The 55,998-nt window shown below is 70.7% G+C and carries 50 protein-coding genes (1 of these 50 running past the window's edge); 29 read left to right on the top strand and 21 right to left on the bottom strand.

Annotated elements, in window-relative coordinates:
* Nucleotides 1–149 precede the first annotated feature (149 nt).
* Together hemB and aroE are read left to right on the top strand one after the other, a co-directional pair.
* Nucleotides 150–1,139: a porphobilinogen synthase gene (hemB, locus tag O9255_RS02550; protein ID WP_297865261.1), complete on the top strand. Its 990-nt coding sequence runs from the start codon at nt 150–152 to the stop codon at nt 1,137–1,139.
* A gap of 37 nt (nt 1,140–1,176) precedes the next feature.
* Nucleotides 1,177–2,019, top strand: a complete 843-nt coding sequence (aroE, locus tag O9255_RS02555) for a shikimate dehydrogenase (protein WP_297865262.1) — start codon at nt 1,177–1,179, stop codon at nt 2,017–2,019.
* A 24-nt stretch (nt 2,020–2,043) separates the two neighbouring features.
* Here the strand turns inward: aroE and O9255_RS02560 are convergent, their stop codons facing one another.
* Both O9255_RS02560 and katG read right to left on the bottom strand, forming a co-directional pair.
* Nucleotides 2,044–2,586 carry a gamma carbonic anhydrase family protein gene (locus O9255_RS02560; protein WP_297865263.1) on the bottom strand — a complete coding sequence of 181 codons (543 nt, stop codon included), beginning with the start codon at nt 2,584–2,586 and terminating at the stop codon, nt 2,044–2,046.
* 632 nt (nt 2,587–3,218) lie between these two features.
* Nucleotides 3,219–5,414, bottom strand: coding sequence for a catalase/peroxidase HPI (gene katG / locus O9255_RS02565; RefSeq protein WP_297865264.1), 2,196 nt, complete (start codon nt 5,412–5,414; stop codon nt 3,219–3,221).
* A 293-nt stretch (nt 5,415–5,707) separates the two neighbouring features.
* Here katG and O9255_RS02570 point away from each other — a divergent pair, with 293 nt between their 5' ends.
* Nucleotides 5,708–8,077, top strand: a complete 2,370-nt coding sequence (locus tag O9255_RS02570; RefSeq protein ID WP_297865265.1) for a bifunctional diguanylate cyclase/phosphodiesterase — start codon at nt 5,708–5,710, stop codon at nt 8,075–8,077.
* On the opposite strand, the gene O9255_RS02575 is transcribed toward O9255_RS02570, so the two are convergent.
* From O9255_RS02575 to O9255_RS02620, 10 genes are all read right to left on the bottom strand, one after another.
* A complete protein-coding gene (locus O9255_RS02575) occupies nt 8,061–9,356 on the bottom strand; it encodes an amidohydrolase family protein (protein WP_297865266.1) in 1,296 nt (431 codons plus the stop codon). The genes O9255_RS02570 and O9255_RS02575 overlap by 17 nt on opposite strands.
* A gap of 67 nt (nt 9,357–9,423) precedes the next feature.
* Nucleotides 9,424–11,211 (bottom strand): GGDEF domain-containing protein, encoded by a 1,788-nt coding sequence (locus O9255_RS02580; RefSeq protein ID WP_297865267.1) that lies wholly within the window; start codon nt 11,209–11,211, stop codon nt 9,424–9,426.
* Between the two features lie 3 nt (nt 11,212–11,214).
* Nucleotides 11,215–11,493, bottom strand: coding sequence for a hypothetical protein (locus tag O9255_RS02585; protein ID WP_297865268.1), 279 nt, complete (start codon nt 11,491–11,493; stop codon nt 11,215–11,217).
* A gap of 94 nt (nt 11,494–11,587) precedes the next feature.
* Nucleotides 11,588–13,354 (bottom strand): GGDEF domain-containing protein, encoded by a 1,767-nt coding sequence (locus O9255_RS02590; protein WP_297865269.1) that lies wholly within the window; start codon nt 13,352–13,354, stop codon nt 11,588–11,590.
* A 3-nt stretch (nt 13,355–13,357) separates the two neighbouring features.
* Nucleotides 13,358–14,146, bottom strand: a complete 789-nt coding sequence (locus tag O9255_RS02595; RefSeq protein WP_297865270.1) for an SAM-dependent methyltransferase — start codon at nt 14,144–14,146, stop codon at nt 13,358–13,360.
* Nucleotides 14,147–14,176: 30 nt separating this feature from the next.
* Complete coding sequence (locus O9255_RS02600; protein WP_297865271.1) at nt 14,177–14,722, bottom strand: GNAT family N-acetyltransferase; 546 nt, start codon at nt 14,720–14,722, stop codon at nt 14,177–14,179.
* A 56-nt stretch (nt 14,723–14,778) separates the two neighbouring features.
* Nucleotides 14,779–15,483: a pirin family protein gene (locus O9255_RS02605; protein WP_297865272.1), complete on the bottom strand. Its 705-nt coding sequence runs from the start codon at nt 15,481–15,483 to the stop codon at nt 14,779–14,781.
* A 147-nt stretch (nt 15,484–15,630) separates the two neighbouring features.
* Nucleotides 15,631–15,978 carry a hypothetical protein gene (locus tag O9255_RS02610; RefSeq protein ID WP_297865273.1) on the bottom strand — a complete coding sequence of 116 codons (348 nt, stop codon included), beginning with the start codon at nt 15,976–15,978 and terminating at the stop codon, nt 15,631–15,633.
* Complete coding sequence (locus O9255_RS02615) at nt 15,975–17,741, bottom strand: GGDEF domain-containing protein (RefSeq protein ID WP_297865274.1); 1,767 nt, start codon at nt 17,739–17,741, stop codon at nt 15,975–15,977. Before O9255_RS02615 ends, O9255_RS02610 begins: the two co-directional genes overlap by 4 nt.
* On the bottom strand, nt 17,738–18,799 hold the full coding sequence (locus tag O9255_RS02620; RefSeq protein ID WP_297865275.1) for a sensor domain-containing diguanylate cyclase: 1,062 nt from the start codon (nt 18,797–18,799) through the stop codon (nt 17,738–17,740). The genes O9255_RS02615 and O9255_RS02620 overlap by 4 nt, the downstream gene beginning before the upstream one ends.
* 107 nt (nt 18,800–18,906) lie before the next feature.
* On the opposite strand from O9255_RS02620, the gene mutM reads away from it, so the two are divergent.
* Nucleotides 18,907–19,719: a bifunctional DNA-formamidopyrimidine glycosylase/DNA-(apurinic or apyrimidinic site) lyase gene (gene mutM, locus O9255_RS02625; protein WP_297865276.1), complete on the top strand. Its 813-nt coding sequence runs from the start codon at nt 18,907–18,909 to the stop codon at nt 19,717–19,719.
* Nucleotides 19,720–19,739: 20 nt separating this feature from the next.
* Here mutM and O9255_RS02630 read toward each other — a convergent pair whose 3' ends face one another.
* The gene (locus O9255_RS02630; protein ID WP_297865277.1) at nt 19,740–21,719 is read right to left on the bottom strand and encodes a UvrD-helicase domain-containing protein; all 1,980 of its coding nucleotides are present in this window, start codon (nt 21,717–21,719) and stop codon (nt 19,740–19,742) included.
* Between the two features lie 145 nt (nt 21,720–21,864).
* On the opposite strand from O9255_RS02630, the gene O9255_RS02635 reads away from it, so the two are divergent.
* The 5 genes from O9255_RS02635 to plsB all read left to right on the top strand — a co-directional run bounded on the left by O9255_RS02635 (nt 21,865) and on the right by plsB (nt 27,848).
* Entirely contained in the window at nt 21,865–22,626 is a 762-nt protein-coding gene (locus O9255_RS02635) for a sel1 repeat family protein (protein WP_297865278.1), read from the top strand.
* 41 nt (nt 22,627–22,667) lie between these two features.
* Nucleotides 22,668–23,291: a thymidine kinase gene (locus O9255_RS02640; protein ID WP_297865279.1), complete on the top strand. Its 624-nt coding sequence runs from the start codon at nt 22,668–22,670 to the stop codon at nt 23,289–23,291.
* A gap of 88 nt (nt 23,292–23,379) precedes the next feature.
* The gene (locus O9255_RS02645) at nt 23,380–24,273 is read left to right on the top strand and encodes an HAD family acid phosphatase (protein WP_297865280.1); all 894 of its coding nucleotides are present in this window, start codon (nt 23,380–23,382) and stop codon (nt 24,271–24,273) included.
* Nucleotides 24,274–24,356: 83 nt separating this feature from the next.
* The gene (locus O9255_RS02650) at nt 24,357–25,298 is read left to right on the top strand and encodes a hypothetical protein (RefSeq protein WP_297865281.1); all 942 of its coding nucleotides are present in this window, start codon (nt 24,357–24,359) and stop codon (nt 25,296–25,298) included.
* A gap of 18 nt (nt 25,299–25,316) precedes the next feature.
* Complete coding sequence (gene plsB / locus O9255_RS02655; protein ID WP_345781353.1) at nt 25,317–27,848, top strand: glycerol-3-phosphate 1-O-acyltransferase PlsB; 2,532 nt, start codon at nt 25,317–25,319, stop codon at nt 27,846–27,848.
* 12 nt (nt 27,849–27,860) lie between these two features.
* Here the strand turns inward: plsB and O9255_RS02660 are convergent, their stop codons facing one another.
* The gene (locus O9255_RS02660; protein ID WP_297865282.1) at nt 27,861–28,067 is read right to left on the bottom strand and encodes a DUF465 domain-containing protein; all 207 of its coding nucleotides are present in this window, start codon (nt 28,065–28,067) and stop codon (nt 27,861–27,863) included.
* 99 nt (nt 28,068–28,166) lie between these two features.
* Here O9255_RS02660 and ttcA point away from each other — a divergent pair, with 99 nt between their 5' ends.
* The 7 genes from ttcA (at nt 28,167) to O9255_RS02695 (ending at nt 33,544) form a co-directional block, all read left to right on the top strand.
* On the top strand, nt 28,167–29,123 hold the full coding sequence (gene ttcA / locus O9255_RS02665) for a tRNA 2-thiocytidine(32) synthetase TtcA (RefSeq protein WP_297865283.1): 957 nt from the start codon (nt 28,167–28,169) through the stop codon (nt 29,121–29,123).
* On the top strand, nt 29,120–29,743 hold the full coding sequence (locus O9255_RS02670) for a DUF2238 domain-containing protein (protein ID WP_297865284.1): 624 nt from the start codon (nt 29,120–29,122) through the stop codon (nt 29,741–29,743). The genes ttcA and O9255_RS02670 overlap by 4 nt, the downstream gene beginning before the upstream one ends.
* A 21-nt stretch (nt 29,744–29,764) precedes the next feature.
* Nucleotides 29,765–30,673 carry a recombination-associated protein RdgC gene (locus O9255_RS02675; RefSeq protein WP_297865285.1) on the top strand — a complete coding sequence of 303 codons (909 nt, stop codon included), beginning with the start codon at nt 29,765–29,767 and terminating at the stop codon, nt 30,671–30,673.
* A 93-nt stretch (nt 30,674–30,766) separates the two neighbouring features.
* A complete protein-coding gene (locus O9255_RS02680) occupies nt 30,767–31,384 on the top strand; it encodes an outer membrane beta-barrel protein (RefSeq protein ID WP_297865286.1) in 618 nt (205 codons plus the stop codon).
* 164 nt (nt 31,385–31,548) lie between these two features.
* Nucleotides 31,549–32,052, top strand: a complete 504-nt coding sequence (locus O9255_RS02685; RefSeq protein WP_297865287.1) for a nuclear transport factor 2 family protein — start codon at nt 31,549–31,551, stop codon at nt 32,050–32,052.
* Complete coding sequence (locus tag O9255_RS02690) at nt 32,049–32,876, top strand: SprT family zinc-dependent metalloprotease (RefSeq protein WP_297865334.1); 828 nt, start codon at nt 32,049–32,051, stop codon at nt 32,874–32,876. The genes O9255_RS02685 and O9255_RS02690 overlap by 4 nt, the downstream gene beginning before the upstream one ends.
* Before the next feature lie 92 nt (nt 32,877–32,968).
* The gene (locus O9255_RS02695) at nt 32,969–33,544 is read left to right on the top strand and encodes a hypothetical protein (RefSeq protein WP_297865288.1); all 576 of its coding nucleotides are present in this window, start codon (nt 32,969–32,971) and stop codon (nt 33,542–33,544) included.
* On the opposite strand, the gene O9255_RS15250 is transcribed toward O9255_RS02695, so the two are convergent.
* From O9255_RS15250 to hemH, 3 genes are read right to left on the bottom strand one after another with little or no spacing between them, the layout of a single operon-like run.
* Nucleotides 33,541–33,870 (bottom strand): alpha/beta hydrolase, encoded by a 330-nt coding sequence (locus O9255_RS15250; protein ID WP_345781354.1) that lies wholly within the window; start codon nt 33,868–33,870, stop codon nt 33,541–33,543. The genes O9255_RS02695 and O9255_RS15250 overlap by 4 nt on opposite strands.
* Complete coding sequence (locus O9255_RS15255) at nt 33,846–34,361, bottom strand: alpha/beta fold hydrolase (protein WP_345781355.1); 516 nt, start codon at nt 34,359–34,361, stop codon at nt 33,846–33,848. Before O9255_RS15255 ends, O9255_RS15250 begins: the two co-directional genes overlap by 25 nt.
* Nucleotides 34,354–35,376: a ferrochelatase gene (hemH, locus tag O9255_RS02705; RefSeq protein ID WP_297865289.1), complete on the bottom strand. Its 1,023-nt coding sequence runs from the start codon at nt 35,374–35,376 to the stop codon at nt 34,354–34,356. Before hemH ends, O9255_RS15255 begins: the two co-directional genes overlap by 8 nt.
* Before the next feature lie 121 nt (nt 35,377–35,497).
* Here hemH and O9255_RS02710 point away from each other — a divergent pair, with 121 nt between their 5' ends.
* From O9255_RS02710 to O9255_RS02730, 5 genes are all read left to right on the top strand, one after another.
* The gene (locus O9255_RS02710) at nt 35,498–36,178 is read left to right on the top strand and encodes a lipid-binding SYLF domain-containing protein (protein ID WP_345781356.1); all 681 of its coding nucleotides are present in this window, start codon (nt 35,498–35,500) and stop codon (nt 36,176–36,178) included.
* A 69-nt stretch (nt 36,179–36,247) separates the two neighbouring features.
* Complete coding sequence (tatA, locus tag O9255_RS02715; RefSeq protein WP_297865290.1) at nt 36,248–36,472, top strand: twin-arginine translocase TatA/TatE family subunit; 225 nt, start codon at nt 36,248–36,250, stop codon at nt 36,470–36,472.
* Nucleotides 36,473–36,497: 25 nt separating this feature from the next.
* Nucleotides 36,498–36,845 (top strand): Sec-independent protein translocase protein TatB, encoded by a 348-nt coding sequence (gene tatB / locus O9255_RS02720; RefSeq protein ID WP_297865291.1) that lies wholly within the window; start codon nt 36,498–36,500, stop codon nt 36,843–36,845.
* Nucleotides 36,842–37,585 carry a twin-arginine translocase subunit TatC gene (gene tatC / locus O9255_RS02725; RefSeq protein WP_297865292.1) on the top strand — a complete coding sequence of 248 codons (744 nt, stop codon included), beginning with the start codon at nt 36,842–36,844 and terminating at the stop codon, nt 37,583–37,585. Before tatB ends, tatC begins: the two co-directional genes overlap by 4 nt.
* Nucleotides 37,582–38,238 carry an RDD family protein gene (locus tag O9255_RS02730; protein ID WP_297865293.1) on the top strand — a complete coding sequence of 219 codons (657 nt, stop codon included), beginning with the start codon at nt 37,582–37,584 and terminating at the stop codon, nt 38,236–38,238. Before tatC ends, O9255_RS02730 begins: the two co-directional genes overlap by 4 nt.
* Nucleotides 38,239–38,265: 27 nt before the next feature.
* Here the strand turns inward: O9255_RS02730 and O9255_RS02735 are convergent, their stop codons facing one another.
* The gene (locus O9255_RS02735) at nt 38,266–39,234 is read right to left on the bottom strand and encodes a hypothetical protein (protein WP_297865294.1); all 969 of its coding nucleotides are present in this window, start codon (nt 39,232–39,234) and stop codon (nt 38,266–38,268) included.
* A 38-nt stretch (nt 39,235–39,272) separates the two neighbouring features.
* A complete protein-coding gene (locus tag O9255_RS02740; RefSeq protein ID WP_297865295.1) occupies nt 39,273–40,004 on the bottom strand; it encodes a glutamine amidotransferase in 732 nt (243 codons plus the stop codon).
* A gap of 77 nt (nt 40,005–40,081) precedes the next feature.
* Here O9255_RS02740 and glyQ point away from each other — a divergent pair, with 77 nt between their 5' ends.
* The 4 genes from glyQ to O9255_RS02760 are packed head-to-tail and all read left to right on the top strand — an operon-like array spanning nt 40,082 to nt 48,730.
* Nucleotides 40,082–41,020 carry a glycine--tRNA ligase subunit alpha gene (gene glyQ / locus O9255_RS02745; RefSeq protein WP_297865296.1) on the top strand — a complete coding sequence of 313 codons (939 nt, stop codon included), beginning with the start codon at nt 40,082–40,084 and terminating at the stop codon, nt 41,018–41,020.
* Entirely contained in the window at nt 41,017–43,101 is a 2,085-nt protein-coding gene (gene glyS / locus O9255_RS02750) for a glycine--tRNA ligase subunit beta (protein ID WP_297865297.1), read from the top strand. The genes glyQ and glyS overlap by 4 nt, the downstream gene beginning before the upstream one ends.
* Nucleotides 43,102–43,106: 5 nt before the next feature.
* Nucleotides 43,107–44,963, top strand: coding sequence for an autotransporter assembly complex family protein (locus O9255_RS02755; RefSeq protein WP_297865298.1), 1,857 nt, complete (start codon nt 43,107–43,109; stop codon nt 44,961–44,963).
* On the top strand, nt 44,963–48,730 hold the full coding sequence (locus O9255_RS02760) for a translocation/assembly module TamB domain-containing protein (RefSeq protein ID WP_297865299.1): 3,768 nt from the start codon (nt 44,963–44,965) through the stop codon (nt 48,728–48,730). The genes O9255_RS02755 and O9255_RS02760 overlap by 1 nt, the downstream gene beginning before the upstream one ends.
* A gap of 18 nt (nt 48,731–48,748) precedes the next feature.
* Here the strand turns inward: O9255_RS02760 and O9255_RS02765 are convergent, their stop codons facing one another.
* Together O9255_RS02765 and O9255_RS02770 are read right to left on the bottom strand one after the other, a co-directional pair.
* Nucleotides 48,749–49,099, bottom strand: coding sequence for a nuclear transport factor 2 family protein (locus O9255_RS02765; RefSeq protein ID WP_297865300.1), 351 nt, complete (start codon nt 49,097–49,099; stop codon nt 48,749–48,751).
* A gap of 75 nt (nt 49,100–49,174) precedes the next feature.
* A complete protein-coding gene (locus tag O9255_RS02770) occupies nt 49,175–51,037 on the bottom strand; it encodes an autotransporter domain-containing protein (RefSeq protein WP_297865301.1) in 1,863 nt (620 codons plus the stop codon).
* A gap of 218 nt (nt 51,038–51,255) precedes the next feature.
* Between O9255_RS02770 and O9255_RS02775 the strand changes: the two genes are divergently transcribed.
* The 4 genes in view from O9255_RS02775 to O9255_RS02790 are tightly spaced (at most 55 nt apart) and all read left to right on the top strand, a layout consistent with a single transcriptional unit that may run on beyond the window.
* Entirely contained in the window at nt 51,256–53,484 is a 2,229-nt protein-coding gene (locus O9255_RS02775; RefSeq protein ID WP_297865302.1) for a patatin-like phospholipase family protein, read from the top strand.
* On the top strand, nt 53,474–54,391 hold the full coding sequence (gene ubiA, locus O9255_RS02780) for a 4-hydroxybenzoate octaprenyltransferase (protein ID WP_297865303.1): 918 nt from the start codon (nt 53,474–53,476) through the stop codon (nt 54,389–54,391). Before O9255_RS02775 ends, ubiA begins: the two co-directional genes overlap by 11 nt.
* Nucleotides 54,392–54,446: 55 nt before the next feature.
* Nucleotides 54,447–55,397, top strand: coding sequence for a TonB-dependent receptor plug domain-containing protein (locus tag O9255_RS02785; protein WP_297865304.1), 951 nt, complete (start codon nt 54,447–54,449; stop codon nt 55,395–55,397).
* Nucleotides 55,398–55,418: 21 nt separating this feature from the next.
* Nucleotides 55,419–55,998: the 5' portion of a TonB-dependent receptor gene (locus tag O9255_RS02790; RefSeq protein WP_297865305.1), read on the top strand. The gene runs 365 nt beyond the window's last position; 580 of the gene's 945 nt are visible here — the first part of the coding sequence; it begins with the start codon at nt 55,419–55,421; the stop codon falls past the right edge of the window.

The following is a 55,998-nucleotide window of genomic DNA, read 5'->3' on the forward strand; positions in this document are numbered from 1 at the left end:
CGCGGTCCTGCGAGGGGAGGGTGGCGTCGTCATCCGGCCGAGTGTAAGCCCGGTTGCCCGGGGTGGAATGGGACGGCCGTCTTGCCCTGCCGCCCGCCCCCGGCGGCGTACCATCGGCATTCATCCCCTGCCCGCCGACGTTTTCCCGAATGAGTGCCCTCCGCCAACGCCCGCGTCGCCTGCGTCGTGACGACTTTTCACGCCGCCTGGTGCGCGAGAACCGCCTCACCGCCGACGACCTGATCCTGCCCGTGTTCGTCCACGAGCTTCCGGGCCGCGAGGCCATCGGCTCCATGCCCGGCGTCGAGCGGGTGTCGATCGACGAGCTGCTGAAGGTGGCCGGGGAGGCCGTGGCGCTCGGCATCCCGGCGCTCGCCCTGTTCCCCGTCACCCCGCCCGAGGCCAAGAGCCTCGACGCGGCCGAGGCCTGGAACCCGCAGGGCCTCGCCCAGCGCGCCGTGCGCGCGCTGAAGGCCGCCTACCCGCAGCTCGGCGTCATCACCGACGTCGCGCTCGACCCCTTCACAACCCACGGCCAGGACGGGCTCATCGACGACAGCGGCTATGTCGTCAACGACGCCACCGTCGACGCGCTGGTGAAGCAGGCGCTCAGCCACGCCGAGGCCGGTGCCGACGTGGTGGCGCCCAGCGACATGATGGACGGCCGCATCGGTGCCATCCGCGACGCGCTCGAAGCCGCGGGCCACGTGCACACCCGCATCCTCGCCTACTCGGCGAAGTACGCCAGCAGCTTCTACGGGCCGTTCCGCGATGCGGTGGGCAGTGCCGGCAACCTCGGCAAGGGCAACAAATACACCTACCAGATGGACCCGGCGAACAGCGACGAGGCGATCCGCGAGGTCGGCCTCGACCTCGACGAGGGCGCCGACATGGTGATGGTGAAGCCGGGCCTGCCCTACCTCGACATCGTGCGGCGCGTCAAAGACGCCTACGGCGCGCCGACCTTCGTCTACCAGGTGAGCGGCGAGTACGCGATGCTCAAGGCCGCGGCGGAGAACGGCTGGCTCGACGAGCGCGCCTGCGCCCTCGAGGCGCTGCTGTCGATCAAGCGTGCCGGGGCGGACGCCATCCTGACCTACTTCGCGCTGGACGCCGCGCGCTGGTTGCGCGCAGGCTGAGCGAATGCTTCCACCGCTTCGCCAAGGAGAGAACGCCATGAGCGGACGCTATGTCCTGGTTGGCCAGCCTGTCGCGCATTCGCTGTCGCCACGCATCCACGCCGCCTTCGGCGCGCAGTGCGGCATTGCCCTCGAGTACGGGCTCATCGACGTCGCACCGGAGGACTTCGACGCCGCGGTCGCCGCCTTCGCCCGCAGTGGCGGCGCAGGCCTCAACGTGACGCTCCCGCACAAGGAAGCCGCGCGGGCGCTGTGCGCCACGCTCTCGGAGCGTGCGCGCCGCTGTGGTGCGGTGAATACCCTCATCCGCGGCAGCAATGGCTGGCATGGCGACAACACCGACGGTGCCGGCCTCGTGCATGACCTCACCGAGCGCCATCGGCTCGACCTGCGCGCGCGCAAGGTGCTGCTGCTCGGCGCCGGTGGCGCTGCGCACGGCGTGGCTCCCGCACTGCTCGATGCCGGCATCGAATCGCTGTGGATCGTCAATCGCAGCCCGGACCGCGCCGATGCGTTGAGCGATCGCCTCGGCGAGCCCGGCCGCGTGCATACGCGCTACTGGGACGACCTGCCCAACCTCGGCGTGTTCGACATGATCGTCAACGCGACCTCGGCGGGGCGCAGCGCCAGCGCGATGGCGCTGCCGTCGTCGCTGGCAACGGAGCGCACCCTCGCGGTCGACCTGAGCTACGGCGAAGCCGCCATCGCCTTCCTGTCGTGGGCGCGTTCGCAGGATTGCGAGACCGCGCTCGATGGGCTCGGCATGCTGGTGGAGCAGGCCGCCGAAGCCTTCCGGCTCTGGCACGGGCAGGCGCCCGACACCGACCCGATCTACAGCGAACTTCGCGCCGGCGCGGTGGCCCTGCACACGGCGGAGTGACCGCCGCGGCTGGGCGGCCGCCGCTCATTCCAGCGGCAGGCCGAGGTAGGCGTCCTTGAGGCGCACGTAGTGCTTGGCCGAGTAGTAGAGCTGTTCGATCTCGCGGTCGCTCAGGCGGCGCACCGGCTTGGCCGGATTGCCCAACCACAGCTCGCCGCTTTCGACGACCTTCCCCGGCGGCACCACCGCACCCGCGCCGACGAAGCCGTGCTTGCGCACCACCGCGCCATCGAGCACCAGGGCCTTCATGCCGATCAGGCAGGCGTCCTCGATGGTGCAGGCATGGATGCAGGCCGCGTGGCCGATGGTGACATCCGCGCCGATGATCGTCGGGAAGCCGTCGGGCTTCGTGTACGGGCCGTCGTGCGTCACGTGGATGATCGTGCCGTCCTGCACGTTGGTACGCGCGCCGATGCGGATGTGGTTGACGTCGCCGCGCACCACCACGCCAGGCCAAAGCGAGGCGTCGTCGCCCAGCACCACGTCGCCGATCACGTGCGCGCCCTCGTCGACGTAGCAGCGTTCGCCGAGCACGGGCGTCTTGTCGCGGAAGGGGCGGATGGGCATGGCGTGGCTCGCGGTGAGGGTGTGTGGCGGATTCTAGCGGCGTTAACTCGAGCAGCGAGACGCTCTTGCCTCTGGCGCGGTGCAGCTGACCCGCCCCGTCACCCGCTTGGAGTAAAACCCGGCGGCCCGCTCGAATGCGACGTCCGTGTCGCTCGAGCGGCGGCGCATCCATGCGCCGCCCTCCGGGCTATCGCCTGGACGGTGCGTCGGGGCTCCTCATTCGCTCCCCCGCGCCAGAGGCAAGAGCGTCTCGCCGCTCCAACAGCGCCGCGAGCCTCCGCTTCGCGACACCACGCGCGCTGCGACGGTGTTGCATGGATGCGCGGTCTCGGCGTCGCAACGATGCTTGGGCTCGCCTCGGTGTAGCGCGCCATCCGCGTGGGCGGCGTGCGTGGCGAATAAGGAGCCCCTGCGCGCTGTTGAGGCGCAAGCCCCGAAGGGGTCGCGCAGGATGCGCGATCGGCTCAAGGGGCAGGACGCCCCCTTTGAGCCGACCGCCAGAAACCTCGCGTCGCCGGTGACGGGGCGGGTCAGCCCCGCACGCCGCCCACGCGGATGAGGGCGCCAACGAAAACGGGGTGAGCCAGCTTTCGCCAGCCCACCCCGTGCGTTTTCAGCGATGACGCGTTCGATCAGCGCAGGTCGAAGCGGTCCAGCTCCATCACCTTCGTCCACGCCGCCACGAAGTCGGCGGTGAACTTCGCCGCCGAATCGCTCTGCGCGTAGACCTCGGCCAGCGAACGCAGCTGCGAGTTCGAACCGAACACCAGGTCGACCACCGTGGCCGTCCAGCGCACGGCGCCGCTCTTGCGGTCGCGGCCTTCCAGCACGTTCGGGTTCGAGGCCGAGCGCGACCACGCCGTGCCCATGTCGAGCAGGTTCACGAAGAAGTCGTTGCTCAGCACGCCGGCGCGGTGGGTGAACACGCCGTGCGCGCTGCCGCCGGTGTTGGCGCCGAGCACGCGCAGGCCACCGACCAGCGCCGTCATCTCCGGCGCCGTCAGCGTGAGCAGCTGGGCCTTGTCGACCAGCATCTCTGCAGCCTTGACCTCGCAGCCCGGCTTGGCGAAGTTGCGGAAGCCGTCGGCGTGTGGCTCGAGCACCGCGAACGAAGCGGCATCGGTGTGCTCGGCGCCGGCATCGGTGCGGCCGGGGTGGAAGGGCACGGTCACCGACTGGCCCGCAGCCTTGGCCGCGGCTTCGATGGCGGCGCCACCGGCCAGCACGATCAGGTCGGCCTGCGAGATCTTCTTGCCGCCCGGAGCCTTGGCGTTGAAGTCCTTCTGGATGCCCTCGAGCACGGCCAGCGTCTTGGACAGCTCGGCCGGGTTGTTGGCCGCCCAATCCTTCTGCGGGGCGAGACGGATGCGCGCACCGTTGGCGCCACCGCGCTTGTCGCTGCCGCGGAAGGTCGAGGCCGAAGCCCATGCCGCGAAGACGAGGGCGGGGATGCCCACGCCAGAGGCCAGCACCTGCGCCTTCAGCGCGGCGATGTCGCCGGCGTCCACGAGCGCGTGGTCGATGGCCGGCACCGGGTCCTGCCACACCAGCACTTCCTTCGGCACCAGCTTGCCGAGGTAGCGGGCGCGCGGGCCCATGTCGCGGTGCGTCAGCTTGAACCACGCGCGGGCGAAGGCATCGGCGAACTCCGCCGGGTTCTGGTGGAAGCGGCGCGAGATCTTCTCGTAAGCCGGGTCGAAGCGAAGCGCGAGGTCGGCCGTGGTCATCATCGGCGCGTGGCGCTTGTTGGGGTCATGCGCGTCGACGACGGTGCCGGCACCGGCGCCGCCCTTCGGCGTCCACTGGTGTGCGCCGGCCGGGCTCTTCGTCAGTTCCCACTCGTAGCCGAACAGGGTGTCGAAGTAGCCGTTGTCCCAGGTCGTCGGGTTCGGCTTCCACGCGCCTTCGATGCCCGAGGTGATGGTGTCGCCGCCCTTGCCGCTGCCGAAGCTGTTGGCCCAGCCGAAGCCCTGCGCCTCGACGGGCGCGCCTTCCGGCTCGCGGCCGACGTGGTCCGCGGGGCCGGCGCCGTGCGCCTTGCCGAAGGTGTGGCCGCCGGCCACTAGAGCCACGGTCTCCTCGTCGTTCATCGCCATTCGGGCGAAGGTCTCGCGGATGTCGCGGGCCGAGGCGACCGGGTCCGGGTTGCCGTTAGGGCCTTCCGGGTTCACATAGATCAGGCCCATCTGCACCGCGCCAAGCGGATTCGCGAGCTCGCGGTCGCCGCTGTAGCGCATGTCGCCGAGCCACGTGGTCTCCGGGCCCCAGTCGATGTCGTCCTGCGCCTCCCAGATGTCCGGGCGGCCACCGGCGAAGCCGAAGGTCTTGAAGCCCATCGTCTCCATGGCGACGTTGCCGGTGAGGATGAACAGGTCGGCCCAGCTCAGGGCCTGGCCGTACTTCGCCTTGATCGGCCACAGCAGGCGGCGCGCCTTGTCGAGGTTGCCGTTGTCCGGCCAGCTGTTCTCCGGCGCGAAGCGCTGGCCGCCATGGCCGCCGCCGCCGCGGCCGTCGTGGATGCGGTAGGTGCCGGCCGCGTGCCAGGTCATGCGGACGAAGAACGGGCCGTAATGGCCGTAGTCGGCCGGCCACCAGTCCTGCGAGTCGGTCATCAGTGCCTTGAGGTCGGCGACGACGGCATCGAGGTCGAGTGCAGCGAAGGCCTTGCGGTAATCGAAGTCGCCGCCCAGCGGGTTCGACTTCGTCGAATGCTGGTGGAGGATCGAGAGCTTCAGCTGCTCGGGCCACCACGCGGCGTTGCCGCCGTGGCCGGCCTGGGCGTTCGTGCGGCTACCTGAGGAAAACGGGCACTTCGGTTCGGTGGACATGGGAGGCTCCTGTGAGGATCCGCGCGGCGGGGGTGCGGCGCTGGCGCGGCGGGATGCCGCGTGCCCAGCAACCTACGCCCCTCTCATGACAATGGGGAAATGGATTGTTTGACTCTTTTCGATAGGCGCCACCTATCGCGCCGTGCGCCATCGCGTGTGACCGCGGTCACGCGGCTTGGGTGCGTCGCAGCGCGCTTTGCGAGCGATTCACGCGCCGTTGTCGCCTTGTCAGAGGACTGAAGTACTGCGTCAGTCAACTGCCTGCCTGTACTCCCTTCCGAGGATCGCGCCGCATGACGAGCGCGCCACGAACCAACGCCCCGCTGTCGCCGGTCGTCAGCCTGCAGTCCCGGCTCGTCCGTGCCTTCCTCGCGATTGGGGCAGCACTTGTCGTGGTCATGGCGGCGATCACCTTCGGACTGATCGGTCGAATGGTCGAAGCCGTCGAAGCGAAGGAGGCGAAGCGCGCCTGGGATCGCGTTGCCAGCATCGAGCGCGCGAAGGCCGACCTGCTGCGCACGGTCGTCGATGACTACGCCTATTGGAACGACATGGCGGCGTTCGTCGAGAGCGGCGCCCCAGACTTCCGTCGCGACACCTTCGACGTCTGGTTCCTCGATAACGCCGACACCGACGGCGTGCTCGTCTTGTCGCCGCGGGGCGAGGTGCTGGTCGCTGGCGTCGCGGAGCGCGCCGCCACGGGCTTCGGCGACGCCGCCCTGCCCGAACCGGCGTTCGATGGTGCGATGGGACTGGTCGCACTGGCGCCGGCGCTGGTCGAACGGCTGCGCCAACTGCCCAAGGCCGCGGTCGTGCGCGATGGTGGCGACAGCGGCATCACGTGGATCGAGCATCGGGGCCAGTGGATCCAGGTTGCGATCGGCGCCGTGGGCTACCAAGGGCAGCCGCCGAACGGCGGTCTGGTGATGATCCTTCGCGCCGTCGACCGCGAACGACTCGCGGCGCGTGCCGTGGAATCGCAGGTCGACTACCGCATCGTCGCCTTCGATCCGGATCGGCTGGCGATTCAGGCTGCAGAGGATGCCGCCCTGCTGGCCGTGCCTATCGATGACCCGATCCTCGGCACCGAGGTGATGGCGATCGCCCGCCATCCTTACGAACTCTCGGGCTTGCTGGGCCAGGTGCAGGTGGTGACCGTCGTGCAGCAGACGCTGCTGCTCGGCGCCTTGCTCTACCTGCTGATCGAGCTGCTGAAGCGGCAGGTGCTGGTCCGCATCCAGGCCTTGCGACGCGAAGTCGAAGCGCTTCGCGTCGGCACCATCCGTCGCATGGACCTGCCAGGGCCTCGCGACGAACTGACGCTGCTCGGCGAGGAGTTCGGCGCGATCTACCGCACGCTCGACGGAGCGCGTACCGAGTGGCGGAAGGCCGCCCTGCGCGACCCGCTCACCGGCCTCGGCAACCGGGCCGCGCTGCAGGCCAGGCTCGAAGTGCTGATGACCGCGGGACGCAGCTGGCCGGCCTCGCTGCACCTGCTCGACCTCGACGGCTTCAAGGCGATCAACGACGTGCATGGCCACGCCACCGGCGACGCGATGCTCGTGGCGCTGTCGCGAAGCCTCGCCGCCAAGCTGGGCGAGCGCGCCGAGGTCTTCCGGCTCGGTGGGGACGAGTACGCCATCCTCGCGAACCACGGCGACGACATCGGCCGCGAGGTGCTCGACGCGGTGGCGCACGTCCGGGTGCTGGACGCTGCCGGGCACGCGCTCCGCCTCCGCGCCAGCCTCGGGCGGGCGTCGCTGTCCACGGACCTCGATTCGCCGGGAGACTGGCTGCGTCGGGCCGACATCGCCATGTACGAGGCGAAGCGGGCCGGCGGAAGCCGCCACGTCGATTACGTGCCGTCGATGCGCGAGGCCCTCGTCGAGCGCGAGTCGATCGAACGCCGCCTCCGCCGCGCGCTGGACGAAGGCCGGATCGACGTGGCCTTCCAGCCGATCGTTTCCGCCGTCGATGGGCGGCTTACCGCCGTCGAAGCGCTGGCGCGCTGGAACGACGCCGAGCGCGGACGGGTGCCGCCGTCACGCTTCGTCCCGGTGGCCGAGGAGGCGGGCTTCAGTGCCGAGCTCGACCTGCAGGTCCTGGCCAAGGCGCTCCCGGCCCTCGTGGCGTTGCGCCGTGAGACGCCCGCCCTCGTGTTGCAGGTCAACCTCGCACCGCCGTCCCTGCTCAGCCCTGGCATCGTCGAGCGCATCGACGGGCTCGTCCGCGCCGCGGGCGTGCCGCCGGAAGCGATGCTGCTGGAAGTCACCGAGAGCGCGCTCGCTGCCGACCCGAATGCCATCACCGGCGTCATCGAGCGGCTCCGTTCCCTCGGCTTGCGCATCGCCTTGGATGATTTCGGTACCGGCTACTCGTCGATGGCGCGTCTCGCCGAACTGAAGCCCTCCGCATTGAAGATCGACGGCCAGTTCGTCCGCGACCACCAAGGCGATGGCGATCGCATCATCCGCTCCATCCTCGGCCTCGCGAAGGCCTTCGGCCTGCATGCCACGGCCGAGTTCGTCGAGACCGACGCGCAGCGCGACTACCTCCGCGCCCTCGGCTGCGATGCCCTGCAGGGCTACGGGATCGCCGAGCCCATGCCGGAAGAAAAGCTCCCCGCCTGGGTCGAGGCGCGCGCCCTCAGCGCGCGTCCTTGACCACGTCGCCGCCCTTCATCACGAAAGGCACGCGCTCGAGCAGGGTCACGTCCTGCGTCGGGTCGCCGGGCACGGCGATCAGGTCGGCGAAGCGGCCGGTCTCCAGCGCGCCCACGTCCTCGCGCTTCATGGCCGTCGCGGCGTTGATCGTCGCGGCCTGGATGGCCTCGACGGGCGACATGCCGTAGCGCACCATCACCGCGAACTGCTTGCCGTTTTCGCCGTGCGGGAAGATGCCGGCGTCGGTGCCGTACACCATGCCCACGCCGGCCTCGTGCGCGCGCTTGAAGTTCTGGCGCTGCGCCTCGGCGATCTCGCGGTCCTTGCGCAGGTTGTCCGTAAGAACGCCGTTCTTCGCGCCTTCGGACTGCGTGTACTCGGTGTTGTAGATGTCCATCGACAGCCACGCGCCATTCGCCTTGGCGAGGCGGATGCCCTCGTCGTCGATCAGGCTGGCGTGTTCGATGGTGTCGACGCCGGCGCGGATCGCCTCGCGGATGCCCGAAGCGCCGTGCGCGTGTGCCGCGACGGTGAGGCCCCACTGGTGCGCTTCGTCGACGACGGCCTTCATCTCCTCGAAGCGCATCTGCTGCTGCCCGGGTTCGGTGTTCCGCGAGAACACGCCGCCGGTGGCGCAGATCTTGATCACCTGCGCGCCGTACTTGCGCAGCTCGCGCACGCGCTGGCGGCCCTCGTCCGGGCTGTCCGCGTTGTAGCGGCTGCGCTGCGCCATCGAGGGCGGGAAGTAGGTGCTGTCGCAGTGGCCGCCGGTGGCGCCGAAGGCGTACGCGGCCGTCATGATGCGCGGCCCGGGCACCTTGCCTTCGTCGATCGCCTGCCGCAGACCGACGTCATTCCAGGCGTCGGCGCCCAGGGTGCGGATGGTGGTGAAGCCGGCCTCCAGCGTGCGCTGCGCGTGCGGCACCGCGACCACCGACCAGTAGCGGTCGTTGAACTGCAGGCCCGTGTAGCCGCTGTAGGTCGGGTCGCTGTCGATGTGCACATGCATGTCGATCAGTCCGGGCAGCACGGTCATGTCGCCGAGGTCGACCCGCGTCGCGTCGGCCGGTGCCGCCACCGCTTTGCCGCCGGTGGCGATGGCGGCGATGCGGCCGTCAACCACGAGCAATTCCGCATCCGCCTGGATGCGGCCGCTGCGGGCGTCGAACAGGCGATCGGCGCTGACGACGGTGCTGGCAGCCTGCGCATCGGCGCTGGCCCCGAGCGGCAGGCCGAGGACGAGGGCGAGGGCGATCGGGCGCAGCGACGGCTTGGGCATGGAGCGTTCCTTTTGGATCGATGTTGGCGCTTGGAGGCACCGGCCCCGCGCTGCAGGATGACGCCGGTCAGGCCGCTTCGAGGGCGTGGGCGCGGTCGGTGGCGATGATGCGGTCCCGACCCTCGTTCTTGGCGCGGTAGAGCGCGCGGTCGCTGCGATCGAGGAGGGCCTGCAGCTCGTGGCCCGCTTCATGCGTGCCGGTGAGGCCGAAACTGGCGGTGACCTTCAAAGGAGCGCCCCCGTCCGCAACCGCTTCGGCAGACGCGATGGCGCGGCGCAAGGCCTCGGCGTAGTTGGCGGCCTGCGTTTCGGTCGCGCCATCGAGCAGGATGGCGAACTCTTCGCCGCCGATGCGGCCGATCGTGCGCGGCACCGGGGCGGGCACGGCGCGTGCCGCCTCGCTCACGGCACGAAGGACGGCATCGCCGGCCAAGTGGCCGTGGCGGTCGTTGATGCGCTTGAAGTGGTCGAGGTCGAAGGCGACCAGCATCAGCGGCCGGGCTTCGGTGCGTGCGCGGGCCACCGCCGCGGCAGCGAGCTCGGTGAAGTGCTGGCGCGAAGCGAAGCCGGTGAGCGGATCGGTCTGCGCGAGTTCGCGGAAGCGCTTCGCGTCGGTCCACAGGCGTCGGCCCCAGGCGATGAGGCCGCCGACGGTGAGGAGCAGTACGCCGGCGAGGACGATCGCGTTGCGCGACTCGGCCTTGGCAAGCCGGGCTTCGAGGTCGAGCACGCGATTCCGTTCGGTGGCGAGGGCGAGCTGCTGCTCGCGCTGCAGGCTCTCGTGCTGGACGGTGCGGAAGGCGCGCTCCTTGGCGAGGCTTTCCTCGGCGAGGGCGCGATTGGCGCCGATGTAGCGCTGCAGGTGTCGCAGCGCGGCACTGCTGTCGCCCCGTTGGCGGTGGATCTCGAACAGCACCTTCTCGGCCATCGCGACCGGCAGGCTGGTGGGGGTGTCCTTCGACGTCTCGATGGCCCGTTGCGCCTGGCGTTCGGCCTGCGCCACGCGGCCGGCGGCGAACAGCAGCTCTGCATCCAGTGCATAGGCTTCGGCCACGAGGCGAGGGTAGCGGGTCGATTCGATGTGCCCGACGCGATCCTCAAGCAGTCCAAGGGCCTCGTCGGAGCGGTTGGCGTCGCGCAGGAAGCGGGCGTGAGAAAGCCCGACCAGGCCGGGCAGGACGCCCACTTCCCCGGCGTCGCGGCAGCGCTGGTAATTCCGGTCGAAATCGATCGACGACAGCGTCGGATCGGCCACGGCTTGGCGGGCGCGAATCGCGAAGTGTTGCCCGAAGCAGTCCATCCGGGGCGAATGACGGCTTTCGAGCAGGCGCTGCGCATACCAGGCCGACAGCGCGGGCTGCTCAAGCTCGGCATAGAAAATCGCCGCCACATTCCAGATACCGATGATCTCATCACGAAGCGCCCCCTCCGCCTTCGGGTTCGCTTTCAACAGGCGGTCCAGATCGCGCAGCCCGGCTTCGAACTCGCGCGTTCCAGCCCGCATGTTGATGACGAAGATGCCAGCCGAAAGCCTCAATTTCGGATCCTCGGCCGACTCAGCCAGCGGCTGGGCCAGCGCGATGGCGTCCGGACTGCGGCCCTCGAAGGTCGCCCGGTTGGCCGCGAGGAACTGAAGGAACTGGCGCTGCGCGAGGTTCGAGGGCTTCGGCCGGGCCTCGAGGGCGCGGGTCTGGGCCACGAACGCCGGCGCGTCGACGGTTCGCAGCGCGTACAGGCGCTCCATTTCCTGCTGGAGCGCCGTATCGGTGCCGTCGCGGCTCGCTTCGCCGGCCCGCAGCCCTCCTGCGCCGATGGCGAGCGCCAGGGTCAGCAGCAGGGCCGAGGCCGCACGCATGGCTCAGTGGGACGGGTCGGGGCCCGGACGCTGGTCGGGCTCGCGCGCCGGCTCGTCGCCGGGGACGTCGTCGATGGGCTTGGGCTCGTCCTCAGGCGCATGCACGGCGCACCACATCGCGGGCGCCGTTCCGAAGGCGCGCGCCAGTGCCTCGCTATCGCGAGCGATCAGGGCTTCACGCGTGGGTGCATCCACGTCGAGCGCAGCGACATTGGCCTCGAAATCGGCCATCGGCGGCAGGCGGCCCAGGGTGTCGAGGAAAGCGATCAACGGCGTGGTCATGGCAGGCGCTGGCGTCCGGTTTCGGGGTCGAGGGCCCCGATGCTAGCGCTCTTCGGCCGATCGTGCCCGGGCCCGGAGGTCGACGTTGGCTGGCTCAGGCGGCGTCGGAGGCCATGACGCGGTCGCGGCCCCCGTTCTTGGCGCGATAGAGCGCGCGGTCGCTGAGGTCGAGCAGCGCCTGCAGGTCGTGGCTCGCGTCATGCGTGCCACTCAGGCCGAAACTGGCGGTGACCGTGACGGCCCGTCCTCCTTCAACGACCGCTTCGGCAGAGGCGATGGCGCGGCGCAAGGCTTCGGCGTAGGTGGCGGCCTGCGCTTCGGTCGCGCCATCGAGCAGCACGGCGAACTCCTCGCCGCCGATGCGGCCGAAGATGCACGGCAATGGTGCCGGCACGGCGCGCACCGCCTCGCTGATGGTGCGCAGGACGGCATCGCCGGCCCGATGGCCGTGGCGGTCGTTGACGCCCTTGAACTGATCGAGGTCGAAAGCCACCAGCGCCAGCGGCCGTCCGTCCGCGCGTCCGCGCTCCAGCGCCGCGGCGGCGAGCTCGGCGAAGTGCTGCCGGGTGGCGAGGCCGGTCAGCGGATCGGTCTGCGCGAGTGCGCGGAACCGCTGGGCGTCGGCCCACAGGCGCCATCCCCAAAGCACGAGGCCGGCGACAGTGAGCAGCAGCAAAGCCGACAGGGCCGCGGCGTTGCGCGACTCGGCCTTGGCGAGCCGGGCCTCGAGGTCGAGCATTTGGTTCCGTTCCGTGGCGAGGGCGAGCTGCTGTTCGCGCTGGAGGCTCTCGTGCTGCACGGTTCGGAAGGCGCGTTCCTTGGTGAGGCCCTCCTCGGCCAAGGCGCGATTGGCGGCGATGTGGCGCTGGAGATGCCGCAGCGCACCGCTGGCATCGCCGCGCTGGCGATGGATGTCGAACAGCACCTTCTCGGCCATGGCGACCGGCAGGCTGGTGGGTGTGTCTTTCGACGTCTCGATGGCGCGCTGTGCCTCGCTCTCGGCCTGCGTCATGCGGCCGGCGGCGAGGAGCAGCTCCGCGGCCAGCGCGTGGGCCTCGGCCACGAGGCGTGGATAGCGAGTGGATTCGATCCCGTCACGTTGGGCCATCACCAGTGCCAGCGCCGCGTCGTTGCCTTCCGTGTCGCGCAGGAAGCGGGCGTGGGAGAGGGCCGAAAACCCCAGGAAAACGCCGTTCTCGTTGGCCGCGCGGCAGGCTTGGTCCGCACGCTCGAAATCACTCCCGGACAGCGTGCGGTCGGCCGTGGCCTGGCGCGCCCGGATGATGAAGTGTTGCGCGGTGCACGCGTTGCGGGGCGATGGCACGGCGTCGGCGAGGCGCTGGGCATGCCACGCCGACAACTCCGGCTTTCCCAGCTCGGCGTAGAAGATCGATGCCGTCGCCCAAAGTGTGTGAACCGCCTCGCGAAGCGGGCCTTCGGCCTTGGGGTGCGCCTTCAGCAAGCGGTCCAGGTCACGCAGTCCCGCTTCGAACTCGCGGGTGCCGGCACGCATATTGATGACGTAGGTCCCGGCCATCAGGCGCAGCGCTGGGTCTTCGGCCGTGGCCGCCAAAGGCTCGACACGAGCCATGGCCTCGACGAATCGGCCCTCCAAGCCCTCGCGATTGGCGGCAAGGAACTGCAGGAACTGGCGCTGCGCCAAGCGCGGCGGCGGCCCCGCTTCAAGTTCGCGGGTGCGCGCGACGAACGCCAGTGGGTCGACGGTCCTCAGCGCGTAGAGCCGCGCCATCTCCGCCTGGAGTGCGTTGTCGAGGGTATCCGCAGCGCGTTCGGCGGCCACGGCCACCGGGCCCTCGATGGCGAGGGCCACGCCCAGCAGGACCAACGCCCAGCGATTCATGGCTCAGGTCACCTCGAGGTGCGCGGGCTCGGGCTCCAGGGACCGGGCCGGCGGCACAACCAGCGTGCTGTGCATGTGCAGCGCGGCGTGGGCGAGTTGCGCGAGCGGCAGGGTGTCGATGCGCGACCGGCCGATGGGCAGGGTCGCTGCCTCGTAGATCGTCACCGGGTGGTCGGCGGGGTAATCCCGCAGCAGCCGATCCACCAAGCGCTGGCGCTGCTCGACCGTGCTCGCGCGCACCGCGTAGGTGCGGTCGCCGGCGAGCCCGATCTGCCACAGCACCAGCCAAGCGCTGGTGTCGATGATGCGTCGGTAGAACAGCAGCTGGCTGGCTTCGAAGTGCGCGCAGCCGACCTTGCCGGGGTCGAACCCGAGATCGGCGTAGAGGCAGTCCTCGGCCGAGATGCCGGGGTCCATCACGGCCTCGAAGCCTTCCGCGCGGGCCTGTGCGATCGCCGCGTGCGGCACCTGTGCGAACACGCCGGGATGCCCGTAGAACGCGCCCACGACGCGCTTGCCGGCGCGCACTTCGGCGAGCATGGCCTCGGCCATGTCGCGATAGGTCTGCTGGCGCGGTTTCCCTTCGGCGTAGAAGCCCTGCAGGCTGACCATCCGTGGGTTGATCGTTGCCACCCACTGCTCGACCAGCGCGTCGCTGGCGGCCACGAAAACGACCTCCGCGGCTTCCAGCCAACCTCGCGAGCGCGGGGTGAGGTGGGCGCCGAGCATCATGCCGAGGCCGACACAGGCGAGGTGGCCTCGGGGCGCGGCGGACGGAAGGTCGGAGGACATGGGGCTGGTGCGGTCTTGGATTCCCTGAGCCTAGCCCAGCGCGGGAGCCGTCGTGCGGGGTCGGCTCTCCCATCCCACCGGGAGCGGGGCGTCCGCGCGAGGGAGGCAAGGGGTGAAGCCGACCCGGCGCATCAGGGCCGCGGCGCCGGCATGCGCTTCGGCGTGGTGGCAAGTGAGGGCCGCCAGGCCCGCGACATCGAACGCCCAGGGCCGGACGGCCGTGATCGCGGCCGTCGCCGCCCCGCGCGCCTGCCACGCCGGCCACAGCAGCACGCCCAGCTCGGCCTCGCCATCGCGCCAGGCCTCGCCTCGAAGCGCGAGGCCCAGCAGCCCGGCCGAGCCCTGGGGATGTTCGATGATCCAATGCCGGAACCGCCCCCCGGCATCGCCCTGGTGGCGCAGGGAGGCCGCGGCTGCGCGCGCGGCGCGGTCCGGCGCAAACGGCTCACCCACCGCCCGCATCACCTCGACGTCGGTGAACAACGCGGCGTACAGCGCGAGGTCGCCCTCGGCGAACGGGCGGAGGCGGAAGGGCGGCGCGGCAAGGGTCGAGGCGGGAGGCGCGGGCGTCGGCATGCGGCCAGTGTGCCCGCCGCCTGGCGGGGCAAGGTAGGGCGCTGGAAGCCGCGCCCTCAGCCCCGCGGCAGGTCGAACACCAGCACCTCGGCGCCGTCGCCGGCTTCGATGTCGACGTTGGGTTCGCCCTCGAACTTCAGCGCATCGCCGGCGCGCAGCACGTGGCCGTTGACCTTGGCCGCTCCGCGCGCGAGGTGCACGTAGCCGAGACGGTCTGCAGCCAGCGGCAGCGTGGCGCTCTCGTCGCCGTCGAACAGCCCGGCATACATCCGCGCCTGCTGCTGGATGCGCACCGAGCCCTCCACGCCGTCGGGGCTGAGCACGAGGCGAAGGCGGCCGCGCTTTTCCTCGGCGGTGAACATCTTCTGCTCGTAGCCCGGGGCGATGCCGCCCTGGTCCGGAAGGATCCAGATCTGCAGGAAGTGCGTCTCCCCGCTCGGGTTGTGGTTGAACTCCGAGTGCAGCACGCCGGTGCCGGCGCTCATGCGCTGCACTTCGCCCGGCACGATGCTGGCGCGGTTGCCCATCGAATCCTCGTGCGCCAGTGCACCGTCGAGCACGTAGATGACGATCTCCATGTCGCGATGCCCGTGCTTGCCGAATCCGGTGCCGGCGGCGATGCGGTCCTCGTTGATGACGCGCAGCGGGCCGAACTGCACGTGCTTCGGATCGAAGTAGTCGGCGAACGAGAAGCTGTGGAAGCTGTGCAGCCAACCGTGGGAAGCGCGGCCGCGCTCGTGGCCGGGGCGGGGGGTGATCATGGTGCTTTCCTCGATGCGGAAGCCGGGTGGGCCGGCGATGGCGGGCATCCTCCGTCCGCGCGCACTCGAGCGCAGCCCCCGCACCGCAACGGATCGTCATGCCGGCGCGACAATCGCCCGCCGCTCACACGGACCTGTCGGACTGGCTCAGCCGCGCGGCGGGGCGAGCAGCTCGCGCGCATCGAGCGCGCCGTCGCGGTCCACGTCCTGCCGGGCGAACTGACGGCGCAGCCGCGCCTCGTTCTCGGCGCGCGCGATGGGCTTCGCGCCCGGCGGCAGCTCGTCGCTCTCGAGCACGCCATTGCCGTCGGCGTCGCGGGCTTGGAAGCCGACCGACAGGTAGGCGACGTACTCCGCCTCGTCGACGCCACCGCTGCCGTCGCGATCGAAGCGCTGCATCAGTTCGCGCGGGCCCGCGGCGTAGGTGGTCGGTGTGGCCGACGCCAGGCCCGACGTGGCCACCAAGGCGACGGCCAGCGGGAGGGAACGGTTCACGCCGCAGCCTCGTTGCCATCCACCGGCACCACCACGGCGGCGGCTACGCGGTTCCGCCCCGCGCCCTTGGCGCGGTACAGCGCTTGGTCGGCGTTCGCCAGCAGGTCGCGTAGGCGATAGCCAGCGGCGGTGGTCGAGACCACCCCGAAGCTCGCTGTAATGGCCAGCGCGGCGCGGCCGTCGTAGGCGGTGGCGCGGACGGCACCGATGGCGCTGCGGCAGCGTTCCGCGAATGCCAGGCCCTCATCGAGGCCCGCACCCGGCAGCAGCACGGCGAACTCCTCGCCACCGAGGCGGCCGAACTGGCGACCGGGCTCCTGCAGGCGGGCGAGCGCCGCTCCCACCGCGGCCAACAGGGCATCGCCCGACAGGTGGCCGTGCTGCGAGTTCACCTGCGAGAAGTGGTCAAGGTCGAAGAGCACCAGCGCCATCGGCTGGGCGCGCCGCTCGGCGGCAGCCAAGGCCGCGGCCGCCTGTTGGGAGAAATACTGGCGCGTCCACAGCGTGGTCAGCCGGTCGACCCGCAGGCGCTCGCGATGTCGGTGCCGCAGTCGACGCGAATGCCAGGTCCAGCCCAGCAGGGCGACGAAGGCGAGGCCCAGTGGCACCGCCAGCAGGGTGAAGAGCGTGGCCGTGCGTTCGCTGTGCTTCGCATCCAACACCAGCTGCGCGTTGCGTTGCTCGACCAGCGCCAGGGCCTGCTGGCGGGCGAGTGACTCCTGGCGACCGGCCTCGTAGGCGACGAGCAGATGCCGCACCTCGTCCTCGTAGGCGCGCTCCGCCGTGAGCACCGCCTGCAGTTCGCCCAGGGCCACCCGGTCATCGCCCCGGGCCAGCGCGATCTCGTAGCGGGTGCGTCGTGCCGAGAGCAGGGGCAGGCCGCTGGGCAGGCCTGCGCTGAGGGCCAGCACGGCGTCGGTCTGCGCCTGTGCCTCGTCGAGCCGCCCCACGGCCTGCAGGGCCTTCGCGAGCTCCGCGTGGGCTTCGGCAGTCAAGGGCACGTAGCCGATGGCCTGCAGGGCCGGCATCTGCGCCTGCAGATGGGCCACGGCGCGCCCGGCCTCGCCCCGCGCGGTCCACCAGCGCGCCCGGAGGACGTCCACGTAGCGCGCCGGAAGCACGGTGGTCGAACCGACGCAAAGCGCCGACACGGCGTTGAACTCCGCGTCGTCGATCTGGTGTGCGGCGCGCGACAGCCGGGCCACCAGCGCCTGCACGGTGGCGTTGCACCGTTCCACGGGAGCGGCGTCGCCGGCGAGTACCCGTTCCGCGTGCCGCAGGGCGATCTCGGAACGCGACAACTGGTTGTAGAACACCGCGGCGATGAGGTCGATGTGCCGGCGCAAGGCGCTGTCGGGCAGGGGCTCGACGGTGGCGAGCAGGACTTCGAGGCGCTTCTGTCCATCGAGGAACTCGCGGCTGGCGGCCTGCACGTTCACCGCGAGGGCCGCGGCTCGCAGGCGGGTGGCCTCGTCGGCGGCGTCGCGGGCCAATTGGTCGGCGCGTTGCAGTGCCTCGGGGAAGCGCGATTCCAGCGCCATCGCCTGCGCCACGAGCAGGCCCAGCTGGTCGCGTAGCAGCGGGTCGGTCGACGGTGGCCCGGCCTCGACGGCCCGCAGCTGCGCGAGGAAGGCGCCCGGGTTGCTCAGGCGCAGTGCCTGCAGGGCGTCCAGTTGCGCCGGGGTCGGGGCCGCCGCCAGCGCCGCCCCGATGCCGAGCGCGGCGAACAGGAGCGCCGCGGCCCGCCGGCCGGTCATGGTCATGGGCCGAGGCTGCCGAAGGCAGGCGCCGACATGCTGCGGTTGCGCCCCGCCGACTTCGCGGCGCGCAGCGCCGACTCGGCCGCCGCGATCCACTGCGTACTCGTGAGCATGCCGGCGTCGATCTGCGCGTAGCCGATGCTCACCGTCGGATGGGCGCCGCTGGCGTCATTGAGCAGGCGCTCGGCGAGCGCATGGCGCAGGCGTTCGGCGAGCTCGCCCACGCCGCTGCCGCTGGCATCCGTCAACACGAGGCCGAAACGATCGCCGCCGAGGCGGCCGCAGGTGTCGGTGTCGCGCAGGGTCTTGCGGAGCACCGCGGCAATGGCCTGCAGGGCGGCGTCGCCGGCGGCGCGGCCGTGCACGTCGTTGAGCAGTCGGAAACGGTCGACGTCCACCACCATGAAGCTGGCGCGATGGCCGCTGCGACGGAAGCGGCGGAACTCGTGCTCGGTCGCTTCCTGCAGCGCCCGCGGGTTGGCCACGCCGGTGAGCGGATCGGTGCGGACCAGCGAGGCCAGCGCCCGGCGATGGCCGCCGAGCTGCTGCGAAAGGCGCCATGCCGAGAACGCGATGGCGGAGGGGTAGACCAGCAAGGCCGGCGCCGATGCGGCAATGGCCGCCCAGGAGCTTTCGGGCGCGAAGGCGAACTCGCCCAGCGCCGCCACGGCGGCGGCGGAAGCGAGGAAGACGAGTCCGCAGCGCAAGGCGAGCCGCGGCCCACCGAAGGCGAACTTGTCCATCAGGATGATGGAGGCGAGCATCAGCGACGGCACGGCGTTGAACTGCATCAGCGCGACCCACAGGCCGGCCATCAGCGAGTCGATGAGCAGGTTGCGGCGTTCCATGGCCAGCGGTTGCGGATGGTTGAGCGCCATCCGGCGCGCCACCCAGGGCCAGACGAGCACGTTCGCGGCGGCGAGGGCCCACATGATCGCCGGTGCCTGAAGCTCGTACAGGACCACCGCGACCGGAAGGAGGACCAGCCAAAGCCCGAGCAGGCGCATGTGCGCCGCGTTCTGGACGATCCGTCGCTGGGCGTCGTCGGGGCTGGTGTCCATCGGGCTTCCCGGGGTGAGGGCGGAGCGTAAGGCCGCCCCGGAGGTACCGCAATGCGAGGCGGGCCGCCGGGCCTACACTGCGACCCTCTTTCACACGTCCGCCGCCGATGCCTGAACTGCCCGAAGTCGAGACCACGCGGCGCGGCCTTGCGCCGCATTTGGAAGGTCGTCGCGTCACCGGCGTCACCTTGCGCCGGCCCGACCTCCGCTGGCCGATCCCCGCCGCAGTGCGAGAGCGCCTTCCCGGCCAGCGCATCGAGGCCGTCGAACGCCGGGCCAAGTACCTCCTGACGCATACCGCGGCCGGCAGCGCGCTGTGGCATCTCGGCATGAGCGGGGTGATGCGGGTCCTGCCGGCGTCGGCGCCGCTCGGGCCGCACGACCATGTCGATCTCGGCCTCGACGATGGCCGCGTGCTCCGCTTCACCGACCCGCGCCGCTTCGGCTGCCTGCTCTGGCAAGCGCCCGGCGAAGTGCACGAGCTGCTCGCCAGCCTCGGCCCCGAACCGCTGTCCGATGCCTTCAGTGGCGACACGCTGTTCGTGGCGTCGCGCGGCAAGAAAGCCTCCGTGAAGACCTTCGTGATGGACCAGGCCGTCGTGGTTGGTGTCGGCAACATCTACGCCGCGGAAGCCCTGTTCGAGGCCGGCATCCGGCCCACGACCCCGGCCGGCCGCGTCACGCGGGAGCGCTACGACCGCCTCGCCGCCGCCGTGAAGCGCATCCTCGGCTACGCCATCGAGCGCGGCGGCACGACCCTGCGCGATTTCCTCAACCCGGACGGACTGCCGGGCTATTTCGAGCAGGAACTGTTCGTCTACGGCCGCGAGGGCGAGGCCTGCAAGGTCTGCGGCACGGCACTGAAGGGCCTGCGCCTCGGGCAGCGCGCCACCGTGTGGTGCCCGCGCTGCCAGCGTTGACGGGCTGATCGCGCCGGCAGCTACTTCGGCGCGTCGAACAGCGCCGCCATGGCAGCGAGGTGCGCGCGGCCGCGCTGCTTCTTCGATTCGGCTTCCGCTTCCGGATCGGCACCGTCGCGCTGGAGGTCCGATGGCGGCAGCTCGTCGAGGAAACGGCTGGGCTGCAGCTTGATCGTGTCGCCCCAGCGCTTCGTTTCCAGCGAGTGTGAGAGCACGAGGTGCTCCTTGGCGCGGGTGATGCCGACGTAGAGCAGGCGGCGCTCCTCGTCGATGCGGCCCTCTTCCATGCTGGCCTCGTGCGGCAGGGTGCCGTCCTCGAGGCCGACGAGGAACACGGCGCGGAACTCGAGGCCCTTGCTGCCGTGCAGGCTCATCAGCCGCACCGCGTTTCCGGGCTCGCCGCGGTCGGCGTGGCTGAGCAGCATCATCTGCGCAGCGAGGTCGCCGACGCTGCTCTTCGGGCCGTCGAACCAGTCGGCCAACTCGTCGAGGTTCGCTTTGCGCCGCTCGAAGCCGGCCTTGTCCTTGCTCATCGCGCGGAAGGCCTCGAGCATGCCGCTGCGCTCCGCCAGGGCAAGCACGAGGTCCTTGGCCGGCATGCGCTCCGAATCATCGCGAAGGCGATCGACGATCCCGGTGAATTCGCCGAGCGCGGCGGCGATGCGCGGCTGCAGCTGCTTCAAGATCGACATCTGCCGCGCCGCGCCGTCCAGCGACAGGTGATGCGCTTGAGCCAGCTCCGCGAGCTTGGCCAGCGAGGTGCCGCCGATGCCGCGCGCGGGTGACGAGACGGAGCGAAGGAAGGCCGCGTCGTCGTCGGCATTGGCCACGAGGCGCAGCCAGGCCAGGGCGTCCTTCACTTCCGCACGTTCGAGGAAGGCGGTGCCGCCCGTGAGGTGGTAGGGGATGCGCAGCAGCTGCAGCGATTTCTCCAGCGCGCGGCTCTGGTGGTTGCCGCGGAACAGCACCGCGAATTCGCCGAACGGGATCTCCTTGGCCTTGTTCAGGTAGTCGATCTCGGCGGCGACGCGGTCGGCTTCGTGCTCGTTGTTCTCGCAGCGCCAGACCTTGATCTTGTCGCCTTCGCGCTGGTCGCTCCACAGCGTCTTCAGGTGCTCGTGCGGGTTGTTGGCGATCAGGGTGTTCGCCAGCCGCAGGATGCGCGCACCGCAGCGGTAGTTCTGCTCGAGCTTGATGATCTTCAGCGCGGGGTAATCGCTGCCGAGCAGGTTCAGGTTCTCCGGCTGCGCGCCGCGCCAGGCGTAGATGCTCTGGTCGTCGTCGCCCACGCAGGTGAAGCTGCCCTTCGGGCCGGCGAGCTGCTTCAGCAGTCGGTACTGCGCGCCGTTGGTGTCCTGGCACTCGTCGACCAGCAGGTAGCGCAGGCGCTCGCGCCATCCGGCGGCGAAGTCGGGGTCGGCCTCCAGCATCGTCACGGGCAGGCGGATCAGGTCGTCGAAATCCACCGCGTTGAAGGCGGCGAGGCGCTGCTGGTACTTCGCGTAGAGGTTCGCCGCTTCGCGCTCGACGGCGGATTTGGCGAGTTCCATCGCCTGCTCGGGGCTCAGTGCCTCGTTCTTGGCGCGCGAGACGAGGCCGCGCAGCCGCTCCAGCACGTCGTTCTTGGTGCCCGGCGGCATCAGGTCCTTGACGATGCCCATCTGGTCGTCGCTGTCGAACACCGAGAAGCCGCGCTTGAGGCCGGCGCGGCCGGCTTCCTGCTGCAGGAAGCGCAGCCCCAGGGCATGGAAGGTGCTGATCGTCAGGCCTTCCGCCGCGTCGCCGCGCACCCGCTTCGCCACGCGCTCCTTCATCTCCTTCGCCGACTTGTTGGTGAAGGTGATGGCCGCGATGTGCCGGGCCTCGCGCTGGCCGCTCGCGATGAGGTGGGCGATCTTCTCGGTGATCACGCGGGTCTTGCCGGAGCCGGCGCCGGCGAGCACGAGCAGCGGGCCCTGCGTGTACAGCACGGCTTCGCGCTGCGGGGCGTTGAGGGACATGGGGGTCTTGCGACGGAACGACGGGCTGCATTGTCGCAGGCGGCATGACCATGGTCACGGCGTGACTTCCGGGGGGCGCCGGGGGTGCCCGTTTTCGGCACACTACGTAGAACCCCCTGTTTGACTTGCCGAAGGAAGGCCCCCAATGCCCCTGAACCTCACGCGCCCGCTTGCCGCCAGCCTGCTGGCGCTCTCCCTGTCCCTCGCCCTCCCGGCGGCCGCCCAGTCCGGCGACCAGGGGCCGGTCAACGAGCCCGGCGCGGAGGTCATGGCGGCGGGCTTCATGAATGCCCATCCGGACTTGATGTACCGCAGCCGCGGCGTCGAGCGTTTCCGTGACGGCGACTATGAAGAGGCCTTCGTGCGCTTCACGCGTGCTGCTCGCTTCGCCGACAAGCCTTCACAGGGCATGTTGGGCGAGATGTATTGGACCGGGCAGGGCGTGGCGCAGGATCGCGCGATGGCTTACGCGTGGATGGACCTGGCCGCCGAGCGCATGTGGCGCCCCTTCGTCATCAAGCGCGAGATGTACTGGAACGAGCTCAGCGCCGACGAGCGCGAGCGCGCGCTCGAAGAGGGCCAGAAGCTTTACGCCGAGTACGGCGACGCGGTGGCGAAGCCGCGCAAAGAGCAGGTTATGTCGCGCGAGCGCAAGAACGTCGTCGGCAGTCGCACCGGTGCCGTGTCCGGAGCGGTGAGCATCCAGATCCCCGGCCCGGGCGGTACGGAGACGATTTCGGCCAAGGACTACTACGACGACCGCTATTGGGAAGCGGACACCTACTGGGCGTGGCAGGAGCGCGTCTGGAAGGAGGCGCGTCCGGCGATGGTTGACGTCGGGCCCCTCACCACCACGGCCAATCCGACGCCGCCGCGCGACGACGACACGGACGGTTCGCCGCGCTGAACCCCGGCGGCCGCAGGCCTTGCGCCCGGTAGAATGGGCGCATGGCCAAGCTCTACTTCTACTACTCGGCGATGAACGCCGGGAAGACCACGACGCTGCTGCAAAGCGCGCACAACTACCACGAGCGCGGGATGCGCACGCTCATCCTCACGCCGCGCCTGGACACCCGCGCCGGCGAGGGCGTGGTGGCCTCGCGCATTGGCTTGCAGGCGAAGGGCACCGTGTTCACCCGCGACGACGACCTCGAGCGCCTCGCGCGCGACGACGTCGCGGCGCGCGGCCCATTGGGCTGCGTGCTGGTCGACGAGGCGCAGTTCCTGTCGAAAGCGCAGGTCTGGCAGCTCACCGAGATCGTCGATGCGCTGAACGTTCCGGTGCTGGCGTACGGCCTGCGCACCGACTTCCGCGGCGAGCTCTTCGAGGGCAGCCAGTACCTGCTGGCCTGGGCCGACAACCTCGTCGAGATCAAGACCATCTGCCATACCGGTCGCAAGGCGACGATGGTGGTCCGCGTCGATGAGCACGGCCACGCCGTCACCGACGGCCCGCAGGTGGAGATCGGCGGCAACGACCGCTACGTCTCCGTGTCGCGCGGCGAGTTCAAGAAGATCATGGCCGGCGAAGGCCACATCGACCCGATGCAGGCGCCGTTGCCGCTCGGCTGAACCGCCGGCACGCCCGCCACGAAGTCGCCACGACACCGCCGCTAGACTCCCAGCCCTCCCCTTGGTCCGACCCCGCAAGCGCCCCGCCATGACCCGCCTTCGCTCCGCCGCCCTCGTCCTCGCCCTGTCCGCGGCCCTTGCCGGTTGCCAGACCGTCGCCGAGGCGCCCGCGGCCACGCCGATGCCCAAGCCGCAGGCGTCCGAGCCGGCGGTGCCCGCGCACGACAACCTGAATGCCACGGCCTGGGTGCAGTCCTCGGTCGAGGCGCGCATGGCGCACCGCCAGGCCTGGCGCAGCGCCGAGCGCCTGCTCGACGCCGCCCTCGCCGATGCCTCGTGGGACGCCCTGGCACCGAACGACCGCGTGGCGCCGGTCGCCGGCCTGCCGCCGGCGATCATCGTCGACGTCGACGAGACCGTCCTCGACAACAGCCCCTACCAGGTGCGACTGATCCGCGAGGACGGCCGCTTCGACGACGCCACCTGGAACACCTGGGTCGACGAGGCCCGCGCCACCGCCGTCGCCGGGGCGCCGGAGTTCGCACAGGCAGCGGCCAAGCGCGGCATCACGATGATCTACCTGACCAACCGCGAGCACGCGAAGTCGGCCGTGACGCGCCGGAACCTTGAAGCCGTGGGCTTCCCACCGGCGGCGGAATCGCAGTTCCTGGGTCTCGGCGTCGAGACGCCGGGCTGCGTGCCCAAGGGCAGCGACAAGGGCTGCCGCCGCCAGTTCGTGGCGCAGCGCTACCGCGTGCTGATGCAGTTCGGCGACCAGCTCGGTGATTTCGTCTCGGTCTCCGACAACGCCCTCGAGGCCCGCGCCACGCAGCTTCAGGGCTTCGACGCCTGGGTGGGGCAGCGTTGGTTCATGCTGGCCAACCCGAGCTACGGCAGCTGGGAGTCGGCCCTGTACGGCAATGATCGCAGCCTGTCGCCCGACGCCCAGCGCGCCGCGAAGCGCGCGGCGCTGCGGGACTGAGGCGCGGGCCCGGCCGCCGAACCAAGGCTTAAGGGGCGATCTGCTACCCTCCGCCGTCCTTCGAGCTGCGCTGGATTCTTCCCTTGCTGACGCTTTGGACCCGCCCGTTGTCGACCCGCATCGGCCGCCTCGGCCTGCTGCTGGCCCTGCTGGCGCTGGCCGCCTGCCAGCGTGAGGCCGAGCCCGTGCCGGGCGCGCCCGATGAGCCCGTGGCCGCCGTGGAGGCGCTCGCCGAGGCCCTTCGCGAAGGCGACCTGAAGCGCTACGCCGAACTCAGCCTGCCGCCGGCGATGCACGCCCAGCAGAAGGCGCTGTGGCGCCAGCAGGTGGCGGCGAAGAATCCGGTCGACGCCGAGCAGGCGCAGCGCTATGCCGAGCTGATGGCCCAACTCACCGCGCCCGATGCCGAGGCCGCGCTCTGGGCCAAGGCCGAGCCGAAACTCGTCGCGCTCGAACAGGAGCTCGGCCCGAAGTGGACGCTCGGGGTCACCATGCTGTCGGGCTTCGCCACCACCGCCATCAGCGCCAGCGAGACGATGAGCGAGGCCGAGAAGGGCCACGCCACCGGCGTCGTCACCGCGCTGGCCGAATGGGCCGGCGACCAGGCCCAGTTCACCGACCGCGAGCGCGCGAAGCAGGCCTTGGGCGTCGCCGTGCGCACCGCCCGCGAGCTCGAGCTGCCGGACGTCGCGGCCATCGAGGCGCTGGAGTACGACCCGATGCTCGAGAAGGCAGGCGTCGCCTTCCGTTCGTTCAAGGAAGTGATGGCGGCCTACGGCATCGATGCCGACGCGGCCTTGTCGCAGGTGCAGGCCGAGGTGATCGCCATCGACGGCCCGAGCGCCGTGGTGCGCGTGCGCTACCCGCTGCTCGGCAAGGAAGTCAGCTTCGAGCAACCGATGCGCCAGATCGACGGTGGCTGGTACCGCGAGGACGCCATCGAAGCGCTGGAACGCTCGGTGGCTGAACTGGGCGCCGCGCCGGCCACTGGGACGGCCGATTCAGCGGCTGCGCCGGCGAACTGACGCGCGAACGGCGACCCGATGGCTACTGATTCGCCCGTGACCGGCTACGTGCGTCCGCCCTGGTGGGCCCGCCTGCTGGAGTGGCTGCTGAACCCGTGGATCGAGATCACCCGCGATCCCGACGTTCCGCCGATCACGCTCGATCGCCCGGTCTGCTACGTGCTCGAGCACTACGGCATCAGCAACATGCTGATCCTCGACCGCGCCTGCCGCGAAGCCGGCCTGCCGTCGCCGTTGGCCCCGCTGCCGGGCGACCCGCTGGGCCGCGGGCGCGCCTACGTGGCGCTGTCGCGGCGTCGCAACGGCAGCATCGGCCGCCCGGCGAACAAGACGCACTCCGACGCGCTCGCGCGCCTGCTGATGGCGCATCGCCTGAACCCGAAGCAGGACGTGCAGCTGGTGCCGGTGTCGATCCTGGTGGGCCGCGCCCCGGATCGGCAGAGCGGCTGGTTCTCGGTGCTGTTCTCCGAGAACTGGGCCCTCGTTGGTCGCTTCCGGAGGCTGTTGGCGATCCTGCTCAACGGCCGCGGCACCGTGGTGCGTTTCTCCCCTGGCTTCCCGGTGCGCGATATCCTCACCGAGGAGCTTCCGCACGAGCGCGCCGTTCGCAAGACCGCGCGCGTGCTGCGCGGTCACTTCCGCCGCGTCCGCGAGGCCATCATCGGGCCGGATCTTTCCACGCGCCGCCTGCTGGTCGACCGCGTGGTCGACGCCGAGCCGGTGCGCAAGGCGATCGCCGACACCGCGCGCCGCGAGAACACCACGCCGGCCGAGGCTTGGAAGAAGGCCTACAAGTACGCGTGGGAGATCGCCGCCGACTACTCGCACCCCGTGGTGCGCTCGCTGAGCTTCGGCCTCACCGCGTTCTGGAACCGCATCTACGACGGCGTGCAGATGCACCACCTCGATAGCCTCAAGGCCGTGGCGCCCGGGCGCGAGGTGATCTACGTGCCGAGCCACCGCAGCCACATGGACTACCTCTTGCTGAGCTACCTGCTCTACAAGAACGGCATCGTCCCACCGCACATCGTGGCCGGCATCAACCTCAACATGCCGGTGATCGGCCCGATCCTCCGCCGTGGCGGCGCGTTCTTCATCCGCCGCAGCATCAAGGGCAATGCCCTGTATGCCGCCGTGCTCGGTGAGTACGTGGCGCAGCTCGTGGGCGAAGGCTTCTCGATCGAGTACTTCATCGAGGGTGGCCGCTCGCGCACCGGGCGCCTGCTGCAGCCCAAGGGCGGCATGATCGCGATGACCCTGCGCGCCTTCTTGCGCGCGCCGCGTCGGCCGGTGGTCTTCCAGCCGATCTACATCGGCTACGAGAAGCTGATCGAAGGCGACAGCTACCTCGACGAGCTCACCGGCCGGCCGAAGCAGAAGGAGAGCATCGGCGCCCTCGTGGTGGCGGCGATGGGCACGCTGCGACGCCGCTACGGCCAGGTGGCGGTGAGCTTCGGCGAGCCCATCCATCTCAGCGAGGTCCTCGCCGAGCGCGCCGAAGGCTGGTCCGGCGAGGCGCTGGGCCCCGATGCCAAGCCCGATTGGTTCGGCGACGTCGTCGACGAGCTGGCGCAGCGCATCCACGTCAACATCAACCGCGCCGCCGACGTGAACCCCATCAACCTGCTCGCCGTGGCCCTGCTGGCCACGCCGAAGCACGCGATGGACGAGGCCGACCTGCTGGCCCAGCTCGCGCTGTCGAAGAAGCTGCTGGCCGCGCTGCCCTACAGCGACCGCGTCACCGTCACGCCGATGTCGCCCGAGCAGATCGTGGCTTACGGCGAGACGATGGGCGTGATCCGCCGCGTGAAGCACCCGCTCGGCGACGTGTTCTCGATGGAAGGCGACACCGCCGTCCTGCAGAGCTACTTCCGCAACAACGTGCTGCACCTGTTCGCCGCACCGGCGTGGATCGCGCTGTGCTTCCAGAACAACCGCCGCATCAGCCGCGCCGGCGTGCTGCGCCTCGGCAAGACGATCTACCCGTTCATCAAGGCCGAGCTGTTCCTGCCCTGGAACGATGCCGAGTTCGCCGAGCGCCTCGACGCCACGATCAACCTGTTCGTGGCCGAGGGCCTGCTCTCGGTGGCCAGCGAGGACGACGGCGGCTTCCTGACGCGCGGCCCGGGCCAGACCGACGAGGTCTTCCGCCTGCGTGCCATCGCGCATTCGCTGCAGCAGGCCTTCGAGCGCTACTTCATCGCCATCGCCACCCTCGTGCGCCGTGGCCCGCGCAGCATCAGCGCCAGCGAGCTCGAGAGCTTCTGCCAGCTGGCGGCGCAGCGGCTGTCGCTGCTGTACGCGCCGGCCGCGCCGGAGTTCTTCGACAAGACGCTGTTCCGCGGCTTCATCGCCAAACTGCGCGAGCTCAACCTCGTCTGGCTGTGCCCGAACGGCAAGCTCGACTTCGACGAGGCCCTGATGGCCTGGGACAAGGACGCCAAGATCGTGCTGGGCCGCGAACTGCGGCAGACCATCACGCACATCACCGGCGAGACCGGCGGTGGTGGTGGGCGCACGACCGGCGAGCGGCCGGCGTTCAAGGGCTGAGGGCGGCGCGCCTCAGGCGTCGAGGTCGGGGATCAGCTGGTTCTCGATCCAGGCGATCTGGTCCTTCACGGCCAGCTTCCGCTTCTTCATGCGCTTGAGCCGCAGCTCGTCGCAGTCCGGGCTGGCCGCCAGCGCCGAGATGGCGGCGTCGAGGTCGCGGTGCTCGCTCTTGAGCTCCACGAGGCGGTGCGCGAGTTGGCCGAGGTCGTAGGGGTGCATGCCGCTCCCGAGCCTACACCCGGCCGTCGGGCTCCGGGCAGGGGGGGGGGGCCCGGGGGCGCTAGAATGGCGCCCCACGTCGCGACACCCCGCTGCCCCATGGCCCTCGCCGAGACGCGCCCCGCCCCCGCCGCGGCCGACGCGCACGAATTCAGCAAACTGCAGAAGCGCCTGCGCCACCAGGTGGGCCAGGCCATCGCCGACTTCGGGATGATCGAGGACGGCGACCGCGTCATGGTCTGCCTCTCCGGTGGCAAGGACAGCTACACGATGCTCGACGTCCTGCGCCAACTGCAGGCCAAGGCCCCGGTGCGCTTCGAACTGGTGGCGGTAAACCTCGACCAGAAGCAGCCGGGCTTTCCCGAGCACGTGCTGCCCGAGTATCTGGACAGCATCGAGCAGCCCTTCCACATCCTCGAGCAGGACACGTACTCGGTGGTGAAGCGCGTCGTGCCCGAGGGCAAGACGATGTGCTCGCTGTGCTCGCGCCTGCGTCGCGGCGCGCTCTACACCTACGCCGAGCAGAACGGCTTCACCAAGATCGCGCTGGGCCACCATCGCGACGACCTGCTGGCCACCTTCTTCCTCAACCTGTTCTTCCACGCGAAGCTGAGCGGCATGCCGCCCAAGCTGCAGAGCGATGACGGCAAGCACACGGTGATCCGCCCGCTGGCCTACGTGAAGGAAGCCGACATCGCGGCGTATGCGGAGGCGAAGTCCTTCCCGATCATCCCCTGCACGCTGTGCGGCTCGCAGGAGAACCTGCAGCGCAAGGTCGTGAAGCGCATGCTTGAGCAATGGGAGAAGGACTCGCCCGGCCGCCTCGAGACGATCAGCCGCGCGCTCGGCGACGTGCGCCCCTCGCAGCTTTCCGACCGGACCCTGTTCGACTTCATGGCGCTGGGCCGCCGCGGCGATGCACCGCTGCCCGACCCGGAGGCCTGGATGGCCCATTCGCCTGCCGCCGCCGATGACGAGCTGACGCCCGCCGCGCCCAAGCCTGATGCCCTGGCCGCGCTGCGCGCCAAGGCCTTCGACCCGATCTGGAACCCGTGAGCAACCCGTCGTTGCGTTCGCCCGGCGCGCTGGCCTGGGGCGCGGTGCTCCTCGCCGTGCTGGCGTGGTCGGCCATCGGCCCGAAGGACCGGCTCACCTGGTGGCTGGAGGTGGCGCCGGCATTGGGCTTCTTCGTCGTGCTGGCCGCCACCCGCGTCCGCTTCCCGTTGACGCCGCTGCTGTATGTCCTCGTGCTGCTGCATTCGATCATCCTGATCGTCGGCGGCCACTACACCTATGCCGAAGTGCCGCTCGGCGACTGGGTGCGCGATTGGATGGATGGCACCCGCAACAACTACGACAAGCTCGGCCACTTCGCCCAAGGCTTCGTGCCGGCGATGATCGCCCGCGAGCTGTTTCTGCGCCTCGACGTGGTGAACGGCGCCGGCTGGCGGGGGTTCCTCATCGTTTCGTTCTGCCTCGGTTTCTCGGCCTTCTACGAACTCATCGAATGGTGGGTGGCGCTGCTTTCGGACGAGGCCGCCGAGGCCTTCCTTGGCACCCAGGGTTACGCCTGGGATACGCAAAGCGACATGGCTTGGGCCGGTTTCGGCGCCATCCTCGCGCTCGCGACGCTCGGCCGCTGGCACGACCGCCAGCTCGCCGCGCTTCCCCGCTGAATCTCCTTCTCCAGGATCCGCATGTTCTTCCGCAACCTCACGTTCTTCCGCTTCCCGTCCTCGCTCAACGCCGCACTGGAAACCCTCGAAGACCGCCTCGTCGAGCACCCGCTGAAGCCGGTCGGCCCGCTCGAGCTCGGCAGCCGCGGCTTCGTGCCGCCGATGGGCGGCGAGGGCACGGCGATGACGCACCGCCTCGGTGACTTCACCTGGGTGAGCCTCGGCCGCGAAGACCGCCTGCTGCCCGGCGCGGTGGTGAACGACGCGCTGGCGAAGAAGCTCGCCGAGATCGAAGCGAAGGAAGGCCGCAAGCTGGGCGGCAAGGCGCGGAAGCAACTCAAGGACGACCTCATCCACGAGATGCTGCCCAAGGCCTTCATCAAGGGCTCTCGCACCTCGGCCTCGATCGACCTCAAGCACGGCATCGTCGCCGTCGACGCGTCGTCGAAGAAGTCGGCCGAGAACGTCGTTTCCGAACTGCGCCACGCGATGGGCAGCTTCCCGGCGGTGCCGGTGAATCCCGAAGTGTCGGTGCGCGCGGTGATGACCGGCTGGCTCACCGGCGAGCCGCTGCCCGAGGGCCTCACGCTCGGCGACGAGTGCGAACTCAAGGACCCCGTCGATGGCGGTGCGGTGGTGAAGGCGCAGCGCCAGGAGCTCACCGCCGACGAGATCACCAAGCACCTCGAGACCGGCAAGCAGGTGACCAAGCTCGCCCTCGTGCTCGACGACCACGTGAGCTTCGTGCTCGGCGAAGATCTCATCGTCCGCAAGCTGAAGTTCCTCGACGGCGCCGTCGACCAGCTCGAGAACACCGAGCGCGACTCGCTGGCCGCCGAGCTCGACGCGCGCTACGCGCTGTTCAGTGCGGAGCTGCACACGCTGTTCGGCGTGCTGGAGAAGGCGCTGAAGCTCAGCCGCGTGGACTGAACCGCAGCGCCCTATCGATCCGAAATTCCCCGCCATGACGGCGGGTCACCGGCCGCCGCCCTCGCGTCGGCCATTCCACCAAGGAGCGTCACGATGAACCGCACCACCCTCTCGGCCTTGCTGGGCCTCGCCCTCGCTGCCCCCGCCGCACACGCCGCCGAGTCCCCCCTGTCCTACACCTACGTTGAGGTGCACTACAACAACCTCAACATCGACGTCGTCGATGACCTCGACCTCAGCGGCAATGGCGGCGGCATCAACGCCAGCCTCGCGTTCGGCGAAAGCGACTTCTACGGCTTTGCCGGCTACGAAACCGCCAGCGGCGAGTTTGCTGACGTGGACTTCGACCTTGGCCGCCTGACTGGCGGCGTCGGATACGCGCTGCCGATCGACGAGCGCTTCCATGTCCTCGGTGAAGTCGCCTATGTTGACTACCGCGGCGAAGCCTCGCGCGACGGGGAGAGCGAGGACGCCAATGTCGATGGCTACCGGGTCAGCATCGGCCTGCGCGGTCTGATGGCCGACAACCTCGAAGGCATCGCGAAGATCGGCTACACCGTGGTCGAGGACTCGGGCTACACCCTGTTCGACGGCGCGGTGGGCGAGATGGGCGTGCGCTGGCACATCGATCGCGCATGGTCGGCCGGCCTGTCGACCGAGCTCGGGGATGGCATCAACAGCTTCAAGCTCGGCCTGCGCCTGCAGTGGTAAACGACCAAGGGAATCCCTCGCCCGCGTGCTGAGCGTTTCCGCTGGCTGCCGCGACGCCCCGCTTCGGCGGGGCGTCGCTTTTTCCGCAGCGGCTCGCGGGCCATCCGCCGCTCAAGCGCGCGCTAGACTCCGGCTACTCCTCGCCCATCCGGCGGATGCCCACCATGACCTCTCTCGACGTGCTGCACGAGAACGCCCGCCGCATCGAGGCCTTCTACGCCGCCTTCGCGGCACTCGACACCGAGGGCATGGCCGCGCTCTATGCCCCCGACGTCCGCTTCGAGGATCCGGTGTTCGCCCTAGCCGGCCGTGATGCGGTCATGGCGATGTGGTCGATGCTCTGCGAGGCGGTGGAGGCGAAGGGCCGCGACGTCTGGTCCCTCGAGGCCAGTGCCATCCGCGCCGATGCCCACGAAGGCAGCGCGCACTGGGAAGCGCACTATCGCTTCAGTGCGACCGGCCGCCTCGTGCACAACCGCATCGATGCCACCTTCGTCTTTCGCGACGGCCTCGTGGTGCGCCATATCGACCAGTTCGACGTCTGGCGCTGGAGCCGGCAGGCGCTCGGCACGCCGGGGCTGTTGCTGGGTTGGAGTGGCGTCCTGCGCCGCAAGATCCGCGAACAGGCGGGCGCGCGCCTCGCTGCGTGGCGGCCCCGTTCGCGATGACGGCCGCGCTGCGCTCGCTCTTCGGCCTCGCTCCCGCGCCCGACGTCTCGCGCGAAAGCCTTCGCGTCGATTTCCTGCTGCCGGACGGATCGTCGGTGCCGCTGCATCGCGTGCGTGATCGTCGCGCGCGCCGCCTGCGCCTGACCGTCAGCGAGCGCGGCGTACGCCTTTCGGTGCCGTGGCGCGTCTCCGAGCGCGTGGCCCATGCCTTCGTGCACGACCATGCCGGTTGGATCACGGCGCAGTGGCAGCGCTTCCGCGATACGCGCGTGGCCGTCGCCTGGCAGTTCGGTGCCGTCGACGCCCTGCCGCTGGGCGGCGAATCACTGCCGGTGGAATGGATGGAAGCGCGCAGCGCGCGGATCGAACGCGTCGATGGCCCCAGCACGACGTGGCCGCAGGGAGGGGCGCGTCTCCAGTTCCACGCCTCGCGCGCGGCATCGGCCGCCACCTTGCGTCGCGCCTTGCTGGAGTTCTACGGCGCGGAGGCGCGTGCGGCGATCCACCGCTGGCTGCCGGCTTACCTTCCCGGACTGCCGCGCCCGCCGCGCGAGTTCCGCGTGCGCGCGCTGTCGTCGCTGTGGGGCAGCTTGGCGCCGGACGGCACCGTCTCGCTTGATCTTTCGCTCGTGCTCGGGCCGCCCGCGGCTTTCGAGTACGTGCTGGTTCACGAGCTCTGCCACCTGATCCATGCCAACCACTCCGCGGCGTTCTGGCGCGAAGTGGAGGCGCGCAGCCCGGGCTGGCGCGAAGAGCGCACCTTCCTTCGCAGCGATGGTGGCCTCGGACTGAAGGCGCAACTCCGTGCCTTGACCAAGGCTTGAGCGGCGGCTGAACCGTCCCCATGGATGGGGCTGACACGAGGCATCACCACGCCTCACTCTGTTTCCGCCCCCTCCATCCCCCGAAGGCCTCCATGTCCCGCGCCCCGCTGCTCTCGCTGACCGCGCTTCGCGTCCTCGCCGTCACCGCCATTTCCTTCTCGCTGCTCGCTGCTTGCGGCAAGGCCCAGGACGCCGCCGAGGAGACTGCCGCCGAGGCGGTGGCGGAAGCGGCCATCGAATCGATGACCGATGCCGAAATCGACATCGAAGACGGTGGGCAGACTGTCTCCGGCGTGGACGAGCAGGGCCGTGCCTTTTCCGCCTCGCAGGGCGATGCCGCGACGATCCCGGCGGACTTCCCGTCCGACGTGCTGGTGCCCGAAGGCCTCGTGCTCGACACCTCGATGGTGGTCGGCGCGAACACCTTCGTCGGTGGGACGATGCCCGGGGATGTCGCCGAGCTGACCACCCGCATCGATACGCACATGAAGGCCGCGGGCTGGACCTCGCTGATGGCGATGAGCGAGCCCGGCTCGAGCACCCTGCTTTGGCAGCGCGACGATCGCAGCGTGAACTACATGATCGAAACCAAGCCGGACGGCCAGCTCGGCGTCGTGATCAGCCACGCCGTCGAGGAAAAGGCCCCCGAGGCCGAGACCGCGCCCTAAGCGCGCAGGAAATCCCGCAGCAGCGCGCCGATTTCCGGCGCGCGTTCCATGTGCAGGTGGTGCCCGCCTTCGAGCACGTGGAGGCTCGCGTCGCGGAGGCAGGCGACGCGCTCGGCGCGCAGGGACGGCGGAAAGTAGGGCGGCGACGGCTCCGCCGCCACCAGCAGCGTCGGTGCCTCGATGGCCTGCAGGATCGCCCGGATCGCCGCTTCCGGCAGGCGCGTCGACGAGGGCAGGCGCAGCCGCGGGTCGGAACGCCACGACCAGCCGCCCGGCACCGCCTGCAGGTTGCGTTCGACGATCAGTCGCGCATCCGCCTCGCGCATCGGCGTCGCCTGCAGGCGCGCGGCGAGCGCGGTGTCGATGTCCTTGATGACGCGCGGCGCGCCGCGACCGCCTCGCGCAGGCGCGTGCCGGCGCTTTCGGCCGGGCCGCCCAGCGGCCCGAGGCCTTCGACCAGCGCCAGCTTCGCCACGCGTTCGGGCGCCGCGGCGGCCAGCGTGCTGGCCAGCGTGGCGCCCATCGAATGCCCGAGCAGGTGCACGCGCGCCCAGCCCAGCGCGTCGAGCGCGTCGAGCACGTCGTGCAGCCAGTCGACGTAGACGTAGTCGTAGCCCGCGGCGCGGTGCGCGGACGCGCCGTGCCCCGGCAGGTCGAGCGCGACGACATCGAAATCTTCCAGCGAAGCCGCCAGCGGCACGAAGCTCGCGGCGTTGTCGAGCCAGCCGTGCAGGGCCAGCAGCTTGGTGCCGTCGGGATCGCCGAAGCGCAGGGCGGCGAGTTCACCGCGACCGCCCGGCAGGCGGATCTCACGCATCGGACCAGCCCGAGAGATGGCGGCGAAGCAGCGCGGCCAGCGCGTCGACGTGCGCGGCATCGTCGTTCAAGGCCGGCACGTAGCGCAGCGCCGTGCCCCCCGCCTCGACGTAAGCGTGGGCGTTCTCGACCGCGATTTCCTCCAGCGTCTCGAGGCAGTCCACCGCGAAGCCCGGGCAGACCACGTCGACGGTACCGGCCTTCTCGCGGCCCCACTGCTCCAGCGTCTTGTCGGTGTAGGGCTGCAGCCAGGGCTCGCGGCCGAAGCGCGACTGGAAAGTGAGCGCCCATTCGTTCTCGCCGAGGCCCAGCGCCGCGGCGATGGCTTCGGCGCTGGCCCGGCACTGCGCGGCGTAGGGGTCGCCACCGGCGACGAAGCGCTGCGGGATGCCGTGGAAGCTCATCAGCAGGCGGTCGCCGCGGCCCTTCGCGGCCCAGTGCGCGCGGATGCTGTCGGCGACGGCGCCCACCCAGCCGGCATCGCGGTGGTAGTCCTGGACCAGGCGCAGTTCGGGCTGGCGGCGCCAGCGCATCACCTCGCGCATCACCGCATCGTGCGAGCTCGCCGAGGTGCTGGCGGCGTACTGCGGGTACAGCGGCAGGACGACGAAGCGGCGGCAGCCGTCGGCCTCCATCGCGCGCATCACGTCCGGAACGGACGGATTGCCGTAGCGCATGGCCAGGCGCACGTCGACGCCGGGCAGCGCACGCGCCACGCCGTTGGCGAGGCGTTGCGACAGGGCCAGCAGCGGCGAGCCCTCCGGCGTCCAGATGCTGGCGTAGTTCTTCGCCACCTTCGGCGAGCGCAGCGGCAGGATGATGAAGTGCAGCACCGGGCACCAGAGCCAGCGGGTGAGGTCGACGACCCGGTGGTCGTGGAGGAATTCCGCCAGGTAGCGCCGGACGGCGGCTGGCGTCGGCGCGTCGGGCGTGCCGAGGTTGACCAGCAGGACGCCGGTGCGGCCCGCGTCCTCGTTCGGCGTGGCGGGCGGCGCGGGGCGGAAAGCCGTGTGCATGCGGGTTCGGCGTCGGAGGCGGGGGGCCATTATGATCGGCGCGCGCGTCACGGCCGGGTTCATGCCCCGCTCAAGCGCGGTTTTCCACACTCGATCGTCCCCAATTCCCAAGGAGCGCCCCATGCGCCTGGTGCTGACCGCCCTGCTGGCCCTGATGCTGCCCTTCGCCGCGAACGCGCAGGAAAGGGAGATCCAACGCGCCGACAACGCCGTGCGCGTGCTCTCCGAGATCCTTGCCATCCCCGAGGAATCCATCCCCGAGCGCCTGCTGCGTGAAGCCGAGGCCATCGCCGTGATGCCGGACGTGGTCAAGGCCGGCCTGATCTTCGGCGGCCGCGGCGGCAAGGGGCTGATGGCCGTGCGTGGCAGCGACGGCACCTGGTCGAACCCCACCTTCATCACCTTGGGTGGCGGCAGCTTCGGCTTCCAGGCCGGCGTGCAGTCGGCCGACGTGGTGCTGGTGTTCCGCAACCGCCGCGGCGTCGACAACATCGTCAACGGCAAGTTCACCCTCGGCGCCGACGCCTCGGTGGCCGCCGGCCCGGTGGGCCGCAGCGCGCAGGCCAGCACCGACGGCCAGCTCAAGGCCGAGATCTACAGCTATTCCCGCGCCCGCGGCCTGTTCGCCGGCATCGCGCTCGATGGCGCGGTGATCGCCATCGACAACCGCGCCAACCGCCGCGTCTACGGCCGCGACGTCACCGCGCGCATGATCCTCGAGAACCGCGTGCGCCCGCAGGTGAACGCCGTCGTCGGTTTCCGCGACAAGCTCGAGGAAGCCAGCGCGCAGGCCGCGCGCTGAAATCCGCCGGCGGCCTTCGGGCCGTCAAGCGGACGGGCTATCCTTGGCCCCTGACTTCGGAGCACGTCCATGCTGGGATTCCGCGAACTCGTCATCATCCTCCTGATCGTGCTGGTGATTTTCGGCACGAAGCGGCTGATCAGCGCCGGCGGTGACCTCGGTAAGGCCATCCAGAGCTTCAAGAAGGGCATGCGCGACGCGCAGGACGAGCCCGCCAAGCTCGACCCCCCGGCACCGCAGCCGGGCGTCGACGCCAGCACCGAGCGGAAGGAAAACGACCGTCCCGGCGCCTGAGCGCCGGCGCGGCTGACCCACCACCATGTTCGAGCTCGGCTGGCTGGAGATCGGCATCATCGGGGTGATCGCCCTGGTGGTGCTCGGCCCCGAACGCCTGCCGAAGGCGGCGCGCTTCGCCGGCCTGTGGGTGCGCAAGGCGCGCGCACAGTGGTTCGCGGTGAAGTCCGAGATGGAGCGTGAGCTGGCGGCGGAGGAAATGAAGGCCTCCCTGCACGCCGAGCGGGAAGCGATCCGCGACGCGGTGAAGCAGCTCGACGACGAGGCGCGCGAGCTGCAGTCGGGCGTGCGCGAGGCCACCCGCAACGACGCCACGCCCGCAACCGACGAGGCCGCGGGCCGCGCCGCCGATCCCAAGCCGCCCGTCCCATGAGCGACGACGCCGACACCGGGCTGGGCCTGATGGGCCACCTGCTCGAACTCCGGATGCGCACGATGCGCGCGCTGCTGGCGCTGGGCGTCGCCTTCCTCGGCCTGCTGCCCTTCGCCAACGACCTGTATGCGCGCCTTGCGGCGCCGCTGCTGGCCCACCTGCCCGACAGCGGCCAGCTGATCGCGGTGGATGTCGCCTCGCCGTTCTTCGCGCCGATGAAGCTCACGCTGTTCGTCGCGCTGCTCGTGGCCGTGCCCTTCATGCTCTACCAGGCTTGGGCCTTCGTCGCCCCGGGGCTGTACCGCAACGAGAAACGCCTCGCGCTGCCCCTGCTGGTCGCCGCGGTGCTGCTGTTCTACGTCGGCATCGCCTTCGCTTACTTCGTGCTGCTGCCGGCGATGTTCGCCTTCCTCACCGCGACGGTGCCGGAGGGCGTGACGATGATGCCGGACATCAACGCGTACCTGAGCTTCGTGCTGGTGATGGGGCTCGCCGCCGGCCTCGCCTTCGAGATGCCGATCGCCGTGCTCGTTGCGCTGATGCTCGGTTGGGTCACGCCGGCGCAGCTCTCCGAATGGCGCGGCTACGTCATCGTCGTCATCGCCATCCTTGCCGCCCTGCTGACGCCGCCGGACGGCCTGTCGATGGTGCTGCTGATGATCCCGATGTGGCTGCTGTACGAAGCCGGCCTGCTGGTGGGCCGGCTGCTGCTGCGCGCCAAGCCCGCCGAAGCGGCATGAGCGCCGCCGCCTTCAAGGCGCGCTACGCCGCCTATACCCTGGATCTCGTCCTGCTGTCGCCGTTCATCGCCGCTGCGGCCTGGCGGCCGCTGCAGGTCGCGCATGCGGCGTGGCGGGGCATGGAAGGCGCCATGCAGCTCGCGCTGGATCGTGCTTTTGGCGCCGGGCACATCGCCCTGCTCGACCTCGCCGGCGCCTTGAAGGCCGATGCCGCCTTCATGGCGGCGATGACGCAGGGCATGGAGGCGCTGCTCGCCGCGCTGTTCAGTGCAGGCCTGTGGGCCTGGCTCGTGGTGGCCGCGTACTTCGTGGGCTTCGAGGCCTCGACGTGGCGCGCGACGCCGGGCAAGCGCGCGCTCGGCCTGCGCGTGCTGGCGAGCGATGGCGGCAAGGCCGGCCTGCCGCGCGTGTTGCTGCGATTCCTCGCCGCGGGGCCCAGCTGGTTGCTGCTCCACCTTGGCCATGCGCTGGTGATGTTCCGCGACGACCATCGCGCCGGACACGACCTCGCGGCGGGCACGCGCGTCGACGGTGATGCGGTGATCCCGGCTTGGGCGAGGGCGTGGCTGGGCTTGCAGGTCGCCGCCGTGGCGGCGCTGCTGGGCTGGGTGGCGTGGACGGCAATGCAGGCCGTGATGGTGCTCGGTCTCTGAGCCCCGGCGTCCGGCCGGGGCCGCGGATCAGGCTTCGAAGCCGGCAATATCCGGGCGATCGCCCGAGGCGTCGGGGCCCGCGCCGTCGTCGCAGGCCGCGCGCCAGCCGTTGAGCGTAAAGCCGTAGCTGATCGCCGAGAAAACCACGGTGAAGGCCAGCACCATGGCCATCGCGACCACACCACCGACCAGCGGGCCGAGCAGTGAGGCGAGGGCCACGACCGCCGCCATCACCAGTCCGAAGAGCCCGGCCACGAGCAGGCCGGGCAGCAGCAGGGCCGCCGCGAACACGAACAGCGGCAGCGCGTTGAGCGCGGCCGCACGCAGGCCGCCGAGGATCGCCGCCACCGGCGGCGTGCCGCGCATCGCCACCGAGACGAGCGCCCAGCCGAGGCCCAACGCGACCAAGGACCAAAGCGGCAGGAAGGCCAGCAGCACGAGAACCACACCGCCCAGGCCGTCCGGCGGCTTCGGCAGGGCGTCGGGCTGCATCGGCACGCCGCTCTCCTGCGCTTTGGCCTGCAGGGCCATCACCTGCTCCAGCCACGCCTGCAGCGCCTGTAGCGTCTCGAGGCCGGCGACCGCGGCCATCGTCATCATCATGGTGAACAGGATGGCGAACATCAGCACGTAGCCGAGCACGGTGACGAGCACGATCGCGCCCCAGCTGCCGTCGCGGAAGCCGTCGCCGATCTGCGCTACGGCCACCGGGCGGCCCTGTTCGGCGCCGTCCAGCAGACGGTAGATGCCGGCGACCAGCACCGGCGAGATCGCCAGCGACACGATGAGGCCGATCGCCTGGAACAGCAGCTGCACCGCCATGCCCGGCGGCGAGCCGGCCATCGTCATCAGCTGCAGCGGCAAGGACGGCAGGAAGCCGACCGCCACGGTGAAGAGGATCGCCGAAATGATCACGGCGGGCTGGTGGCGGCCGACGTCGACGGCGTCGATCAGCCAGCGGAAGGGGGCGGTCAGGCCGGCCCAGCGGGGCGTCATGCGGTGAAGTTCCGGGGAGGAAAGAAAGGGCGGGGCGCTCAGCCGTGGCGCTGCGCGAGGGCGTGGCGGACGAAGCGACGCAGCACGTCGCGCGCGGCCGGGGCGGGGCGCACGGACTCTAGCATCCGCAGGTGGCAGTGCCCCTCGCGCTTCAGTGCCTCGCGTCGCGCATCGATGTAGCCGCGCATGTGCACGACGCCGAATTCGGGATGGAACTGCAGGCCCCAGACCCGTTCGCCGAGGCGGAAGGCTTGGCAGCCATCGAGCGCCGAGCGTGCCAGCACCACCGCGCCGGGCGGTGCGCTGAGCACCGTCTGCAGGTGCGTGGTCTGCGCCGGAAACTCGCTGGGCAGGTGCCTAAACAAAGGGTCGTGCGCGGCCTCGGCGTGCAGGCGCACCGGCACCGTGCCCATCTCGCGGCCCGCCGGGTTCCAGGCCACTTCACCGCCGAAGGCTTGCGCGATCAGCTGGTGGCCATAGCAGATGCCGAGCATCGGCAGGCCGTGGTCGGCCGCGCGTCGCAGCCAGTCGGCCGTGGTCTCCGACCAGGGTTCGCGGTCGGTGACCATCGCGCCCGAGCCGGTGACGATCACGCCCGCGAAGCCGCTCGGGTCTGGCGGCGCGTGGCCGTCGAGGACCGGAACGACCTCTGCCGCGTGGCGCGGCAGGCCGGCGGCGGTGCGGATCAGGTGCGGAAACGGGCCACGGCGCCGCATGCTGGGCACGGGCCGGCCGGTTTCGAGGATCAGGAAGGACGCGCGGTGGCTCAAGTGGCGATACGGCGGGAAATCAGGCGGGATAGGCCTCGCGGCTATACTGGCGCGTCAACTTTCCTGCGTCGAGCCCGATGTCCGCCCCCACTTTCCAGGAACTCATCACGCGCCTGAACGCCTACTGGGCCGAGCAGGGCTGCGTGCTGATCCAGCCGCTCGATCTCGAAGTCGGCGCCGGCACCTTCCACCCCGCCACTTTCCTTCGCGCGCTCGGCCCCGAGGCCTGGAACGCCGCCTACGTGCAGCCTTCGCGCCGCCCCGGTGACGGCCGCTACGGCGAGAACCCGAACCGCCTGCAGCACTACTACCAGTACCAGGTGGTGATGAAGCCGAACCCCGACAACATCGTCGAGCTCTACTTCGGCTCGTTGAAGGCGCTGGGCATCGACCCGCAGGTGCACGACCTGCGCCTCGTCGAGGACAACTGGGAATCGCCGACGCTCGGCGCCTGGGGCCTCGGCTGGGAGGTGTGGTTGAACGGCATGGAAGTCACGCAGTTCACCTACTTCCAGCAGGCCGGTGGCCTCGAGTGCAAGCCGGTGACCGGCGAGATCACCTACGGCCTCGAGCGCCTGTGCATGTACCTCCAGAGCTGCGACAACGTCTACGACCTCATCTGGACGCGCGGCCCGCACGGCGACGTGACCTATGGCGATGTGTTCCTGCAGAACGAGCGCGAGCAGAGTGCGTACAACTTCGAACACGCCGACGTGGCCGAGCTGTTCCATCGCTTCGACGCCTGCGAGAAGGAAGCGCTGAAGCTCGTTGAACTCGGCCTGCCGCTGCCGGCCTACGACCAGGTCTGCAAGGCCTCGCATTCCTTCAACCTGCTCGACGCGCGCCGCGCGATCTCGGTGACCGAGCGCCAGCGCTACATCCTGCGCGTGCGCACGCTGGCGCGCAGCGTGGCCGAAGCCTATTTCGCGCAGCGCCAGAAGCTCGGCTTCCCCGGCGTGAAGGACGCGGGGGAACGCGCCCGGCTCGGCCTCGACACGCAGGAGGCCGCGGCATGAGCGCCTCCCTGTTGATCGAACTCGGCGTCGAGGAACTGCCGGTCAAGGCGCTGCCGGAGCTCGCCGCCGCCTTCGCAAACGGCATTGCCGACGGCTTGTCGAAGCGTGGTGTGTCCATCGGTGCCTCGCGCACGCTGTACTCGCCGCGCCGCCTCGCGGTGCAGATCGAAGGCGTTGCCGCCGAGCAGCCCGAGCAGCGCTCGGAAGTGCTGGGCCCGTACCTCAACATCGGCCTCGACGCGTTGGGCGCGCCGACCAAGGCGCTGGAAGGCTTCGCGGCCAAGGCCGGCGTGGCGTGGACGGAGCTCGAGCGCACGACGGATGCCAAGGGCGAGCGCTTCGTGCACCGCGCGGTGAAGCCGGGCGCGCGCACCGTCGACCTGCTGCAGGCGGTGCTCGACGAGGCCCTGAAGGCCATGCCGATCCCGAAGCCGATGCGCTGGGGCGCGCACGAGCACGCCTTCGCGCGGCCGGCGCTGTGGCTGGTGGCGCTGTACGGCGCGGACGTCGTGCCGCTGGTGGCCTTCGGCAAGACCGCCGACCGCATGAGCCGCGGCCATCGCTTCATGCACGACAAGGCGGTGTGGGTTTCGGATGCCGATGCCTACGTTGAGGCGATGCACGGCGCGAAGGTGCTGGTCGATGCCGGCAAGCGTCGCGACGCGATCCGCGCCGAGGTCGAGGCTGCCGCCGCGCAGGCCGGCGGCACCGCCCGCATCACTGAAGACAACCTCGAGCAGGTGAACGGCCTCGTCGAGTGGCCGAAGGCCGTGCTCTGCGGCTTCGAGAAGGCCTTCCTGCGCGTGCCGCAGGAAGCGCTGATCTCCACGATGGAAGCCAACCAGAAGTTCTTCCCGGTGCTCGACGCGCAGGGCCGGATCACCGAGGCTTTCATCGGCATCGCCAACATCGTTTCGACGAATGAGTCGGAAGTGCGCAAGGGCTACGAGCGCGTGATCCGCCCGCGCTTCGCCGACGCCGCCTTCTTCTTCGACGAGGATCTGAAGCAAGGCCTGTCGGCGATGAACGCCGGCCTCGCCACGGTCACCTACCAGCAGAAGCTCGGCAGCTACGCCGACAAAGTGGCGCGCATCGCGCAGCTGGCGCGTGCGATCGCCACCGCGCTCGACGCCGACGCCGACCTCGCGCAGGTCGCGGCCCTGCTGTGCAAGGCCGACCTGCAGAGCCGCATGGTCAACGAGTTCCCGGAACTGCAGGGTATCGCGGGCCGCTACTACGCCGCGCACGACGCCGGCCTCGCCGAGCTGCCGACCGAGGCGCGCAATGCCGTCGCCGTGGCGCTGGATGAGGTGTACGCGCCGCGCTTCGCCGGCGATGCGATCGCGGCCTCGCGCTTGGGCCAGGTGCTGGCCCTTGCCGAGCGCCTCGACACGCTGGCCGGCGGCTTCGCCGCAGGGCTCAAGCCCTCGGGCAACAAGGACCCCTTCGCCCTGCGCCGCAACGCGCTCGGCCTCGCCCGCACGCTGATCGAGGGCGGGCTAGACCTCAACCTCGTCGGCATGCTCGAGGCCGCCAAGGCCGCGCTTCCCGCCGGCCTCGCGCTCGACACCGGCGAGCTCTACGACTTCATCCTCGACCGCCTGCGCAGCTACTTCGCTGACCGCGGCGTGGGTGCGGCGCTGTTTGACGCCGTCGCGGCGACGAAGCCGGTCTCGTTGGCCGATTTCGCCGAGCGGCTTTCGGCGCTGCAGCGTTTCGCCGAGCTGCCGGAGGCCGCCGCGTTGGCCGCGGCCAACAAGCGCGCTCGCAACATCCTGAAGAAGGTGGAGGGTGCGCTGCCCGACACCATCGATGCGTCGAAGCTCGTCGAACCCGCCGAACGCGAACTGCACGCGGCGCTCGTCGCCGCGCTGGCCGACACCGACGCCTCGCTCGCCGCGCGCGACTACGTGGCCGTGCTGAGCCGTCTCGCGGCGCTCCGCGCGCCGGTCGATGCGTTCTTCGATGGCGTGATGGTGATGGCCGAGGACGCTGCGGTGCGCGACAACCGCCTCGCCCTGCTGAAGGCCCTGGCCGACCGCTTCGCGGCGGTGGCGGCGATCGAGCAGCTCGCCACCTGAGCCCCGTGCCGCCAGCCCCCCGCTGCCGGAGGCATCCCTTCGCGCTGCCGGGCTGGCTGCTCGCGCTCGGCATGGCGATGGCCTTCGGAGCGTCGGCCGTCCGCGCCGAGGACGCCGCCTCGCCGCTGGCCGCCGAGCCGGCCGCGCCGCGCATCCGCGTCGTCGACATCACCTTGTCTGGCCTGCCGGACGAGGAGGCCGCCAACGCGCGCCTTGGCATGACGCTGGCGCGCTTGTCGGTGAAGCAGCGCAGCGACCTCAGCGAAGCGCGACTGCAGTTCCTGCTGCGGCGCATCCCGGGCGAAGTGACGAAAGCGCTCGAGCCCTTCGGCTGGTATTCGCCGATGGTCGACGTGCGCCGCGAGCCCGCGCGTGACGGGGTGCGCATCCGGGTGAGCGTCGACCCCGGCGAGCCGGTGCGGGTGAAGACGCTCGACGCTGACATCACCGGCGAAGCCCGGGACGATCGCTTCGTGATGCGCGAGTTGCCGAAGCTGGAGCCCGACGTCGGCGAACGGTTCGTCCACCTCGATTACGAGGCGTCGAAGTTCCGCGTCGAGCGCAAGCTGGCCGACCGCGGTTACTTCGAGGCCAAGCGCACCACCGCGCGGGTGGCGGTGAGCCGTGCTGGCAAGACTGCGGATGTCCTGCTTCGCTGGGAGTCCGGCCCGCGCCACGCGATGGGCGAGGCCCGCTTCGCCGCGAACCAGTTCCGCCCCGGTTTGCTGCCGCCGCTGGTCGACTGGACCGAAGGCGAGCCCTACCACCGCAACAAGCTCGACCGCCTGCGCGCCCGCTTGTCGCAGCTCGACTATTTCGCCTTGGTGGAAGTCGTGCCTGCCGAGGACGGAAAGGGCGAGGACCAGCGCGTGCCGATCGACATCACCACCACGCCGGCGAAGCGCACGGCCTACACGGCGGCGCTGCGTTTCGGCAGCGACACCGGCGTGGGCGTGCGCGGTTCGATGAACCGCCGGTGGGTCAACGATCGCGGGCACAAATGGCTGTCCGATTTCGAGTGGTCGCAGCGACGCAGCGGGTTCACCACGCAGTACCGCGTCCCGTCGCTGCGGCGCTTGCCCGGATGGTGGGGCACGCGCATCGAGTACCTCGCCGAGGACCCGGAGTCGGCGCTCGGCTACGAACGCCTCGGCGTTGGCGCGGGTTGGCAGGGGCGGCGTGATCCCTACACCCTTTCGGCCCGTGTCGTGTTCGCCGAGGAGCGCACCAAGCTGCTGCGTCGCGACCGCTTCCCGGATGCGCGCCAGACCATGCTGTATCCGGAACTCAGCGCCACCTACCGCCGCGTCGAGGATCCGCTGAACCCGGATGATTCGCTGCAGCTGACGATGACGCTGCGGGCGGGCGTGATCGAGGCCGCCTCGCGCCGCGAGCGCTTCGCGCAGATGGAGATGGGCGCGCAGTGGCTGCACAGCCTCGGTGACTCGCAGGCGGTGATCCTGCGCGCCGACGCGGCCACGACGACTTACGACGGCCCGCTGGAATCGCTGGCCTTCCCGACCTCGCTGCGCTACTTCGCCGGCGGCGATCGCAGCATCCGCGGCTACGGCTATCGCGAGATCGGGCCGCGCTTCGAAGGCGAGGTGCTGGGCGGCCTGCACCGCATCGTGGCCAGCGCCGAGTACCAGTACTTCTTCACCGACGAATGGGGCGCGGCCGTGTTCGTCGATGCGGGTGACGTGTTCAACACGCGGCGCGCTTTCGATCCGAAGATCGGCGTGGGCGTCGGCGCGCGCTGGCGTTCGCCGGTCGGCCTCGTCGGCGTCGATGTCGCGCAGGGCCTCGACGAAGCGGCCGGCGGTGGCACGCGCCTGCACCTCAGCTTCGGGGTGGGTTTCTGATGGCGCCGCGGGCGCTCATCGCAGGCCTGCGGCGCTGGACGCTGCTGGGCGTCGTCGCGCTGGTCGTGTCCGCCGCTCTCGGCGGGTGGTGGCTGCTGGGCAGCGGCGGTGGGCGCGATGCCGCGCTCGAGCGCGTGATCGCCGCGCTGCCTGACGGCGCGCTGCGCATCGTGGACCGCGAGGGCAGCCTCGCCGGCGGCCTGCGCCTGCGCGACGTGGTGTACGAGGACGCGACCGTGCGCGTCGAGATCGGCGTGCTGTACGCCACGCCTCGCCTTCCCGGGCTCGGCGAGCCGACGGTGAACCTCGCGGCGCTGCGGCTGCGCGGACTGCGCGTGTGGCCCAAGGATGCGCCCGACGAGCCGACGCCGCCGTGGCCGCAGGTCCTGCCGCGGCTCGACCTGCCGATCTCGGTGCGCGTCGACACCGTCGAGGTCCGCGACATCGTCGTGCACCCGGCCGGCGAGGCGTCGCCGCCGATCGTGATCGACCGCGTGGCGGGCGCGCTGGCGCTGCAGCCTGGCCGCCTTGCGCTGGACTCACTCGAACTCGACGCACCGCAGGGCCGCGTGCGTGGCGCGCTGCAGTACCTCCCGTCGGAAGACTTCGCCACGCGACTCGCGCTCGATGGTGAACTGGCGGCAGGCGCACGTGTGGCGCTGCGGATCGACGGCACGCTGGCGAAGGGCGGCGCCAGGCTCGAAGGCCGAACCGGCGGCCCGGTGGCGATGGCCTTCGACTGGCAGGACGCCGCGCGGCTCGACACGCTGGCCTGGACCTTCGCGATCGATGCGACGCAGCTCGAAATCGCCTCGCTCGGCCTGCCCGAGCAGGCCCCCATCGACGCCACGCTTCGCGCTCACAGCGCCGCCGCCCCCGCTGACGAGTCGATGGCGACGCCCGGTCTTCGCGTCGGCCTGACCGGACGCGTCGCGCAGGATGGCGTGGACGTGGCGCTGCGTGATTCGCACCTGCGGCTGCACGACGGCGTGCTGCATGCCGAACCCTTGGCCCTGTCCCTGCTCGACGGACGCGTCGACCTGACCGGCACCTATGAACTCGATGGCGGCGCCGCCGACCTCGTCGCGCGGGCCGATGCCGTGTCGTGGGGCGAGGGCGAGGCGCGGGTGCAGGCGGATGGCACGGCCACGTTCGCGGGCCACGTCGATGATTGGTCGGCCGAGCTCGATCTCGACCTCGCGCGCGGCGGACAGCGGGCCACGCTCACCGGATTGGCTCGCGGCGACGCCGAGGCCATCGTGCTCGCGCCGTTCACGCTGGCGACGCCCGGCGGTGCTCTCGAGGGCGAGGCACGCTATGCGCGCGACGCCGCGGCGGCATTCGCGCTCGACGCCACGATGCGCGAACTCGACCCGGGGTGGCTGGCGCCGGAGTGGCCGGGCCGGATCGAGGGGACGTTGCGCGTCGACGGTGCCGCGCCGGCCGATGCGCCGCTGCGCTACGTCGCGGAGCTCGCGTCGCTCACCGGCACTCTGCGCGGCCAGCGCATCGAGGGCGAAGCGCAGGTGGAGGCACGGGGTGACGCGCTGCAGGTCCAGGCCGCGCTCGCGCTGGGCGAAGGCCGCATCGCCGTCGACGGCGCCTTGGCGCCCGCGCTGGATCTGGAAATCGCGCTCCGCACGCTGGAGGTGGCGCCCTGGCTCGATGGCGCCCGCGGCGTGCTCGATGGTCGCCTGCAGGTGGCAGGCACCGCCGAGCGGCCCGCGATCGAGGCGGATCTCGCCCTGCTCGACGGCGGCTGGCAGGACGTCACCCTGCAGCGCCTCACCGCCCGTGGTTCTCTGCCGGCGCGCGGCGATGGCCGCATCGCGCTGCGCGCCGACGCCCTGGCGCAGGGCAAGTCCCGCATCGCGTCGATCGAACTCACGCTGGAGGGACGCGTCGACAGCGGGCGCTTCACCCTCGCCACCCGGGGCATCGACGCGCCCAACCTGCCGGCACCGACGCCCGGCGCGCGCGGTCGCCTCGAGGCGCGCGGCGCTTGGCGCAGCAGCGATGCCTTCGAGCGCGGCGAACTCACACTCGACACGCTCGACGGCGAGTTGCCGGCGTTGCCGCTCCTCGCGCTCGACGCTCCCGCCACCGTGGCTTGGCGCGGTGCCGACTGGTCCTTGCCATCGACGGTTTGCCTGCGGCTTGCCAAGAGCGGTCGCCTCTGCGCAGAAGGCGATGCCGACGACGCGCGCCTTGCCGGGGAGGCACTCGACCTCGTGTGGCTCGCGCCCTTCCTGCCCGAGGATCTCGACACCCCGCTGGCGCCCAGTGGCCTCGTGACGCTGCAGGCCGTGCGTCGGCGTATCGATGGCGATGTCGTCACGACGGCGCGCATCGACGCCCCGCAGGGCCGCCTGCGCGTGGGTGGCGTCGCGCCGGAGACGGTGTTCGGGTGGAACGGTCTCGTGCTCGAGGCCACGCAGTCGGACGGCTGGCGCGTCGACCTGCGCGCCGACCTGCTGCCGGATGGCCGGCTCGAAGCGCGCGCCTCGGCCGACGCCGCGGGGGTGCTGGACGGCCAGATCGCCCTGCGCGCCACGGACCTGAGCCTGCTCGAAGTCGTCAGCGCCGATCTCGTCGCGCCGCGCGGCACCATCGACGGCCGCCTCGTCCTCTCTGGCACGGTCGAGGCGCCGCGCTGGCAGGGCGCCTTGGCGGCGGCACCGTTCGCGGTCGAGCTGCCGGCGCTCGGCATCGCCATCGACGAGGGCGAGCTGCGCATCGAAGGCGGCGAAGACGGTCAGCTTCGTCTGCGTGGGCGATTGCCGACCGGCGACGGCGCGTTGGAGATCGCCGGCCAGTGGAGCGAGGACGACCGCCCGAACCGGGTGACGATCCGCGGCACCGACGTGCGCGTGCTCGACACGCCGGACGGTCGCGCGTGGATCAGCCCGGCGCTCGACCTCGAGGTGGCCGACGGCGTCGCCCGGCTGCGCGGCCGCGTCGACGTGCCGCGCGCCGAGCTCGCGCTCGATCGTTTCGAACAGGGCGCGGCGGCCTCGTCCGATGTCGTGGTCATCGACGATCCGGCCGCCGAGGCCTCCACCGCGGGCCTGCAGCTGGATGCCGATTTCACCGTCGCGCTCGGTGACGACGTGCGCCTGCGCGGCTTCGGCTTCGATGGCCGCCTGTCCGGCGAGCTGAAGCTCCGCGATCGCATCGACCGCGAGCCCCGCGCCCGCGGCACGCTCGAGTTGGCCGGCGAGGTCCGCGCCTATGGCCAGCAGCTGGATCTCGAACGCGGCACCCTGCGCTGGGGCAACGTCGCGATCGACGAACCGACCATCGACGTGCGCGCCGTGCGTCCGGATTCCGAGCCGGAAGTCGGTGTGGCCGTCACCGGCACCGGCGTGTCGCCGATCGTCGATGTCTGGTCGCGCCCCGCGCTGCCGCAGGCCGAGGCGCTGTCGTGGCTGATGTTCGGCCGTCCGCTCGCCGCCACGGACGGCAATGACGCCGCCCAGCTGCAGGAGGCCGCGACCTCGCTCGGAGGCAGCGCCGTGGCGCAGGCGGTGGCCGGCAAGGTCGGGCTGGACACCGCCAGCGTCGGCGAGTCGCGCGCACTGGGCGGCACCGCGCTCACCGTCGGCAAGCGCATCACGCCGAAGCTCTACGTGAGTTACGGCATGGCGCTTTCGGGCACCGGACAGGTCGTCACCGTCACCTACGCGCTGCGGCGCTGGTTGGCCGCGCAGGTCGAAACCGGCATCGAGCAGCGCATCGAGCTCGAAGCGAAGTTCGAGCGCGACTGAGCCGCCCGTCGCGACCGCTCAGGCCGGCGCGATGAACCACACCCGGCCGATCAGGCCGTCCGCGCCCTGTTCGTAGACCGCGACGACCTCGCGCTCGCCGCCCGGCAGGCCGACGACGTGTTCGTGGTCGAGGACGCGTCGGCCCAGGTCGATCCGGTGCAGAAGCCGGGCGTGCAGGCCCGCATGGACGAAACGCTCGCGCGCGTAGAAGGCTTGCAGCGCCCCGCGGCCCTGCAGGAAGGGCGCTTCGTCCGGATGCCGGTGGCAGCGCACGTCGGCGCTGAAGCACGCGGCGAACGCCACCGCGTCGCGGTGGTTGTAGGCGTCGAGTTGGCGCTGCACCAGCGCCACGAAGGCAGGATCAGGCATGGAGGCAGGATGCCAGAATGACGAAGGCCGCCCGGAGGCGGCCTTCGTTCAGGCGGTGTGCGCCGGTGACTTCGATCAGAAGCTCATCGTCAGGCCGAAGCTGAGCGAGTCGCGATCCACCACGTCGTCGCCGAATCGGCCGGTATACGTCAGGTGGCCGCTGAAGCGCTCCGAGAAGGTGAAGCCGAGACCGACGTCGGCGCTGGTCCAGTCTTCCGCCGGGGCGAAGCCGTCCAGTGCGAAGCGACCGCCCATGCTGTTCGAGCCAGCGTTGACGACCGTGCGGCCGTCCTCGTCTTCGCTGTTCCAAGCCACGCGGGCGTAGGGCTGGATGCTGCCGAGATCGGCCTTCGCCTGGTAACCGAAGCGCGTGACCATCGACTCGCGGGTGAACTCGCGGAAGTTCATCGCCGTCGAGGTGATGGCGTCCTCGGAGTACTGGCCGACCGTCACTTCCTGCCAGACGACGCCCGCGAACGGACCGTGGGTCAGGTTCTCGCCCTTGAACACGTAGCCGATGCCGAGCTCGCCGGCGACATGGTCGGCGTCGGTCTCGCCCGTCTCCGAGCGGACCGTCGGGCCGAGCACGATGTTGCGCGCCAGGTCGAGGTTGGTGCTGCCGCCGCTGGCGATCGCGTTGAGGTAGAAGCCACCGAAGTTCAGGACGCCGTAGCCGGAGAACAGCACGGTGTTGCCGTCGATGGTGCCGCCGACCGGGTCGAGGTTCTGGTTGCCGATGCTCGCCGCGACGCCGAAGGTGAAGGTCTCGTTGACCTGGTAGTTGGCGCCGCCGGTCAGGCTGAAGCCGCTGGTGTCGGCGCCCGGCGCGAAGCTGGAGCCGGCGATGTCGCCGCTCGAGCCCGTGGCGCGGAAGTAGCCGCGCACCGTGCCGTCTTCGCGGTCGAAGCGGTACTCGTCGAACAGGCCGTTGGCGATCGCGGAGCCGTGGTCGTCATAGGCGGCGATGGCGGCTTCCGGCGCCATCGAGACGATCGTCGGGGCATTGATCGTGGCCACCGCGACTTCCGCCAGCAGGCGATGCGCCGCACCCGTCGGGTGCACGCCGTCGGCGAACAGGTAGGTGTTGTTGGCGTTCGGCGCCGCCAGCGAGTTCGGCGTGCAGAGGATGGAGCTGCTGGTGGTGCAGGCCACGCCGGTGACGTTGGTGAGGCCGAACGCGCCCGGGTTGGCGCGCACTTCATTGACGAAACCGAACACGTTGACCGGGATGATGCCGGTGCCGAGCTGCGACAGGCCCTGCGACAGCGCGCCGTTGAAGCTGACGGTCGCCAGCGAGGCCAGCGGGCCGGCGGCGGCGGCCGGGCCGGACGAGAACTGCGGCGTGACGCCGAGGTCCGGCAGGTTCAGCACGATGATGTTGCGCGCACCGGCGGCCTGCAGGCGGCCCACCTGGCCGACGACGGCCTGCGCGACCGGGATGCCGCCGGCCGACGCGTTGGCCGAGGCGGTGGCCGGGTTCGAGGCCCACACCGGGATGGCGCCGAACAGGTCGTTCGCACCCATCCACACGGTGTAGAGCGCGCGCGGGTCGGCCGAGCCGGCACCGAGGTGCTGGCCGATCTGCGCGTCGAGGCGCGTCGCCGGGTTCGGGTTGTTGGTGCAGGGCGCGGCCGCGGCCGGACGGGCGCAGGCACCGCCCCAAGCGAAGTTGGTGCCGCCGGCGAGCGAGGCGTTGTTGGCGTAGCCGAAGTAGCGCGCCAGCAGCTCGACCATCACCGGGTCGGGGTTGGTGGTGAAGCTCTGGCTCGGGCCGAACGCGCCGCCGAGGCCGCCGGCCTGGGCCGGAGCGAGGCCGATGTTGCCGGCGTCCGACAGACTGTCGCCGAAGCTGACGACGCGGCTGAAGCGCTGCGCATGGGCCGACGAAGCGGCGAGGGCCAGCGCGACGGCGCCGACGATGAGACGGGTGCGGGGCATCGGTAACTCCTGGACAGGACGGTGCGAGGGGTGGCAGCAAGGCGCGGTCGCCGGGAGGGGCCGCGACGGGGGTCACATTAAAACAAAGTTACGGGTGGCCGCCATACGCCGCCGTTCGTTGGGCCGAACGACGGAAAATCATGCTGCGGTGCCGCATCGATGCGGTCGAAGGTCCGCGACCGGGCATCATTCACGCCGAACCATCGGAGCGGAAACGCATGCGTCGAACCCTCAACTCGGTCCTGCTCGTTGCCTTCGTGCTGGCGCTGGCCCCGGCCCTTCCGGCCGCCGCGGCCACGGCTACGGGCGAACGCCCCTGCGTCGGCCTCGTGCTGGGCGGCGGTGGGGCCCGGGGGGCTGCACACGTCGGCGTGCTGAAGGTGCTGGAGCGCGAGCGCATCCCCGTTTGCGCCATCGCCGGCACCAGCATGGGCGCGGTGGTGGGTTCGCTGTACGCCAGCGGCATGCGCCCCGCCGAGATCGAGGCCGCCCTCGCCTCCGTCGATTGGCAGGACCTGTTCAAGGACGACCCCGTCCGCGCCGGCCTGCCGATGCGTCGCAAGGAGGCGCAGCTCAACTACCGCGCCGAGCTGGAAGCCGGTTGGCGGGACGGTGCGCCAGTGCTGCCTTCCGGCGCCGTGCAGGGGCAAAAGCTGGGCCTGCTGCTGCGACGCCTGATGCTCGGCGCTTCGCAAACCTCGCACTTCGACGACCTGCCGATCCCGTTCCGCGCCATTGCTACCGACATCGTCAGCGGTGAGCGCGTGGTGTTCGCGGAAGGGGATCTGGCGATGGCCGTGCGCGCCTCGATGGCGGTGCCCGCGGTGTTCGCGCCGGCGGAGATCGACGGCCGCATCCTCGTCGACGGCGGCATCGTCGACAACCTGCCGGTCGGCGTCGTGCGCGGGATGGGCGCCGACGTGGTGATCGCGGTGGACGTGGGCAGTCCGCTGCTGGCGCGCGAGGACATCCGCACGCCGCTCGATGTCGCCTACCAGATGGTCTCGGTGCTGATGCAGGAGAAGACCAACCGTTCCATCACCTCCCTCGAGGCAGGCGACGTGCTGATCGTGCCGCCGTTGGGCACCTTTTCCAGCGCGGCTTTCGACGAGTCGGTGTCAGTGATCGGCAAGGGCGTGGACGCCGCCGAGGCCGAGGCGCCGCGTTTCCGCCACCTCGCACTCCCCGAAGCCGAGTACGCGGCGTGGCGGAGCGGCCGGCGCATCGCCCGGCTCGATCCCGCGACGACCATCGCGTTCGTCGACGTGGCGTCGGGCCGCTCGCGCACGGAGCGCCTGGTGGCCTATCGCGCGCACGCACTGGTGGGTGGGCCGCTCGATCCCGCGGCGATCGACGCCGCCGTCGCCGGCACCTATGCGGAAGGCGCCTACCAGAGCCTCGGCTGGCGCCCGGTCCGGCGCGATGGCCAGACCGGCATCGAACTGCTGCCGGTCGACAAGGCCTGGGGCCCCGTGTTCTTCAATGTGGGATTGCAGATCTCCGACGATTTCGCCGGCAACAGCGACTACCAGCTCACCGCCGAGCTGCTGAAGACCGGCGTGAGCGGCGATGGCGACGAGCTGCGCGCCCTGCTGCGCCTCGGCCAGGTGATGGAAGTCTCCGCCGACTGGTTCGCGCCCATCGACCTCGACCGCCGCTTCTACGCCAGCCTCGACACCGGCTACCGCGCCTTCGACGTGCCCTTCGTCATCGGCACCACGCGGGTGGCCGATTTCCGCGTCTCCCGTACCACCTTCGGCGCGCGCGTGGGCTTGCAGACCGATCCGCGCTGGGCGCTGGAGGCCACGATGCGCCGCTCGCGCTTCCTCGGCCGCGAGGTGGTCGGCACCTTCGACGTCGAGGACCTGACGCAGCAGACGAGTTCGTTCGGCGTGCGCGCCGTTTGGGACACGCTCGACCGGCTGAGCTTCCCCAGCCAGGGCTCGCGCGCGGTGCTGTCGATCGACCGCTACGAACCGGTGCTGGGCGCCGAAGGCGAAGGCTGGGTCGCGCGCTGGCGTTCCGATACGGTGCTCTCGCGCGGCAAGCACCACCTGCTGCTCGGCACGCGCTGGGCCGACACGCGCGACACGCCGCCGGGTCTCGCCGCGTTCTCCACGCTCGGGGGCTTCCTCAACATGTCGGGCACGCTGGAACGCAGCCTCACCGGGCAGACGCTGGGTTACGGCCGCGCCGTCTACTACTACCGGCTCGGCGATGCCAATGCACTGTTCGCCGTGCCCACCTACCTCGGCGCCAGCGCGGAGATCGGCCAGGTCGGCGACGACGCGCTCGATTTCAGCTGGGAGCGCTCGACGCGCGCCGGTGGCGTGTTCGTTGGCATGAGCAGCCCGTTCGGCCCGATCCTGTTCGGCTACGGCCGCACCAACCGCGGCAACGACACGTGGACGCTCAACTTCGGCAACCTGATCCGCAATGAAGACTGATCTGTCCTCGGCGCCGCTGGCGGCGCACCTGCCGCCGGCATGGCGTGCCCGCTACGACGCCAGCTGGCGGCTGATGCGCGCCGACCGGCCGATCGGCTGGCTGCTGCTGCTGTGGCCGACGCTGGTGGCCCTGTGGCTGGCGTCGGAAGGCCTGCCTTCCTTGCACCTGCTGGTCGTGTTCGCGGGCGGGGTCTGGCTGACGCGCGCAGCGGGCTGCGTCATCAACGACTACGCCGATCGCTGGCTCGATGGCCGGGTGAAGCGCACCAAGGCCCGGCCGCTGGTGGCCGGGGAACTGTCCGGCCGCTTCGCGTTGGGCCTGTTCGCGGGCCTGATGCTGGTGGCCTTCGCCCTCGTGCTGACGACGAACGCGAAGACCATCGCGCTGAGCGGCGTCGCCCTCGCGCTGGCCGCGGCCTACCCGTACATGAAGCGCCACACCTACCTGCCGCAGGTCTGGCTGGGGTTGGCCTTCGGCTGGGGCATCCCGATGGCCTACACCGCGGCGCGCGATGCCTGGCCGCCGCAGGAGGCCTGGCTGCTGCTGTGCGCGAACCTGCTGTGGACCACGGCCTACGACACCTGGTACGCGATGGTGGACCGCGAGGACGACCGCCGCGCCGGCGCCAAGAGTACGGCCCTGCTGTTCGGCGACCTCGACGTGCCGGTGATCGCCGTGCTGTTCGCTCTGGCGGGGCTGGCGATGGGCTTGCTGGGCCATCGGCTCGAGCTCGGCCTCGTCTACTGGCTGGGCCTCGCGGCGGCCGCCGTGTTCGTGGCGCAGCAGTTCGCCCAAGGCCGCTCGCGGCATCCGGACGACTGCTTCGCCGCCTTCCTCGCCAACAACCGGGTCGGTGCCGCCGTGTTTGGCGGAGTGGCCCTGCATTTCTTCGTCGTCTCGACTTGATCCCGGGATGCCTTTGGGGGAGGCTTCCCGAAGGCTGAATGCGCGGAGATTGGCGATGCCCCATCGGTGTGCCCGTCTGCTGCTGTGCCTCGGCGCCGCGCTCGCCGCGGCCGAGGCGCGGAGTGCCGTCGATGCGTCGGCGGAAGGCGCCCTGCTCGACCTCAGCCTCGACGACCTGCTTGCCCTGGAGGTCAGCGGCGTCGGCTTGAGCGCCGAGGGCGCCCGGAGCTCGGCGGCGATCGTGGATGTCGTGACGCGAAAGGAATGGGAGGCGATGGGCGCCCGGACGCTGGTGGACGTCGTCGCCCTGCTGCCCGGGACGCGCGTGCTGCAGCGGTCGACCTTCACCAATGCCTTCACGTCGTTGCATGGCACGGCGATCAACGACAACGACAACCACCTGCTGATCCTCGTCAATGGCTTGCCCTGGCGGACCTCCTCCGTCGGCGGCAGCAATCGCCTCCTCTACGACGCGTTGCCGCTGGCCGTCGTCGAGCGCGTCGAACTGGTCCGCGGGCAGACGGTCACCCTGCACGGAAGCAACGCCGTGGCGGGCATCCTCAACATCGTGGTCCGTAGCGACGCGGCGTCCGAAGCGATGGCGCGCGTGTCGAACCAGGGGGGCGTGGACGGCGCGCTCTCCATGCACTGGGGCGAGGGCGAGAAAGGCCTTCGGCTGACGGCCGCCCAGCAGCAGGGCCTCGATGCCTGGGCGATCCCGGAGGGAACGCGGGTCGCGGCCAACACTCCGATCGCCGGTGATGTCTCTCAGCGCGGACGCAGCCTCTCGCTCTCCGCGCGCAGCGGCCGGACCGCCATCGATCTTCTGGGCATGGACAGCCTGGCATCGACGATCGGGACGCTCTCGTCGCCGACCAGGCCGCGTGCCCAGGACCGCTCGGCGCTCGCGCAGGTCCAGCACGCGAAGCCTGTCGGTGCTTGGACGCTGCATGCCTCCGGCCAGCATGGTTGGAGCCGGCTCGACTACGACACGTTCAAGGGATGATCCCGCCGCAGCGCGGCGCGATTGGCACTCGAGGCGCCGGCCGACGGGCGACTGCGCGGCTGGTTCGGCGCCCAGTACGAATCAGCGAACGGACAGGTCGACGGGCTGTTCCCGCGTTGGTCGGAGCAGACGCGTTCGGTGTTCGCGCAGGCGTACTTCGATGTCCGTGTGAACTGGACGCTGGGCGCGGGCCTGCAGTGGCAGCGGATCGGGAATGGCTTCAGCGATGTGACGCCGCAGGCGAGCCTGGTCTGGGCGCCCGCGTCGTCGCCCTGGCACGTCAAGGCCGTCAGCGGCAGGACGTTCCGCAATCCCGGGCCGGCCGAGTTGTTCAGCTCGGCATCGTTCCAGCGCGGTAACCCCGCCCTCGTTCCGGAGCGCGGCCAGCTGGATGCGTTCGAGGTGGCCTACGCCTCCGATGAATGGGCCTGGTCGGGGCGTCTTTTCCGCCAACGACTGTCGGATGTGATCGTCCTGGTGAGTCTCGGCGCGGGCCAGCGGGAGTTCCGCAACCTGGTGTCGGCGGACATCGCGGGCAGCGAGGTGCAGCTGCGATGGCGCCCGACGGCGCGCTGGGACCTCGACGCGTCATGGCAGAACC

The sequence above is a fragment of the Silanimonas sp. genome (genome assembly GCF_027530345.1).
GTDB lineage: Bacteria > Pseudomonadota > Gammaproteobacteria > Xanthomonadales > Xanthomonadaceae > Silanimonas.

Bases quoted from the DNA above. Each gene is read 5' to 3' on its own strand.
- O9255_RS02785 (WP_297865304.1), top strand. From the start codon at position 54,447: ATGCCCCATCGGTGTGCCCGTCTGCTGCTGTGCCTCGGCGCCGCGCTC.
- ubiA (WP_297865303.1), top strand. From the start codon at position 53,474: ATGAAGACTGATCTGTCCTCGGCGCCGCTGGCGGCGCACCTGCCGCCG.
- plsB (WP_345781353.1), top strand. From the start codon at position 25,317: ATGGCTACTGATTCGCCCGTGACCGGCTACGTGCGTCCGCCCTGGTGG.
- ttcA (WP_297865283.1), top strand. From the start codon at position 28,167: ATGGCCCTCGCCGAGACGCGCCCCGCCCCCGCCGCGGCCGACGCGCAC.
- O9255_RS02585 (WP_297865268.1), bottom strand. From the start codon at position 11,493: ATGACCACGCCGTTGATCGCTTTCCTCGACACCCTGGGCCGCCTGCCG.
- O9255_RS02580 (WP_297865267.1), bottom strand. From the start codon at position 11,211: ATGCGTGCGGCCTCGGCCCTGCTGCTGACCCTGGCGCTCGCCATCGGC.
- O9255_RS02735 (WP_297865294.1), bottom strand. From the start codon at position 39,234: ATGACGCCCCGCTGGGCCGGCCTGACCGCCCCCTTCCGCTGGCTGATC.
- O9255_RS02660 (WP_297865282.1), bottom strand. From the start codon at position 28,067: ATGCACCCCTACGACCTCGGCCAACTCGCGCACCGCCTCGTGGAGCTC.
- O9255_RS02570 (WP_297865265.1), top strand. From the start codon at position 5,708: ATGACGAGCGCGCCACGAACCAACGCCCCGCTGTCGCCGGTCGTCAGC.
- O9255_RS02695 (WP_297865288.1), top strand. From the start codon at position 32,969: ATGTCCCGCGCCCCGCTGCTCTCGCTGACCGCGCTTCGCGTCCTCGCC.
- glyQ (WP_297865296.1), top strand. From the start codon at position 40,082: ATGTCCGCCCCCACTTTCCAGGAACTCATCACGCGCCTGAACGCCTAC.
- O9255_RS02620 (WP_297865275.1), bottom strand. From the start codon at position 18,799: ATGGACACCAGCCCCGACGACGCCCAGCGACGGATCGTCCAGAACGCG.
- O9255_RS02675 (WP_297865285.1), top strand. From the start codon at position 29,765: ATGTTCTTCCGCAACCTCACGTTCTTCCGCTTCCCGTCCTCGCTCAAC.
- O9255_RS02615 (WP_297865274.1), bottom strand. From the start codon at position 17,741: ATGACCATGACCGGCCGGCGGGCCGCGGCGCTCCTGTTCGCCGCGCTC.
- O9255_RS02595 (WP_297865270.1), bottom strand. From the start codon at position 14,146: ATGTCCTCCGACCTTCCGTCCGCCGCGCCCCGAGGCCACCTCGCCTGT.
- tatC (WP_297865292.1), top strand. From the start codon at position 36,842: ATGAGCGACGACGCCGACACCGGGCTGGGCCTGATGGGCCACCTGCTC.
- O9255_RS02605 (WP_297865272.1), bottom strand. From the start codon at position 15,483: ATGATCACCCCCCGCCCCGGCCACGAGCGCGGCCGCGCTTCCCACGGT.
- O9255_RS02765 (WP_297865300.1), bottom strand. From the start codon at position 49,099: ATGCCTGATCCTGCCTTCGTGGCGCTGGTGCAGCGCCAACTCGACGCC.
- katG (WP_297865264.1), bottom strand. From the start codon at position 5,414: ATGTCCACCGAACCGAAGTGCCCGTTTTCCTCAGGTAGCCGCACGAAC.
- aroE (WP_297865262.1), top strand. From the start codon at position 1,177: ATGAGCGGACGCTATGTCCTGGTTGGCCAGCCTGTCGCGCATTCGCTG.
- O9255_RS15250 (WP_345781354.1), bottom strand. From the start codon at position 33,870: ATGCGCGAGGCGGATGCGCGACTGATCGTCGAACGCAACCTGCAGGCG.
- hemH (WP_297865289.1), bottom strand. From the start codon at position 35,376: ATGCACACGGCTTTCCGCCCCGCGCCGCCCGCCACGCCGAACGAGGAC.
- O9255_RS02575 (WP_297865266.1), bottom strand. From the start codon at position 9,356: ATGCCCAAGCCGTCGCTGCGCCCGATCGCCCTCGCCCTCGTCCTCGGC.
- O9255_RS02680 (WP_297865286.1), top strand. From the start codon at position 30,767: ATGAACCGCACCACCCTCTCGGCCTTGCTGGGCCTCGCCCTCGCTGCC.
- mutM (WP_297865276.1), top strand. From the start codon at position 18,907: ATGCCTGAACTGCCCGAAGTCGAGACCACGCGGCGCGGCCTTGCGCCG.
- O9255_RS02730 (WP_297865293.1), top strand. From the start codon at position 37,582: ATGAGCGCCGCCGCCTTCAAGGCGCGCTACGCCGCCTATACCCTGGAT.
- O9255_RS02775 (WP_297865302.1), top strand. From the start codon at position 51,256: ATGCGTCGAACCCTCAACTCGGTCCTGCTCGTTGCCTTCGTGCTGGCG.
- O9255_RS02635 (WP_297865278.1), top strand. From the start codon at position 21,865: ATGCCCCTGAACCTCACGCGCCCGCTTGCCGCCAGCCTGCTGGCGCTC.
- O9255_RS02710 (WP_345781356.1), top strand. From the start codon at position 35,498: ATGCGCCTGGTGCTGACCGCCCTGCTGGCCCTGATGCTGCCCTTCGCC.
- glyS (WP_297865297.1), top strand. From the start codon at position 41,017: ATGAGCGCCTCCCTGTTGATCGAACTCGGCGTCGAGGAACTGCCGGTC.
- O9255_RS02560 (WP_297865263.1), bottom strand. From the start codon at position 2,586: ATGCCCATCCGCCCCTTCCGCGACAAGACGCCCGTGCTCGGCGAACGC.
- O9255_RS02630 (WP_297865277.1), bottom strand. From the start codon at position 21,719: ATGTCCCTCAACGCCCCGCAGCGCGAAGCCGTGCTGTACACGCAGGGC.
- O9255_RS02770 (WP_297865301.1), bottom strand. From the start codon at position 51,037: ATGCCCCGCACCCGTCTCATCGTCGGCGCCGTCGCGCTGGCCCTCGCC.
- tatB (WP_297865291.1), top strand. From the start codon at position 36,498: ATGTTCGAGCTCGGCTGGCTGGAGATCGGCATCATCGGGGTGATCGCC.
- O9255_RS02760 (WP_297865299.1), top strand. From the start codon at position 44,963: ATGGCGCCGCGGGCGCTCATCGCAGGCCTGCGGCGCTGGACGCTGCTG.
- O9255_RS02685 (WP_297865287.1), top strand. From the start codon at position 31,549: ATGACCTCTCTCGACGTGCTGCACGAGAACGCCCGCCGCATCGAGGCC.
- tatA (WP_297865290.1), top strand. From the start codon at position 36,248: ATGCTGGGATTCCGCGAACTCGTCATCATCCTCCTGATCGTGCTGGTG.
- O9255_RS02590 (WP_297865269.1), bottom strand. From the start codon at position 13,354: ATGAATCGCTGGGCGTTGGTCCTGCTGGGCGTGGCCCTCGCCATCGAG.
- O9255_RS02690 (WP_297865334.1), top strand. From the start codon at position 32,049: ATGACGGCCGCGCTGCGCTCGCTCTTCGGCCTCGCTCCCGCGCCCGAC.
- O9255_RS02600 (WP_297865271.1), bottom strand. From the start codon at position 14,722: ATGCCGACGCCCGCGCCTCCCGCCTCGACCCTTGCCGCGCCGCCCTTC.
- O9255_RS02640 (WP_297865279.1), top strand. From the start codon at position 22,668: ATGGCCAAGCTCTACTTCTACTACTCGGCGATGAACGCCGGGAAGACC.
- hemB (WP_297865261.1), top strand. From the start codon at position 150: ATGAGTGCCCTCCGCCAACGCCCGCGTCGCCTGCGTCGTGACGACTTT.
- O9255_RS15255 (WP_345781355.1), bottom strand. From the start codon at position 34,361: ATGCGTGAGATCCGCCTGCCGGGCGGTCGCGGTGAACTCGCCGCCCTG.
- O9255_RS02645 (WP_297865280.1), top strand. From the start codon at position 23,380: ATGACCCGCCTTCGCTCCGCCGCCCTCGTCCTCGCCCTGTCCGCGGCC.